Raw genomic sequence first — 57671 nt, forward strand, 5'->3', positions numbered from 1 at the left:
ATTTATTAAAATTAATTATTTATTGAGTAGCCTTTAATCACTTAACCAGTAGCCACCAGCTAGCAAGAAAACAAAAAATAAATTAAAAATCAATAACTTACAAAAAAACTAACACCGAAGTCCAAGTAAGGCCTTAATTAAACATTGGATTTACGCTAAAAATTAACGCGGCCTCTAAGCTCTATTGAACAGTACTTATTAGTGTCTTTTAATCACCCGAGGCAAAATAAATAATATGGACATTAAAATACACGCGTTACATTCTGAAAGGAAATAAGGTATTGACTTACTTATAGCAATCACCACTGGCCAAGTAGTCCGCATAAAAATGGCCCTATAGCAAATAGAAAAGACCACTCACCTATAATACTTGCGCTTTTAACCGTATAATCATCGCTTTTACAATGCACTCAAGAAAAATATACTCAGAACAAATGCACCACACAATCACAGTACAGCTATCTGAATACCGCGATTCAAGGCTTCAAAATGCTAACACAAGATGTTCAAACTAATACGCAAAATACAGCACTTAACGTTGTTATAATCGGCGCCACCGGCGCTGTGGGTACCGAGGTGGTGCGTACGTTAATCACACAAGATAATATCGCCACAATAACGTTACTTGGCCGGCGCGAATTTACAGCGCTAACGCACAATAAAATTATTCAGCATATTATTGATATTGAAGACCCAAGCAGCTACAGCCTGCACCTTAATAATATGGATGCGGCTATATGTACACTGGGTGTAGGCCAACCGTCTAAAACCTCTAAAGCCGCTTTTTTAAAGATTGATCGCGATGCGGTGCTGAATTTTGGGCACGCCGCTAAAGAGGCAGATATTACGCACTTTTCATTATTGAGCTCTATTGGTGCCAATAGTAGATCAGCATCGTTTTTTTTGCGCAGCAAAGGCGAACTAGAAGATGGGCTGAAGGCATTAAGCTTTAGGCGCTTAAGCTTATTTCACCCCAGTATGATATTAACACCCACAAATCGCTACGGTTTTAGCCAAGCGCTAACGTTGGCTATTTGGCCGCTATTAACCCCCCTGCTTATTGGCCCACTCAAAAAAGCCCGCGGTATTCGTGTTGCCACCTTAGGCCAAGCTTTTGCTCGTAACCTTGCACTCGAAGGCAGCCGTGTTGAAGTACTCACTTGGCAGGCGTTTATTAACATGGCCCGCTCACAGTAACGAGTATTTATACATTTAGTGACTAGGCAATGATTGGCTTGTTCGGTATATATCAAGCAAGCTCACCATATCATCGGCAAGGGCTATCATTTGATCGCTCGGCACACGGCGCTCAGCAAATGCACGCACCCCCATAATTTGCGCCTGCAACAACCGCGCTAAGCGTGAACACTCAACATCGGCGCGCAACTCGCCTTGCGTGGCAGCTTGCTGGAGAGCTTCACACAGCTTTTGCTCAATGACGGCCAGCATGGCATCGGCCTTAGCGCGTAAAGCGGCATCTTCGGTATTTACCTCTAATAGTGTTTTCACCAACATACACGCTTGCGCAGGGGTTTGGTCACTACACGGCGCAACAAGAGAGCGTAAGTACTGCTGCAAGCCCTCTACAATACTCGGAGCACTGTAAACTCTTTGGTCAAAATCATTACCCGTACGGGTCGCATACGTATCAAGCGCTTCGCTAAATAACCCGCTTTTACTACCAAATGCGGCATATAAACTACCTGGGCGCATATCGAGTGCGGCTTCGATATGCTTCATAGAAGAGGCGTAATATCCCCTTAACCAAAATAATTTTACGGCCTTATCTAAGGCGACTTGGCGATCAAAGTTAGCTGTACGGGCCATGTATGGTTCTCGTGTAAAGGCCTTAAACAAGCAGGCCAAATTGATTTTGAATAATCGCTCAATTTTAACTTGACCGCCCACGTTTGTACAACTAAGATAAAACCCTTAATTGAACAATCACTCAAAAAAGGAACGAACACATGACTTCTTTTACCCTACACGATAAAAACAGCGCACCTGAAGCCTCTAAACCGCTGCTCGAAAACTCACAAAAAGCCTTTGGTATGCTGCCAAATTTGCATGCTGTGATGGCCGAAGCCCCAGGATTGTTAGAGGGTTATCAGGTACTACATGATTTATTTCTTAATAGCAGCTTTGATGCTGATGAAAAAACTGTCGTCTGGCAAACAATTAATGTTGAACATGCCTGTCATTACTGCGTGCCAGCACATACAGGCATTGCCAAATCAATGAAAGTATCTGACGATATTACAAATGCCTTGCGTGATGAAACACCACTGCCTAACGCAAAACTAGAAGCTTTACGCGACTTTACTTTAGCCATGGTGCGCCAACGTGGCGAGCTTAATGCTCAGCAAACACAAAATTTTTATGATGCGGGTTACAGCCAACAAAACGTCTTAGAAATTATTTTAGGGCTCAGCCAAAAAGTCATGAGCAACTATACTAACCATGTTGCGCAAACTCCCGTCGATGAAGCTTTTGCCCCCTTCGCTTGGGAAAAGAAATAGCCTTTATTGCATCACGGCGAAAAACTAAGGGGCGAGGCAATAATAATTTGCCCAATTAGATGTAGGTTTTTTCTCGGCAAGGCGCTCGTTACGCCTCTTAGCAAGTTTATGAACATTAAGTCTTATCGGCACTGTCGGTAAGACTTTTTTGTATCGCCATTTACACCCACGCAATACTCGAGCAACCACGCCCAGCATGCACGCTGCAGATCAAACGGCCGCCAAATGTTGTGCTTTAGCTTTTAATGCCAGCGTTGTCGTAAATAAGCGAGGGTCTGCAATAGACTGCAGCATCGCATTGCTGGGCAAGCAATCGTCATCAACATAATCAATATAATCGCCCGCCGAATCAAACACTAAGATATCAAAAGCTAATCGCCCCTGCCCATAAAGGCCGCGATGAATCATATCGGCCGAAAAAAACAATACATCACCGGCCGATAAAGCAATGGTTTTACCCGTAGACAGCGCTTCGCTGCTACTGCGTTTTTTTCGCTCTAGCCTGACATCCATTTCTTCTTCGGTATCCCAGCGCTTATGCGAGCCGGGCACAAGTTCCATTCCCGGCTCATCAAATAAAGGAATGCGAATATGTAAGACCTGGGTTTCATGAATAACTTTTTTTTGACCTTCAACATCAAAATCATACTGACAGTCCCTGTGCCAAAAGTTTTTTTGCTCGCTATTGCAGGGGTCAAAAAACAGCTGCGTATTCATAAAGGCCGGCTCGCCCGTGATGACTGACGTCACAATATCCATGATTTTTGGACTGCCTATCATATTAAATAATGTTTGCCTGTCATTAGCACCTAAATACTCGCTGCCAGTAATTAACGAAGAGTTAAATCCGTCATCTTGATACAGCTCAGGATTCTCTTGCTTCCATAGGGTATGGAATTTTAATATCACTTTTTTAAGCGATGCTATATCAGCCGCCGAAAAATACGCTCTCACAACGCCATAGCCCTGCTTGTGATAGTGGTGCTGCCAGCTAGCTTGTTGGTTACTCATTACTTTATTTACCTCTGTCTTGCCTTATAGCCTGCACTGTTGGAGTGAGCTTTAGATTGCCACATAAGCTTGCAACAAAGGCTGTCATGCAAGACTATTATTAGCACCGCCCAATTTACGCCACACTGATACAGCCCAACTCGCTACAAACCACTCAAAGTGGGATTGGATTGCTAAGCTGTGCAAAGGATCACACTGCCCGTTTCACATTGGGTGTAATTCGCGTATTCTCTTTACCTTTAAATACGATGTAAAATCCATGACTGATAAAACGATAGCAACGCACAACGGTAATTTTCACGCAGATGATGTTTTTAGTGTCGCAGCACTTAAGCAGCTATTTCCTAATTATACACTCGTGCGTACACGCGACTTAGACCTTATCGCCAAAGCCGACATTGTACTCGATGTGGGCGGTATCTATGACCCAGATACCGATCGCTTTGATCATCATCAGCGCGGTGGCGCTGGCGAGCGCGACAATGGCATTCCCTATTCGTCGTTTGGCCTAATTTGGAAAAAATATGGCTTAGCCATATGCCAAAACAACCAAGATATTGCCACTGCTATTGATGCAGGTCTTGTATCAACCATTGACGCCATTGATTGCGGGCATGTCGAAGGTGTGACGACAGGTATTAGCCTTAGCCAAACCGTTTCAATGTTTAACCCCACTTGGCAAGAAGATGGTGACTTTGACGCAGGTTTTGATGAAGCAGTAGAATTTGCATCGCGTATCTTAACAAGATTTATTGCCTCTGCCAGTGGTGGCATTAGCGCTAAAGCGATTGTGGCCAAAGCCATCGAAAACGCCAAAGACCCAAGAGTCATTGTCTTAGAGCAGTACACTCCTTGGAAAAAAACCGTTAACGCCTTATCTCAAGAGGCGCTATTTATCATTTACCCTTCGCAAACAGGTCAGTGGCGTATTCAAACCGTGCCCGTAGAGCTAGGTTCGTTCGAAAACAAAAAATCACTCCCTAAAGCTTGGGCAGGCTTATCCGATCAAGCTCTACAAGAAGCCACCGGTATTGCTGATGCCATGTTTTGCCACAATGGTTTATTTATTGCCGGCGCCCATTCTTTTGCTAGCATTATGGCAATGGCCGACATGGCGCTCAAAGCATAAATCGTAACTTGAACGCAGCGGTTTTTAAGCGCACAGGCCCTTAGCAGCACTAGTAGCCCGCCCTTAAACAATTAAGAGGCGAGCTACTCTATCCAGCAGCGCTCAGTAGTGAGAAAAGCGCTCATAACCTTTAGGTCATAATTGCTATTAGTGACTATGCTCAGCAGCAGCAATACCAACATCACCTTTTAGACTTTTATACAGTGTACGGGTCATTTTTTCGGTAGTAATAAAGCTCCAATTCCAAGTATCGTGATACTTAGCTAAAGGGTTTTTAGCCACAACCGCATCCTCTGTTAAGCCTTTATCAATCATCGCTTGTACTTGTTGAATACCCGCCTCTAGCATCACAATTGCTTTTTTAAGGTCTGCTCGGGTGGCTAAGGGGCCATGGCCTGGGACTATTTTAGTGCTGTCATTAGCCATTGCATAAATGGCTTTTTGACCAGCTAAATACCCTTTTGCACTGCCGCCACTGGCTAAATCAATATAGGGATACAAGCCATTAAAAAATACATCGCCTGCGTGAATAATGTTTTGTACTGGCAAATAAATCACACTATCGCCATCAGTGTGGGCATTGGGTACATGTACAAGCTGCATGTCACGCTGGTTCAAATGTAGCCCCATTTGATCGGTGTAAGTTAACATGGGTAAAATAGCCGACGACGCTTTAACCGGCCCATCGGCCCCTGGTACGCCTTTTTCTAGCATTTGTGTACGTAAATTTTGGTGGCCAATAATATGGGTATGAGCTGCCCCCATTGCTGCGTTATTGCCCGTATGATCGCCATGCACGTGGGTATTAATTAAAAAATCGACGGGTTTATTCGTCAACTGTCCAAGCGTTTCTTTGAGGGTATCTAAAAATGGTGACATGCTATTATCAACCATAACAACGCCTTGGTCGCCAACAGTTACCATCATATTACCACCGGCAAAACCGCCGACTCCTTCAAGCATATAAACGCCTTGTGCCAAAGCGGTGCTTTTAAAGCTAATACTAGGTGTCTCTTTCTTTTGCTCTTCCTTTTGTGTTGCCGAGGCATGAGCAGTCAAGCTCACCATACTTGCTGTGGCTGCCATGATGATAAGTTGCGTTTTTAATTTTTTTAGCATCGTATTCTTCTCTCTTAAATGCAACCTCAAAGTGTAAAGGTGCTATTGATTAATTAAAATTCATATCACAAACATTATCCCGTAATGTTGCCCCTATACGCATTCACTGGCTTAAACGCTTTAACATGGCGGACTTTTGAGTCACCAAGCTGGTGGCGATGCTACAACATCATGTTAACCTTAATAGCCAAAAATTAACTCGTTGCTTTTAATAACTGTACCGGTGCCACCGTTAACACACGCCGTGTAGCCAGCATACCCGCGCCCCCTAAAATGGCCATCGCCAAGGGAACACCCCAATACCATACACTCAGCATACCTAGCTCGGTTAACTGCAATGCACCCGCCAACCAAAACCGTACCAATAACTCAGCGCCTACACACGCAACAACGCCGGCAATAGCGCCTAATATTAAAAACTCACACCACAAAGCTCGGCGAATTAATGTATTTGGGGCACCAAAAGCTCGTTGTAATGAGGCTGTGCGCATACGTAAAGGCAGCGTGACCAATAAGCTCGCAGCCAGTACCATAGCAGCGGCCAATATCATCAGAACTAATAAATATTCAACAGCCAAACCTAATTGGTCGATAAGTGATTTTACCGTAGCCAGCGCTTGATCCACCTCGACAAGAGTAATGGATGGGTAGCGCTGCATTAAATCATTAATCATTGTTTTTTGTGCCGATGGCAAATAAAAGCTTGTAATCCAATTACTCGCAACAAAAGGAGCAGGCTTTTTATTAAATATAATAAAAAAGTTAGGTCGCATACTTTGCCAATTTAAACTGCGCGTATTGGCAATCACAGCTTCAACACTTTGACCTGCCAAGCTTAATGTCACATGGTCACCCACATGTAAATTAGCGCCTTCTGCATAATCTTGCTCAATCGATATTAAAAGCGGTGACTGTGCATTTTGCTCACCCTGCCACCACTGACCAGCTGTAATTTCATTATCGTCTTGTAGCACCTGCGACCATGTTAAATTTAATTCGCGCTCGTAGTTCATACGCTGAGTATTCGGGCTTTGTTCGAGCTGCTGCTCCCAAGTGATATCGTTAACCCCCGTAATACGGCCACGACTCATAGGGTAAAATTCAGAAAGGTTATTGGCCTTTTGCTCAATAAACTGGGCGACTTCATTTTTTTGATGGTCATAAATATTAAAAATAAAATGATTAGGTGCACCAGCGGGTACTTGCTGACGCCAAGCCTCTAATAAATGCGTACGCGCGCTATACACACTAAATAGCACCATAAAAATCAAACCAAACACGCTCGCTTGTGTAGCATTTTGGTGACGGTAATTCAGCCATTGCCCCAAACCTAAACGCGCGGCACCACTTAGCGTACTGTGTAATTGAGTTAACGGCTTAAACAGTGCCAGTACGAATAGTCGCACTGCAAAAAAGGCTCCCAATAAACCAGCACCCGCTAATACTGTCAGGGCAATTTGCTGAGTTAATAAAGCGACCAAAGCCGTAATGAATAAACCACCGACCCACCAATGCGGTGGCTGAGTGGTTACGCCCTGCGATTTAATTACAACAACAGGTAGCGCTTTGCGTAACGCCCAAAACCTAGGCCCTGCAAACGCTAGTAACACCACAGCACCGCCAACCAGTGGAATCACAAAAGCAATCAACTCAGGCGCAGGTAACGCCGCGGGTAGCAGCTCGACCAATAACTGCAATAAGCCTAGGTGTAATAACCAGCCAAACAATAAACCGGCCAAGCACCCGACGGTTAACAACCCCAACAACTGCCAACTAAATATACGTATTAATACACGCGGGCCTATACCTAATGTTTTGAGCAAGGCAATGGTTTTATATTGATTTTTGGCAAATTCATCGGCGGCTAGCGCAATCGCAACCGCGCCCAATACTAATGCCAAAGCACCTACCAATAGCACATAATTGGTAATACGCTTAAAGGCACCAGCATCAGGCCCCTCACCTTCACCTGCCGCTTGCCACTTAAAATGATCACCAAGCTCACTTTGCAGTGCTTGCTCGGCTTGTTTTAGGGCGGCAAGCTGGCCAGCTAGCATTAAGCTGTAATTAACACGACTGCCAATATTAATAGCATTGGTTTTCGCCACATCGTCTTGATGAATTAAAGCTCGAGGCGCAAACCCAAAAACACTTTGTGGGCTATCAGGCTCTTGAATCAGTGCTTTGCTCACCGTAAAGTCTGCATCGCCAATACTAACAACATCACCGAGCGCAATATTTAAAGCGGCAAATAAACGCGACGTTAGCCATACCTCGCCCACAGCAGGGCCTTGCGCCTGAGGTAAGCCTTGACCAAAAGGAGCATTGGCCACTAATAATTCACCTTTGAGCGGGTAGTTTGCCGAGACTGCTTTCACAGCACCTAACTGCATTTTTTGCGCTGGGCCTTGGCCGCTAAATAGCATTGCCCTAAAACCTGTGCTAGTGGCAGTCGTAATCCCTTGAGCTTTTAAAGTACTCAGCCATTGCACAGGGATAGGCAAGGTGCCTGTGACGCGTGCATCGGCGGCTAAAAAGTGGCTAGCTTTAGAATAGATGAGAGCCTGTAAGCGGTCGGTGGTGAGCGTTAATGTTGCAACAACGGCCACAGCAACAACCAGTGATAACATCAACATTACCGCACTACGGCCGCCGGCCCCCCGCCATAATAGGCGAAAGCTTAACGTCCTTAAGCCTTGCATAGCCAGAGTTGGGCCGCTGATATCTGGGTGGCATGGACTTGCGCTGGTATTATGAGTGCTCAATGCGCCACTCCCCCGGTCGTTTTTTCACCTTGGCTTTTGACGCCTACCGAAGCCGCCTCTACAAGCTGACCATCGAGTAATGTTAAAATACGATCGCAGCGTTGTGCGAGGGTTAAGTCATGCGTAACGAGTACCAAGGTTTGCGCCGCTTTAGCCTTGTGATCGGCTTGATTATTGTGACTGCACAGCTCAAATAATAAATCAGCAATAGCATTGCCCGTTTTAGTATCTAGACTACCGGTTGGCTCATCGGCAAACAATAACGGTGCGCCGCAAGCAAAGGCCCGAGCCAAGGCAACGCGCTGTTGCTCCCCGCCCGAAAGTTGCGTAGGGTTGTGACCTAATCGGTGCCCTAAGCCTACACGCTCTAGCCACTTTGTCGCCTGAGCTTCAGGTTTAGCTTGGCCTTTAACCTCTAATGGTAAGCACACATTTTGCAACGCGCTTAAGCCTTCGATAAGTTGAAAGTTTTGAAATACAAAAGCCACCTGCTCTGCACGCACTTTGGCACGGGCCTCTTCGTTCATTGCGGTAATTTCTTGCCCAGCAATGAGAACTTTACCGGTACTTGGCGTATCTAAACCGGCCAAAAAACTTAACAGTGTCGTTTTTCCTGAGCCCGAAGCGCCCACAATGGCTACCGATTCACCGGCTTTAATATCGCAATGTAAGTGATTGAGCAAAGGGCTATCATCGGGCTTTGCGTTAGGTAAAAAGTGGGCGAGATTAACAACTTTTAACATAGTTTCTGGCGTAGCTTCTGACATAGCTTTCTCTGGCAAACGATCTGGAATCGTATTTATGAATTTTTTGCAAAGCCTCATCATCGGCCTTATTTTTAGCGTGGCACCTATGACCTTATACGCAGGTAATAATTCCAGCGATCAACACCTATCACACGAAGGTAGTGCCGTGGCTCCAGTCAGCCCGATTACAATAGGAGTGCTTGGTGATAGTCTCAGTGCTGGCTATGGTATTAAAACAGAACAGGGCTGGGTAACTTTGCTCCAGCATCAATTAAAGCAAGCGGGCATCACAGCCAAAGTCATTAATAGCTCGGTCAGCGGCGCCACCACAGATGCGGGTCTGCAAATGCAAGCTGGGTTATTGCAAAACGCGCCCGATATTGTCATTTTAGCTCTTGGCGCTAACGATGGCCTACAGGGCAAGCCCTTAGCGCTCATCGAGCAAAATCTTAGTGTGCTCATTAGCCGCACCCAAAGCGCTGGTGCCAAGGTGTTATTGCTGGGTATACAATTACCCCCTAACTTGGGGCGGCGCTACACAGAACCCTTTTTTGCGCAATATCGCACGCTGGCGCAACAGTACAATATCGCCCGAGTTCCTTTTTTTTTAGAGGGTGTCGCGGGTGTGCCAGACTTAATGCAAACTGATGGATTGCACCCTAATGCCCAAGCTCAACCATTGATTCTCAACAATATTTGGCCGGTTTTACAAACACTGATCGCGCAAGTCTCACCGCCTGACATCAAATAGTCATATTCATGCGCTAGAGTGGGGGTTTTACTAATACTCAGACTCTCATGCACCTGCCGCTACTTGTCACACCAGCAACCTGCCAACGCCTATACCATACTTTGATCATTTTTTGTATTGCGATGAGTTATGCCATGCACAGCACCGCGGCAAATAATACAGCCGCCACGTGCTTTGATGGTGTTGGCAATATTTTTAAGGACTGCATCGACCCAACGTGGCAACGAGCGTTTACGGCACAAAAAGATACCCAATGGCAAATTATCCATGTAGGGCGCCATCATAACCGCGTATTAGACATCCAATTTAATGGTAGCAAAAATCAACGCTTTGGCATCACTGCAGGTCCGCACTCCAATCCCAATACACCTCATAGCTGGCTTGACCTAACGGCATTTAAATCAGGTCAATTGCATTTTGATATTCGTATTATCGACTTTGCCCACAACATTAATGGCTTAGAGATTAGCTTAGACTGTGGCCGCAATTGCACCAGTGAGCCACTAGACATTAACCCCGCACAGCAAGGCCAGTGGCAATCGGTGAGCATTGACATACAGCGCCTTATCACGCGCGGGCTTGAGATTACACAAGTACACACAGGCTTTGCAATACAACCCGTCGCCGGCGAGCAACAAGGTGTACATATACAGCTCGACAATATTCGCCTTGAGGCTAATATTCCAGCCCCGATGGACTTGGTGGTACTGTAAGTCAGACGGGTAAATAACTATTAAACAGTACGCTCAAAACGCTATTAAAGCGTATCATCTCCAGGCGCTGCCATATGTACGGTGCGAGTCATATCGATGTTGGCACCATCGATAAACTGAAATTCATTAAAGCCAAAACGCACAACATCATTATTAACTAATTTATGTTTTTTTTGCGCCGGCAAGTTATTGACAAAGGTACCATTGGTACTGCCGAAGTCCTCTACAAACACATCCAAATACTCTTCAAAATCTTGATTTTTCTCAATTAAAAAATGCGCATGGGCGCCACTGACTGCAGGGTCTTGAATAACAATATCATTATCAGGCTGACGGCCAACCGTGGTCACCCCAAGGCTTAATTCAAAGCGGTGTACAACAACACCATCGACCATTTGAGCAATTATTGCAGACATATTGAGTACCTATAAATATATTGATGTGCAATTTTCGATTCACAATCAACGACTCAATTAGAGTAGCCGCCAATTTTTCGCTTCATCTTTAAAATCGCGTATTATCGCTTTATTCAGTGTAAAAGCCATATCGCTTGCACTACTAAAGCGCTCTGTCGTCTTCTTTTTAAGTGCACGATTAACAATTCGCGCAGCGCTTGCCGGTAAAGCCTTGTTGAGTGTGCGTACAGACTCCGGCCTTGCATATAACACTGCCTGCTGAATTTCAGCAATACTCCGACCATCAAAAGGTGGCGAGCCGCACAATAATTGATGCAATGTGGCTCCTAAACTAAAAATATCGGTTTGCGCAACAACACTGTGCCCCTTTAGTTGCTCTGGCGCCATATACAATGGGCTGCCCATAATTTCGCCGGTTTCGGTATGAGCCGCATCTAACCATTTCGCGATACCAAAATCAGTCACCTTGACATCAAAAGTTTCGCGATTATAAATAATATTGCCCGGCTTAATATCACAATGAACAATTTTGTGTTGATGCGCAAACGCCAAAGCCTCAGCGACCTTTAAGCCTATCCAATAAACCTCTGCAACAGGTAATAAGTGACCTTTTGTTACATAATCGGTCAAGGGCTGACCTCGCGCTAAATCCATAGCAATATAAGCCCAATTTTCTTGCTTTCCTACGTCAAAAACAGAGACAATATTTGGATGATTTAACTTGCCCACTGTTTTAACCTCAGCTAAAAAACGATTATTTACTTTGCTTTGGTTTTGTGAACTAAACACATTAAGATTAAGTGTCTTGAGAGCAACATCCCGAGTAATCACAGGATCAAAACCCTCATATACGATACCACTGCCACCGTGCCCGAGAACGCTGCGCACATGGTAACGACCGAGCTTTTCAAGTGCTCCACCTGTGCTGACCCCTGCGCCTGCAATCACTTGCGTTTGATCAGCGGTAACTGTCGCCACTGGCACCTGCAAGGCTGATTCACACTCAACCAATTTTTGCTTAACCTGCTTAAAAGTGGCCGCACGTTTATTTAATAATCGCCATACAGGTAAAGCCTCTTTTACAGCACCATCACCTAATAAGGCGTCGGCAATTTTATAATAATATTTTAAACTGTGTTTATCGAGCGGCACCTGCTTAATCAGCTTTAATGCTCTTACATAATGCCCATCATGGTAGCTTAGACGTGCAGACATTAAAGCCAGCTTTTGCACCTTTTTTTGAAGACCCACATCCAATTGCCTTCTAACGCGCCAAACAAGCATTAATAAAAAAACAATGCCCATCACCGCTAACACATCACCCATAGGTAACCAATAAAAAGCAAAGTAAGGCGTTGATAGCTGTGCAATCGTACAACCGGCAGCAAACACCGTAAAAAACCCAACGAAACTAAATACCGATAATCTTGGCAGTACAATAAAGCAAGCCATTAACAACACAATATAAATTAGCCACTTCAATAAGGGGATTAATACCGGCTGCGTTAAATAGGCACCATCATTAATCGCCGATAATATTTGTGCCGTATTTTGCAACTCAGCGCTTTGATCGCGACCAATTAACACCCAGCCTTTTAAATTGTCGGCCCGTAAAGCCGCTGCTAGTGTTAGCTGTGCAACCGGCGCTGTTACCCCCACCGCATTGCCATACAACGGGACAACACTGCCATCAAAACTAATGGCTAATGTTTTGCCGCCAAGTACAACGGGTGTACCTTGTTGCCAAGTCATGACACCCCTTGCCCCATCTGTACCTAAGCGCAACAAACGCAACAAAAAGCTTTCATAGACCACCGCATCTTCGCCTTGCACCAATAAGGGAGCAACCAAACTCGGCGCGGGTAGCAAAAACTGCTGAATAGGGGAGGAGGAGATAATTTCTCGGTATGACTCATCGATAATGGGCCATAAATGCGATAGCCATGATTCAGCAAAGTCTAACTGCGCAGTCAAATCGACTGGCTGTACAGGAATTTTTGTATGTTCAGCACCAGACACCACGCCACCGCCAACAACGAGATTTTCTTTAGCGGCAACCACGAAACTATTGCGCGCCTTGACAGCCCCTTTAAGGTCGCTCATCAAGGCGGCGGGTTTAATCCGTGCTTGTTGTGCCCACGCCGCCACGAGTTTTTCGGCGCGCCCCTGAATAAGCATCAAAGGCTGCTCGGCAATGAGTGCGAATACAGGCTTATTAACCGCCTGTCGCACAGTGGGGTCAGCAGCCGTGGTTTCCAACTCTGCTGCTACTTTCGCTTTTTGTAGTAGACGATAAAAACTATCGGTACCGGCAATATCAGCTAACCAAGCTTCGTACTCAACATCGGGGACATGCACCACTGTGATACTGGTGTTCGGGCGAGGATAGTCTATAAAGTCAATCGCCGTTTGCAATAAAAACGTATCGATTGCGTCACCGGCACGCTCAACCACTTTAGGCGTAAAGCCTGCCGCCATGGCCAATAAAAGCAATGTCACTAGCAAGCGAATACCTATCACTCGGTTAATAAGCTGCGCACCTATACTCACAGGTCACCACATCTTAAAATTGTGCATACTGCGTATGTACATGCATTTTTTATCATTTAATCTTGCTCGACAGATTTCAATTTATCCACACCTAACAGCCTGTATTATTACAATGCTTGCGATCATCGCTCACTTTATCCATAAGTGCCTGCATTACATCTATACTCAAAACTAACTACCGGTTATACAGGTAAAACTAACGCTTCATGTATTAAAAAATAAACGCACAAATAATGAAGTAGCGCAACCGCCTAAGGTATCAAAAACCGAGCACCGGCAGAAGGTTTGAAATCACAGATAGATAAAAAATAATTATTTAGGGGTCGCGAAAATCAGCACCTATGAATCATTACTTGGGCCACCCAAACCACCTATGATTTTTACCCCTTGACTGTATACTCCAGCAAAGTCTAATTTATATTCCCCTATACAGGTGCATCGCATTACCCTTGCTGTCTCTACGAGGCCTCGAGCTTACTTAAATACCCAGACAAAAATCCATAAACACGCCACCAAGTCAGGTTTGTCAGCTTGACTGAATAGTTGCGAGAAAGGCGTTTGCTCAGTAATACTCGCTCAGACACGATAAATCACTCATCTGCAGAAGCCATTACACGATTGCGGCTTGTTCGCTTTGCCTTGTACAGTGCTTCATCTGCGCGCTTAAACAGGTTTTCGAGGCTTTCATTGACCTGTATCGCGGCCACACCAAAACTGGCTGTAATCGGTATACTCACGCTGAAGTTATGTCGCTCTATTAATCGACGAAGTTTTTCGGCTAGCGCAATCGTTTCACTGAGCTCACTATTACAGCACACCAACAAAAACTCCTCACCACCCCAGCGCGCAAACCAATCAGATGCACGTACATTTCGTGTCACCAACGATGACAATTCGACAAGCACATTATCACCTGCGGCATGCCCTTGAGCATCATTCACACGCTTAAAATGATCTAAATCCAATAAAATAATGGATAGACGCTTGGCACTAACATGCCATTCATTTAAAGCGTCTACCAAAGACTCTTCTACACCCTCGCGATTAAATGCACCCGTGAGTGGGTCACGCTTTGCTTTAACCTCCATATTTTTGGCTTGCTTATCTAGCAAAGTATTTAACTGCGTTAGTTCACTTTCTTTAAAATGGCGATCATTGAGTTCTTTTTTTAGGCTCATGACGCGAAAGCCTAAAAAACCTAAAATAAAAATTATCCACGCTGTAATGATGCCTAAATACCAGCTTTCTGTCGATATTAACTGTCGCTTAAATTCAATACGATCTAACATGAAATCATGCACACCAAAGTCTTGACCCGAACCGGTTTGAATTTCAATGATCACAATATTTTTAAAATCAGAATAAGAATGGCGCAGCGGAATTTCATGCTCTTGCAGCCACCAATCTGCCACCGAAAAATCTGAAAAGCTCAATTCTAAATAACCACTTTCATCCAATAATTCTTTTTCAAATTCTAGTGCATTATATTTTGTTGATTTCAACACATCATCGCGACTGTAGGCAGGGTCATAATTACGCAAAAACACGCGAATCGTTTTAGCAGGGCCATCATAGCGCAACCATAATCGCATCGATTTATAATTACTCAAATTAACGCCATCAACAAAGCTGTTATTAAGATAAAGCTCATGGCCGCAATAGGGGTAATTAAAGCCCTCTTTAATAATGCATTGCCACTGATCCTGATCTTTATCAAGCCAATGTACCTCGCTAAGACCGCCATTTAGCACATCGTCATAAATACGCCGCGTATGACCTTCACGAGGATCAATAACATGGCTAGAAACCAATATCCAAGGCCGCAATACAACAGCCAATACGGTTACCACCACCAAAGCAAGCAGTTTTTTTTCTGTTTTGAGTAGTAGACTTAGCATTATTTATTTTACTCGCACGCCACTGTACTAGGTAGCCAACCCGCACTCTCTTTAATTAATATAAAGGCTATTCAATACAGAATAAGCAATCTGCGCCGTAAAAAATGTGTTAAACGTTAAAGCAACATTGCTGAATAGACTCTTATTTACATAAACTTAGATCGCTTAGCTGTTAGCCATTAATTGATTATATTATTCACTGCATCACTATTAACAGCCCATGTATTAAAAAACCCCACAACTGGGGGCATCCAATAGAGGACTACAACAGCTACTTTTTTCACACCAATAGCTATGCAGTCATTACGTAAATCTTTACGATGAATACTAAACTGCTACTCGCGCTGTTAGCATGTACTGTAATTAGCGCTTATTATTAACACTCACTATAAATACTATTTAAGGCTGTCACTCATCATTATTTTTGGCCAGTGACCTTCTATAGCTAGTTACCTTCCAGGCTCTCGACAAGCGCCTTAAAGGCTTGATTATTGTGTTCATTGAGCGACATTAAAACCTTATGTGCATCCAAAACTTGGCGCTTAAAGCAATCTTCTGTGCCTTCTTCGCACTCTAATGCTTCAGCATTGACGTCAGCGCCATCGCAGCCAAGACTAATGATAAAAATATCCTCAAAACCCATAACATCAAGTAGTCTGAGCATCCCTGTCGATTCAGATAAAAGCACAGGCTTACTCATGTGCGCTTTCATACAGCGCAGTGCTATTTTTGCCATCAAGCCCAGCGTGGTGCTATCAACTGCGACCGCCTGCCTTAAATCAAAAACTACCGTATGGAACGCTGAATCTTCGAACATTGCATTAATAAACTTATCAAATGATAAGCACAGCACCATTCTGACATCGCCGATTAAACGAATAACATAGGAGCCATCACTGCTTGCTACTAAAATTTGACCTGCCATTCAACTTATACCGCTTATAGAATCTACATACCAACCGGTAATGAAGAGTCCTGAATTAATACCATCGCAATGTCATCAGGCGCTTCTTGATCCAACTCCAAGCCCAAACCAGAAGCGATAGCATCTAATGAGAGTGTAGTTGCTAGGCGCCCCCCTGTATCTTCAACACCAGAAGAAGACGGCTCTTGACTCACACAGGTTTTAACAGCCGCTAACAATCGCTGCTCCTTATCAAGCAAGTCACTATCAGGGAGTGTCTCTAAAATACCATCTGAAAAAATCACCAACTGAAACCCCTTGGGTAACTTAACTGTATTCACCCACCAAGTGGCATTTTCAAATAAGCCCACAGGCTTACCCTTTCCTTCTAAGAATTCCACCTCTCCCTCGGGGGTAATCAATAAAGGCAGCGGTAAGTGCCCAGCAATCACATAAGACATTTCTCGTGTATTAGCATCAATCACGCCCACTACACTGGTTAAATGTGAAAAAAACCTCGATTGCATTAATTCGCGATTAACTACCTCCAGTAATTGTGCAGGTACGTCTTTAAATGCATGCACGTCCTGGAACAGCTGCCGCTCTCGAAACAACCGGCGCACCAACTGCTTTAGCCAAACAGTCACAAACGCCGAAGAAGCGCCATGCCCCGAGACATCCGTTAAGTAATAAGCGATGTAGCGCTGGTGTATATAACCATAATCAATAAAATCTCCACTTAAATACAGTGAAGGTAAAATACGATGACTTAAAGTCATACCACCATAGCTAGCCGGCGTGATGGGTAATAAATTACGCTGCACTTGCTTGGCTGCTTGCTGATCACGCTCTAGCAGTTGCACAGTATGTAGCAATTCTTGATTCATCGCCTCTAAACGCGCTTTATAAGCCTCGTTTTCCTGCTTGAGTAAGCGCATATTCAACGCCTGATCAACAGCATGCACTACCACATCAAAGTCTAATATGGGCTTGATGAGATAATCAGCAGCCCCTAAGCGCAGCGCCTGAGCAACATCAGAAACATTACCAATACCCGACATTAAAATAACAGGCACGGGGTTGTCGAGCTGATTTACCGCACGCAAAAGCTCAAGCCCCGATAACTCGGGCGAGCGTAAATCTGTAATCACAATATCTGGCGATTCATACTCCAAGTAATCGCGAGCACAAACAGTGCTATCAAATGTGACGACATTTAAACCACATTCGTGCAAATAAACCTGAAGCCGGTCTCTTGTATAAAGGTCGTCATCAATTAAAACAACAGTTTTACCCATCGCTTTTGCCTTGAAGGCTTGATTCATCGAATTACCATTGCCTCATCAAAGTGCATTAAAAACGCATCAGAAAACGCATTAAAAGAATGCAAAATGCTCCATCAAAAATAAATTCTGGTCATTGTCCGTAACCATCATGCCGCAAATATCGACCCTAGCCGCGCAGTGGTAACACTACCCTCTCTTACAGGGCCATGCAAGCGCTCTAAAACCAAAAAAATGGCGCCAAAAGAATCATTGCGCATTCACAATACACATCGATCACTTTGGTGGATTGATCTTTGCGAGTAATCAAGTCATATCCCGTAGCGTCAAAGCTACAGCGACACAATATTTAATCGAAATACAGTAGCGCCCAAGCCCACAACCGCGGACACTAAAGAGGAAGAGCTATGACAACACCACAAGAAAATAGCACACTGAGCCTAAGCAACAGAAATTATGAAGAAAAACGTGATTTTATTCGCATGGAGATCAACGCCAATGCCATTATTACAGATGATAACGGCGTGCAAAAAAAGGGCCTATGCCTCAACCTGAGCGGCAGCGGTGCTCTACTAGAACTAGAAGAGAATTTACCGGTTAATCAGTTTATTGGCGTTACGATTCGCTCGCCCGGCGTTAGCGGGCCCACACTGGATATTAAAGGGCATGTTATTCGCGGGCAGGCCGCTCACGAATCCGGTAAATATCTTATCGCCATGTGCTATCGACGATCAATCCAACATTAACCCTAACGCTGAAAATAACCGATGAGAAGCGCGGCGATAAGCACATATATCACCGCGCTAATAAGATGTGCACTCAAAAAAGCACATTAAGAAAACAAGATTGCGCGTACACTTAGAAGTCATCAAAATCTTCTAAATCACCGCCAAAGGTATCCTCAACAGCGCCGTCATTCACCAAAAACGCACGGTTTTGTAAATAAGCTTCGCGATAAAACAAATATTTGTCGCCACTGACCAAACCTTCGGCCTCTAAGAGCCCTGCGCGAATATTCGTATAATCTAACGCCGTTAAACCATAGCGCAAAGGCTTATTTGATAGATGAGAGATCGGGCTAACGAACCAGTCCACCGGTCGACCAGCCAAAGCCGTCATAGTCGAGGGCCCCAGTATAGGTAAAACCAGATAGGGGCCCTGCGGAACACCCCACAAGCGCAGTGTTTGACCAAAGTCTTCTCTCTGACTTTTGGGTAGCCCAGCCTCTGTAGCCACATCAACTAATCCACCCAGACCAGCAAAGGTATTTAACAAAAAGCGGCCGCTATCATAGCCTGCTTGCTTCCATTTAGCCTGAAGAAGACCATTGAAAACATTCGGCACTTCGGACACATTACTAAAAAAGTTATCGACACCGGTCTCGACAAAACTCGGAGCAATAGCAAGGTAGCCTTTGGCTACAGGCTTAGCCACCCAATGATCAAGGCGATCGTTAAACCTAAATACAGCACGGTTCATACCCTCCCAGGGATCTTCTGGGGTTGCCGGGGGCGCTGTTGCTGTTGCACAGCCGGTCAAAAAGCTCACTAAACAAACGGCAGCAAGCGCTCCTACTTTAAACATGATCAATAACTCTTTAATGGCCAACAAGATTGAGGCGGTCATTTTACACTGCGTGCGTATACATTAGCGAAAAAAAAGCCTCAACCATGTACTATCGCACACTGCACATCACTGAGGCTTACGACCTATACGTATACTTATTTAAGAGGTTCTAACTCTAGCTCAACACGACGGTTTTGCTCACGACCTTGTGCAGTGCTGTTACTGGCAACAGGGTAACGCTCACCAAAACCTATCGCTTGTGCACGGCCTGATGGAATACCTGCTGATGCTAGGTAGTTTTTAACAGAGTAAGCACGACGCTCACTCAATGTTTGGTTAGAGCTATCATTACCCACAGAGTCAGTATGACCAGCCACTAAAATAGAGGTATCTTTAAACTCTTTAAGCACTACAGCCACAGAATCCAATACATCATAGAAATTACCCAGAATCTGAGCACTACCCGTTTGAAAGGTGATATTACCAGGCATAATTAAGCGCAAATTATCTCCCTCGCGCTGCACTTGCACACCCGAACCTGCCAATCGATCACGCAACGCTTTTTCTTGTTTATCCATGTAAAAACCAATGCCGCCACCGGTCGCTGCGCCTAATGCTGCGCCCGTCAAAATCGCTTTTTCTCGGTCATTTTTACTTGCTGTTGCTGCTCCAATCACAGCACCCGCTAGCGCACCAATACCCGCACCTTTTGTTGAGTTACCCACTTTTTTCTCGCCGGTGTAAGGATCTAGAGTTGAACAAGCAGACAAAGAAAGAGCCAAAACTGCAATACCTAAACGACGCATAAACATTTCCTCAATATCATTAATTAATCTGTGCACTCATGATTTGCATTACTCTGTGAGGCGCTAAACCTGCTAAAAGAAACAAAAAATGGCCACCTAAACAATTTAGGCAGCCACTTTACAACGATTTCGTGAATCTTTGCTGAATATTTCACGCTACAGCCGTGTTCGTTCAGTTAACGCGCTAAAAACATTAATCCCACCACATTCTTGTGGGCATGCATGAGCTTCATAGCAACAGGCTCAGCATTGACAGGGCCAACCACTTTTTTGAAAATAACATTGACCTCGGTGCCCACTGGCGGAATCAGCTCATTTTCAATATGCACCTGAGCGCCACCATCAGAAATATCTCGGGTACTACCGACTAAAGTCCCAAATGCAGGATGCGTTAACTCAACCCGAATAATGGCCGATGTACGCTCTGATCGCCTGCGATCCTCTGTCGAAAGACTTACTCTATCCATTCCGTGCTCCTCACAATAGCAAACTCAATAAAACCGCTGACACTGGATATTTATTTAAGCTTAGCACGCAAATTTTTGACTGCTTTGGATATCCTTTTTTAGGTAATGGGTAGCCAATCAAAGCCTGTATTTTGATCGGCCAATTGCAGCAAATGATAAGCTGCGGGTAGGCCTGCAAAAGCAGCCATAACATGTGCCTGACTATTGTTTTTTTGACTAATATGGGCGAGCACTAAATGCTGAAGCCTACCGACATTGATCTGTTCAATTAACTGCGCACTTTGCTGATTACTTAAGTGCCCCCAGTAGCCACCTACACGCTGCTTAAGACTGGCCGGATAGGAACCTCGTGCAAGCATTTCGGGGTCGTGGTTCGCCTCTAGCAGCAATGCATCTAAATCGCTATAGCGCTGTGCCAACTCATCGGGAATACTCCCAAGGTCTGTGAGTACCCCCAAACGCCGGCCACATGCATTAAAAATAAATTGTGTTGGCTCACGCGCATCATGCGGCACACTGTGCACCTCAATATCGACACTACCAATTTTGAGTATCTCGCCCGCTGCTATCACCGTAGTATGTGGGATTTTACCCAATGTTTTAGCGCTAGCAGTTCCGGCGCTCATGTAAGCGGCTGTACCGTATTTACGGGTAAGCGGGCCAACACCACGAATATGATCGGCATGCTCGTGGGTGACCAAAACCGCTGTAATATCGGCAGGCGTTAAAGCCAAACGTTTTAAGCGCTCACTTAAACCCTTTAATGAAAAACCACAATCCAGTAACAGCAGTGTTTCGCCAGACTGAATCAGCGTTGCATTGCCCTCACTCCCACTACCTAAAGAGGCAAATTGCATAACCATTCCTTCTAAAAACCCACAAAAAAAGGCCCGGAGGCCTTTTCAATCACACAGTCACACACAATGCGACCTAAATCAGATTCCGACGAATCACAAACATTAACTGTTTGGCCTCATGAAACGGTAACTGCTCACCGCGAGTATTGCGAATGCGCACCACAATTTTATCGTTTTGTTCTCGTACTCTTAACAAGTATCCCATAGTACGCTTAGCATTGGCTTTGACGGCAAAACCAGGAACATCACTAAATAAGGCTGTAGCACTAGTCGACATACCAGCAATTAAGCTTGGCAAATCGACGGGAGGCACCTCAGGCACATCGTCGTTACCTCGAAATGTTATTTTTTTCCAAAAACCGGGCTCATCGCTTAAGTCGTCATAACCAAAATATATTAAGCCATGTTCGGCATCTTCGGTCCAGGTATGTAAGCCTTCTTTGTTGAGTGCTTGAGCCAGTGTTGCTTGGGCCCGCTCACGGTCTAAGTAAATATCTAAAACAGGTTCTTCGCCTTCGCGGCGCAATATGATTTTCTCTTGACCGCCTACTGACTGCCCTAATAGTGAAGCAGCTCGATTGCTAATACCTTGCGCAATACTCACCGCCAACTCATCGAGCATCCAAGCTTCGCGCTCAGCATCACTCGATTGTGCCGGCCATGAGTCGGCGCTTTGACTGGCACCAACTTGCTGGTGCAGCACGTGGATCTCTGACGACTCTTCACGCACGCCTTTTTCTATGCGAATGTGATAGCGGCTTTTAGTATTAGCATCCACTTTAAAGCTTAACCAAGCAGTGTCTATTTCACCCGTTTTAGGACGGGCCTTGTCGACTAAAATACCATTGCGTGCCAAAAAGCTCTGCACCAAAGGCCATACTTGACTCGTTGGCGCCTCAGCTAAGACCCAGCGGCGACCGCCTACTTTTTGAATTTTAACGCGTGCGTATTCAGAGTCTTGGCTCATAGCAGCAGGTCGCGGTACCACTTGCTTGTCATCGCTATCAATATAATCGAATTCATTAACCGTTATTTGCGGTACAGCAAAAGCAGACTCCATAGGCGTGGCTGCAATCCCTTCAGGTAACGTAATTTCTTCGATTACACCAGCTTCTTTGTATTGGTTAGCGCGATCAGGAAGTACCCCGCAGCCAGTAACCATGGCCGCCAACACACCACCCAGTAGTGCTTTACTTGCTAAAACCTTATTCACAAATCATCTTCTCGTTGTTTATTTAGTCACTATTGTCTGCTAATGACTATTATCTGTTAATTACTAGGGCCTATTCTCTCTGTTAATTACTGGGACCTATTCGTGACGCTTGCGTATTCATGACTACGGTGTACTAGCACTTCTATTAATAACCCATCGTAAAGCCAACTAATGCTTATGCCGTTAGCCCTCTAAAAAGTTAACTTTTTAAAAACTTACATCAGACGACAGCGCTGCATAGCTTCTTTTACGGCGCGCTGAAACTTCGGGTCAAGCCGTGTCAACGGTAGTCTTAAGGTACTTTCGCATTTCCCCATTTGCTCAAGCACCCATTTAACAGGAATAGGGTTAGCCTCTAAAAATAAAGACTTATGCAGCGGCATTAAGGCATCATGGATACTTTTTGCCGCTTCAAGTTCACCATCGGCAATTAAATCGCACATCCTAGCCACCTGTGCTGGCGCCACATTAGCGGTTACCGAGATCTCACCGTGACCGCCATGCTTCAAAAAATCAAACGCGGTTTCATCATCACCACTTAACAAAATAAACCCCGGTACCACCAATGGCTTAAGATGCGTTAGCCGAGCCAAATCGCCTGTGGCCTCCTTGATCCCTATAATATTAGGGTAACGTGATAAGCGACCGACTGTCTGCGGCTTAAGATCAACAGCCGTGCGGCTCGGTACGTTGTACAATATCTGAGGAATGTCCACCGTTTGCGCGACATGCGCATAGTGTTGGTATAAGCCATCTTGTGAAGGCTTGTTGTAGTACGGGGTCACCAGCAAGCATGCATCTACGCCCACATCTTTGGCGGCCTTAGTCAGTTCAACCGCCTCAGTAGTCGAGTTTGCACCGGTGCCCGCAATCACTGGAACACGGCCAGCAACCTGGTCAACAACACGTCGAATCACATCAATGTGCTCATCTATCGCTAAAGTAGGCGACTCGCCCGTTGTACCGACAGCCACAATACCGTGTGTGCCCTGCTCTAAGTGCCAATCAACCAAATCATGTAGTGCTTGCCAATCAATAGATGTATCAGCTTTCATGGGCGTAACTAACGCCACCATGCTGCCTCGAAACATGATTATCTCCAACGATATATGAATTGTAATAATTAAAGGGTCGCCATATTACTAACGCCCCTGCCTTGTGACAAGTAGCGCCAGATGCTAGGCGTCGTTTAGGTGGCACTTTAAGTGATAGAGCGATAACACCTTACTAGCCTCCGCATTGCTCAAGCCTACTGACGCTTACCACGGGAAATACCCACTTGAGCATACACGTCTTCTTCGCCTGATGGGCGCGTTTTAAAGCGCCGATGCACCCACAAATACTGTTCGGGTGCTTGCCTAACCGCCATTTCAACAAATTGATTAATTTGCTTGGTATCAATGAATTCATCACCTGAAGGAAAACCCTCTAGCGCAGGGTAAGCTCTATATTCATAACCGCCTCCGGCCTTACGCAGGCAAGTAAAAGGAATAACCTTCGCGCGACCCAAGCGGGCAATTTGGCTGGTTGCAGTAATAGTAGCCGCCTCCACACCAAAAAATGGAACAAAAATACTGTGCTTAGCGCCGTAATCTTGATCGGGAGCGTACCATATTGCACGCCCTTTCTTGAGCTGCCGAATCATTGTACGTACATCGCTGCGCTCAATCGCTAAATTACCATCATTAAAACGTTCACGACAACTACGCTGTATCAAGTCATACACCGGGTTGGCATGCTTGCGATAACTGCAATCAATGGAGTGCTCTAAGGCCGCAAAAATTCCCCCGCAATCCACATGAGTAAAATGCATAGCCATTAACAGCACGCCTTCGCCTGCATTTTCGGCCGCTTGCAAGTGCTCAAGCCCTTGGTAAGTCACCAGCTTTTGTAAGCGCTTACGTGACCAAAACCACGCGATACCTATTTCAAAAAAGCCAATACCTACCGACTCTAAATGCTCACGCAGCAGTTGTTGTTGCGCCGCATCATCAAGCTCAGGAAAGCACAGCTCGAGGTTACGCCTAGCAATCGCTACGCGTCGCTTGGCAAAACGCGCCATAACATGCCCAAGACGCCTACCTAACCAAAGCTGGAAATGATAAGGCAGCTGCGCAAGCAGCCACCAAATACCAAAACTCAACCACGTTAACCAGTATTGAGGTGCCAATAGAGCTTTACGAAAAACAGGCCGCGACATAGGTTTTAATACTCGATCTTTAACAGTGAGCGAAAAAGTACGCTAAACAAACGTCTGCTCAACCAAAGGGTTAACATCTTCGCTGTAATCAACCCCCTGACTTTCAAAGCCAAACAAGTTTAAAAACGCCTCATGATGGCCTTTAAAGTCAGTAATATCGAGTAAGTTCTCTTCGGTCACTTGCTCCCAAAGCTTTTCAACTTTGGCTTGGGTTTGTGGAGCCAGCTCTAAATTATCCATACGCAAACGGTTGGTATCATCTAAACGAGGCGTTGCGGTATACAAGCCTTCGGTAAATAAGCGATAAGCTTGCTCAATACACCCCTCGTGCGTGCCTTCTTCTTTCATCACTTTATACAAAATAGATAAATACAAAGGCATAACAGGGATTGCAGAACTCGCTTGGGTCACCAAGGCTTTAAGCACCGCCACGTTAGCTTGACCGCCTAAACTTGCCAGTTTGCTATTGAGAGCCGTTGCCGCGCGATCTAAGTCTTCTTTTGCCTTGCCAATAGTCGCTTTACCGTAGATTGGCCAAGTTAGCTTATCGCCTAAGTAGGTGTAAGCTACCGTTTTGCAGTTGTCATTGAGTACGCCAGCTTCTTGTAAGGCGTCCATCCACATCTCCCAATCTTCGCCGCCCATAACCTTAACGGTATTGGCAATTTCTTCTTCGCTAGCAGGCTCGATTGTGACTTCGGCAATTTTAAGCGTATCGGTATTAAGGTTTTTAGAGGTGTAGCTTTTACCAATAGGCTTAAGCACCGAACTGTAAGTTTCGCCGGTATTGGGGTCGGTACGGCGCGGTGATGCCAAGCTATACACCACTAAATCAATTTTACCCATATCCGCTTGAATCAACTCCAGCGCCTTGGCTTTGATTTCGTTAGAAAATGCATCGCCATTGATGGTTTTGGCATATAAGCCCGCTGCATTAGCTGCTTTATCAAAGGCGGCTGCATTGTAAAAACCCGCCGAGCCGGTTTTGCGCTCAGTCGCGGGCTTTTCGAAACAGATACCCAGTGTCTTTGCCGACGAACCAAAAGCGGCTGTAATGCGAGAAGCCAAGCCATAACCTGTAGAAGAGCCAATCACCAAGACATTTTTAGGGCCATCGGCCACAGCGCCTTGCGCTTTAACAAAGTCGATTTGCGACGCGACATTAGCCGCACAACCAGCAGGATGAGCATTGGTACAAATAAATCCACGAACTTTTGGCTTAATAATCATAAGGGTCCTGTCTCCGCCAAGGGCAATAGTCAAAAAAACTCACTAGTCAAAAACTCAGGCTGTACGCGCTACCTCAGCGTTAGCCAGCATTAAAAGAGCGCTATTATATATCACCCGTTATAATGCTGCCCGCTTTTGCAAAATCACCGACCTCGAGGGACCCCTTGAATGAAACCCTACGCCTTAAGATACGCCACCCCCAAAGCCTGGGTAGACACCGTGCTCGCCAATTTTGATGATTTTTTAATCGATCACGCTGCCGCCGAAAAAAAAGCCAGCGGCATGGCAACGTCAATGCTCAGTCACTACCCCGATAAAACTGACCTCGTAGAGGCCATGTGCGACCTAGCTCTTGAAGAAATGGTGCACTTTAGAGATGTGGTTAAAATTTTGCACCAACGCGGCCTAATTTTAGCTGCCGACACCAAAGATACCTACATTAACGCTTTCAGAAAGCTTATGCGCAAAGGCACCGACGTATATTTTTTAGACCGCTTACTTATAGGCAGTATTGTAGAGGCGCGAGGCTGTGAGCGCTTTGGGCTAATAGCTGAGGCCTTGCCAGCAGGCGATTTGAAAAAGTTCTATTTAGCCATTACCGAGTCAGAGCGCCGCCACGATGACTTATTTTTAAAGCTCGCATATCAGTATTTTGATACGGATATCATCGAGGCCCGAATGGACACACTACTCGAGGCCGAGGCCGAGATCGTAAAAGCGCTGCCTATTATTGCAGCGCTTCACTAGGGCAACAGCCAAAATGCTTTAACCGTCACCACAAGATATAAGCCTATTCAACACTCATGACATTGAAAGCTAATTTCAGCCATATTATGCGTTTTGAATACCGACCATGGCGTCATCATCGTTACTGTCACCGGTCTGTGCACTATCGTTGCGGGCTTCATCTAAGCGTAACAAATAAGCTTCATCAACGTCACCGGTGACATACTTACCATCAAAGACGGCACAATCAAACTTCGGCACATCAGGGTTACCCTCACCAGAGGCCGCAATTAAATCTTCAAGGTTTTGATAGATTAACCAATCGGCACCAATTTCTTGGCATACTTCATTATCCGTGCGGCCATGAGCAATTAACTCATTAACCGAAGGCATATCAATACCGTAAACATTAGGGTATTTCACGGCAGGCGCAGCAGAGGCAAAATACACTTTGGCAGCACCAGCATCACGCGCCATCTGGATAATTTGCTGGCACGTGGTGCCGCGCACAATCGAATCATCAACCAAGAGTACATTTTTGCCACGGAACTCTAAATCAATCGGGTTAAGCTTTTGACGCACAGACTTTTTACGCAACTTTTGACCCGGCATAATAAACGTACGGCCAATATAACGGTTTTTCACTAATCCTTCGCGAAACTTAACACCCAAGGTATGCGCTAAAGCTTGCCCAGCAACCCGACTAGAGTCAGGAATGGGAATCACCACGTCAATATCATGATCTGGGCGCTGGCTTAATATTTTAGCTGCAAGACGCTCACCTTGACGCAATCGCGCCTTATAAACGGATACGCCGTCCATAATTGAGTCGGGTCGAGCAAAATAAACGTGCTCAAAAATGCATGGTGTCAACTGGGTGTTTTCGGCACACTGCTGCTTATGAAGCTCGCCATCTGTTGTGATATAAATAGCTTCACCAGGTTGCACATCGCCAATTAATTTAAAGCCTAAGACATCAAGCGCAACACTTTCTGAAGCAATCATGTATTCCTGACCTTTGGCAGAATCACGCACCCCGTATACCAAAGGCCGGATACCGTGCGGGTCACGAAACGCTAGCACGCCGTAATTCGACAGCAATGCAACAACAGCGTAACCGCCACGCGCGCGGTTATTAACACCAGCAACGGCTTTAAATATATCTTCTGGGGTGGGACGTAATTTGCCTTGCTCTTGAATTTCGTGTGCGAGTACATTCAGTAGCACTTCAGAGTCAGAGTCGGTGTTAATATGACGCAAATCAGATAAAAAGAGATCTTTGCGCAATTGCTCGGTATTCGTAAGGTTGCCGTTATGCGCTAGCGCAATTCCGTAGGGCGAATTGACATAAAACGGCTGAGCTAACGCTGGGCCAGTGCTGCCTGCCGTTGGGTAACGCACATGACCGATCCCCATATTACCTTCTAGACGGCGCATATGACGAGTACGAAAAACATCTTTAACTAAACCAACAGCCTTTTGCTGAGCAAGTTTACCATTATGACACGTCATAATGCCTGCAGCATCCTGGCCACGATGCTGCAACATGGTTAGCGCATCGTATAGCGCTACGTTCACATTGCTTTTACCCACAATCCCAGCGATGCCACACATAATTTTACCTCAAAGTTACTCAAGCTTGCTTTAGTCAACCGCGCCAAAATGCGCTGCCACTAAAAATTGATTATTTAAAAGGCCTATTAACACGCCTTTAACGTTTATACATACTTTTTAACGAAAGCACCCAATGGCTGAGCACTTGCAAATACATTGGTCGCCGTATCAGCAAAAGCGGAAAACAACTCGCGCGCCCAAGATTCAAACTGTAATAAATAACCGACCAACAGTGACTGCTGCCACCAAGTGTCTTGATCAACCGGCACAATAGCCGGTAAAAATACAATAATAAGCATAGTGATAATAAAACCACGCACTACGCCAAAAAGTACACCGAGTAAGCGGTCTGTACCGGAAAGCCCCGTCATTTTAACGAGTGCTCCCACTAAATAATTTGCCATTGCGCCTACAATTAAAGTGAGGACAAACAATGTAGCAAAAGCCGCCAATTCACGTAGTGATGGCGTTTGAATGACATTAGACAGTAATGTAGCGAGCTGTGGGCTAAACGTTTTGGCAATAACAACAGCCGCAACCCAAACGACCAAAGAAAAAGCTTCCTTCACAAAACCGCGAATCAGCCCAATGCCCGAAGACACAGCTAAAATAGCAATAATTGCCCAATCGGCCCAATTCATAATGCACTGTTCACGCTAAGAGATTCACGAAAGAAGTAGCTCGAAAGATTAAGAGGCGCGATTCTACCAGACCAAAGCCCAAGCGCAAACGAATGAAGGATAAGTTCTCATATTTTTGGTGCAGCGCGGCAGTAAACCAAAAATTTCACAGCCTGTATTAAGCACACAAGTCACTCAAAAAAGACACACCCCATAAAAGACCGCATAGATAGCGCGCCCCCTAACAACATAATATTCGTCAAGGCTATGTGTACTCTGCCTAAGTCTCATTGAGATCGTCCAGCTATCTATCACTGTGATGATGTCAGTCTCGGCCCGCCTTATCAGACAGCACCAAATAGCTGCACATTGTTACGCCCTGCCTCTTTTGCCAAATACACCCCTTGATCAGCCTGATCGATCAACTGTGTGGCAGGGCTTGCAACGCGCGGCACCATAGCGCTTACACCTATACTTGCTGTTATTTTTATACAGCGCTCATCAAAACAAAAATCTTTTAGCTCAAATTGCTTGCGAATGGACTCAGCTATTCGCTTAGCCATATCAGGTGTAGTGCGCGGTAAAAGCACAGCAAATTCCTCACCACCATAGCGCGCGACAATATCGTTACCCGACTGCACTGCACCATTAATAATAGCAGCTGCTTGCATTAAACATTCATCGCCGGCCATGTGACCGTAGGTGTCATTAATTTTTTTAAAAAAGTCAATATCGATAAAAAGTAGCGCCAACCACGTGCCCTCTTCGGCACCCTGCTGCCATTCACGCATCAGCGCCTCGTCAAAATAGCGCCGATTAAAAACCTTTGTGAGCCCATCAGTCCTGTTTTGCCGCTGCAGCTCTGTATGCTCTTGCTCAAAGCTACTGTCTTTTGTAAAACCACTGCTGTATTCAAAATGAAAGCGCTGCAAAATCATTAAACAATAAAACCAATAGACTAAAACCGCTAACCCCAAACTAATGTGCTCTTTACTAGTAAAACAAGCAAATACAGCAGGCAAAAGCAATACCGATACATGGCTTTGCGCCACCCAGCGACTCGGGGCACAGTGACTCAACCCAGCACCGGCTAAGCCTGCTGTTGCGAGTGTCATCGGTAAAAAAATAACATCGAAGGTTTGCTCAAAAAAGCACGCCGTAAAAAGGGCGCTCCAAATCGCGGCATTGGCAAACATTAAGGTGTAAAAAAAGAATCGCCAAGTCATAGCCGACATGTCGTAAAGCCTAGCTTGCACAGCGGCAAATCCAAGCTGAGCAATAGAGATAACGCAAAAACCTATCATCGCCATGCGAGTAATATAAGGCGCCAGTTCATAAAAGCCAGATAGCCATGCAATACCAGCCCACAAAACAGCAAATGCAGGCAGCATCGACAAAGAGCGGCGATAAATATCTGAATCGGTTCGTCGCGCTATATTAATGGGCGTAACGCCTGCAGCACCTACAGGTGCAACAGGGCTCTGGGCCTTCACCATATAAATCGCCTAGCTAAATGAGTTGTTAGCAATAAGTATTAAAAGATCTTACTGCGTCAATAACCCTTTTAGCTTAGCTCATCAAGAGTGCGTTAAAGCTATTAGTTTTCATTTAAACAAATGCCTTTAGATTAAATTCTTCCTTTATTTCCATTAAAATACGACCTTTGTAATAAAGATGATACACGCGCCAAACGCTGGTCGGTGGTGCTGGAGCTTTGGGCTGCTGCCCCAACGATACAATGCGCCGGTATGTCTCCAACCCCAGCATGCGAATAATTTCACCAATACCGAGCTCACCCGCCAACAGCCCTTGGCGCACAGCATTGGGCAAAATAGAAAAGCACACAATCGATGACGCCTCAACATAGCGCTTTTGACTATGCCTCCCTTCTAAATACACATCTCTAGACCACAGCTCATCACCGGCCCGCCAAATGCTCTCACTCGTGCAACCCTCAGGATCCTGTATTTTCTCTATTTCTATCTCCGGACCTGACTCATCTGTACTTTGCAATGTACGCTGGCGCTCTAAGCACTGCTGCTTAAGGCAGCGCACACGAATAGGCTCCCAGAAATACGACTCTAAACTTTTGGTGACTGTGCCATCGGTCGCTAAAAGCACTCGAATAATGGCAGGCAACGCCAACCAGTTAAGCCCTATGAGCTCTGGCATATATCCTGACGAGCAAAAGAGCTCATTGCTATTCACCTTCATAAACACTCAGCTTTCATAAGGACATCGCTTTATGCAGTGTCAGCGCACCAATGGCAATAAAGGCAATACCGGCAGCCATAGTCATCCATTTAGGGTTAAGCCAGCTGGCCAGTAACTGCCCAGCAATCACACCAATCCCCGCTGCCAGCACCAACCCTAAACTAGCGCCAACAAAAACCAACCAAGGATTCACGTCTTTACCTGCAGCAAAAGCCATCGTTGCAAACTGCGTTTTATCCCCAAGCTCGGCCAAAAATACAGTCACCACAACCGTAAAAAACACTTTTACATCCACCGATCTTCCTCTACTATTTTTATTCAATGGTCACAATCAAACGCTTCACTCGCAAGGTTTAAGCCAAGACTATGACGCCTATTGTGGGTATTAAGATTTCGCCCTAACTACAGAATAACTACAGAAATAACTATAGAGATAACTACAACGACACCCAACAATCACAATATTTGATCAACATTTATAAATATTGCGCAAAAAATTGAGCAATCACTGTATAGTATTGCTCGTTTTATCCAGCCAGCGCCAGCATAAACTATGCCTGACTTTGGCTGCAGACTCTACCTTCGTTTATTTGCACTTTTTGCTAGAGGATTCTATTTTGCAACTTGCCAACGCCTCCCGTGAACAACTCCAACAATGGGAACAAGCACTCAGTACTGAGTACACCGCCATTAAAGCGCAAGGCTTAAACCTCGACCTGACTCGCGGTAAACCCTCTGCCGAGCAACTATCACTTTCTGACGCGCTCGATGGTATTTTGCAGCATAACTACATTACCGACTCTGGCGTAGATACCCGTAACTATGGCGGGTTAGAGGGTACGCCTGAAGCACGCATGCTCGGCGAACAATTGCTCAATACGCCATTTAATCAAATTATGGCAAGCGGCAACAGCAGCCTAACACTCATGTATCAACTCATGACGAGCGCGTACTTTTTTGGCCTTGATGGCCCAGATAGCGCTTGGCAAAAAGAAGGTGCGGTCAAATTTTTGTGCCCCGTCCCGGGTTACGATCGTCACTTTTCTATCTGCGAGCAGCTTGGCATTGAGATGATTAACGTTCCCATGACCAGCAACGGTCCCGATATGGACGCCGTAGAAGCACTCATCAAAGCCGATAGCAGCATTAAAGGTATGTGGTGTGTACCCAAATACTCCAATCCAACGGGCGTCATTTATAGCAGTGAAACCGTTACGCGCATCGCGGCACTCGGTAAAACAGCTGGCAAAGGGTTTCGTGTATTTTGGGATAATGCCTACGCTATTCACGACTTATCGAGTGCGCCCACCCCCCTTGCCAGCATTTGGGAGGCCGCTCAAGCCGCCGGCACTCAAGATAGCATACTGCAGTTTGCATCAACCTCTAAAATTACGCATGCAGGCGCCGGTGTTGCCTTTTTTGCTGCTAGCAACAACAACCTCAATGGCTTTAAGAAAGTGCTAGGCATACAGACCATTGGGCCCGATAAAATTAATCAATTGCGCCACAGTAAGTTCTTTGCCGTACCGGGCAGCCTAACCGCGCACATGCAAAAGCATGCCGAAATCATTAAACCACGCTTTGAGTCTGTACTTAAACATCTAGAAGAAGCTTTTGGCGATAATGACCTAGGGCAATGGGAGTCAGCTGATGGCGGTTACTTTATTTCATTTGATACCCAAGAGGGCTTAGCACAACACGTTGTTGCACTTGCTGGTGATGCAGGCGTTAAATTAACACCTGCAGGTGCCACCTTCCCGTACGGTAAAGATCCTAAAAATAGCAATATTCGTATTGCCCCTACCGTCCCCACAGTCGAGCAAGTTGATGCTGCTATGAAGGTGTTTGTAGTATGTGTCAAATTAGCTGCCGTACAAAAAGCACTGTCTGCGTAACACTATAAGCACTAAAAGGGGCGCTTTCATTCATCAGAGCGCCCCTTTTTTATTTTATTGAAAGCCACAAATCGCCATCGCCACTACAATTGGCCCGTTATTCTTCTCTAAACAGCTTGCGCTATCATTTCCTCTAGCCTGCTTAACAATAGACTTTCGTCAATAGGCTTGGTTACAATGCAGTCAGCTCCGCTGGCCAAAATCGCATCGCGCTCATTTAAAATAGCATGCGCAGTTAGGGCAATAACAGGCAGGTGCTTTTGCTGCTCGTTTGCACGAATTAACTGAATAGCTTGCTTCCCATCCATCCCCGGTAACGATATATCCATAAGTACCAGCTTATAAGGGTTTTTATCCAATAAAGCTAAACCCTCCTCTGCCGTTTGCGCCGTGGTGACGCAATACCCTGCATCTTCTAGCATCCAAGTGGCCAAATCTGCGTTATCAGCATTGTCTTCAATCATTAATATACACTGAGCATCAACCATAATTGCACCTTTGGCGACAATATTCACCTATTTAGCATAGGCCACAGTATTCGAAGCCACCACTTTAAATACCGACCAACAACCTAATAATTGCCGCCACTATTCGGCCAAGCTGACAAACACCATCTAATAAGGTGCTGATGGATTGTTTTCTGGGCATTTAAAGAGTGACTAATTGCCCAGCTACCTGTACTTGCGCTTAGTAAACCCTCAAAAGATAACCTAAGCTTAATCATTAATGACATGTGATCACACTGATACCATAAAGACTGAGGCAGCACAATTTCTATGGCACCTGCAAACCCACACTTATCGAAGACCGAATGCGGTACCGTACCCAAGTCACCCGCTTCCCGCCAAGCTCAATGCGCTGCCCACTTCTCACGAAGGCGCTTCATTACAGAGCCTGCACGTGCAGGGGCAGCCATTGCCGTTGCTAGCAAGGCGCCTTACGTGTTTGCCCGCAAACCTATCAAGCTGCGCATATTGGGCACCCATGTCACTCTACAAGAAAAATTGCGTCAACAAGCAATGAAAGACTTAGGCTTTGAGATTATCTTTGAACCCAAAGGCAGTGCCGCAGTATTACAAAAAGCCTCGATGTATCCAGAGTCTTTCGATTTATACGAGCAATGGTCCAACAGTATTAACGTTCTATGGAACTCAGGCTCAATTAAAGCGATTCAAAAAGAGCGCATCACGCATTGGTCCGAGATCAACCCTTTAAGTAAAACCGGCCGCGTCACCGCACACGCTAAAATGGGAGCAGGTGATGCACCACATAAAATTTTACACATTCAAAATGATGGTTCACTGGGTACCAAGCCCTCTTCTCAGGTCAGTTTTTTGCCCTATGTGCACAACGTCGACTCCTTTGGCTACAACACCGCTGTTATTTCCAAAGGCAAAGCCTACAAAACAGAGAGCTGGGGCTGGCTGCTCGATGATCAATATCGCGGTAAAGTTGCCGTTGTCAACGCACCAACCATTGGGTTATTTGATATGGCGCTTGCCGCACAAGCCCAAGGACTCATGCAATTTAACGATATTGGCAACATGAGCGAAAACGAGTTAGATGTCTTATTTGCTCTTTTAGATGAGAAAAAACAGCAGGGGCATTTTAACGGCTTTTGGACATCGGTACCCGAAAGTATTAAATTCATGAAGAGTGGCCGCGTGGTTATTGAGAGTATGTTTTCTCCTGCTGTCTCATCACTTAACGGGCAGAATATTCCCGTTGCTTACGCGGCTCCCAAAGAAGGGTATCGCGGATGGCACGGTGTGATGTGCTTATCTTCTGCCACAACCGGATACCAAGAAGATGCTGCCTATGACTACATGAACTGGTGGCTGTCGGGCTGGCCAGGGGCATTTATTGCACGCCAAGGTTATTATATTTCAAATGCTGAGCGTTCTCGCGAATTACTCTCTCCCGCTGAATGGGACTACTGGTATGCAGGTCAAGCCGCGACCTCAGCACTTAAAGGCCCCGACGGAAAGGTCTCGGTACAACCCGGCAATACCCGTAGTGGTGGTAGCTATGAAACGCGCTTTAGTAATGTCGCCGTATGGAATAGTGTGATGCCAAGCTATGACTACAGTTTACAAAAATGGTATGAGTTTATTAGCTTGTGATTTTTGTTAAGGCATTTATCCTAAAAGCCTCCATTAAATTACAATTATTAATGGCTTACATCATGCTTACCCTACCGCTTTTGCTGTTAGGGTTTTCGAGCTATTCCACTCACAAAGATTTTAACCAAGCCACTGTCAACGCAAACGCCCAAGCTAACATACTCATGCTAACAACATTATTACAGCATGATGTCATCGACCTTCAGCGCAATGCTTTTATTTATAAAGATTCAGCCAGCCACAGTGCCGCTAAAAAAATTACTGCACTACATATACGACTCGATACCACTTTAAAAAAATTACAAGCTATAGAATCTCTACATAGTCACCATGAAAATCTAAACAGTATGAAAAACCATTTAAACGACTATAAAATCAATTTTAATACAGTAGTCGACAATAGAACTCGACTCGAGGTTCTCGTCAAAAAATACATTAGTAACACCCCAGAAGCACTCGCACTGAAAATACAGGCACTATCACTATCCGCATCCCAAAAACAAACCATCAAAAATCTTCTAGAACAAGCGCAGAGCCACTCACTCTCTTATCTATTGAATAACTATCAAACACATCTTACCCATTTTAAAAAAAACATCAGTGAAGCGATAAAAATATTAAAAATAAACAACCAAAAGACAATACTTATCGACCAAATAAATAGCCATCAAAAAGATTTCTTAAATATTGTTAACTTAAAAAGAAACTACACATATCTTATTAGTGTTGTCATGGCGGGATCCGCCAGAGAGATCTTGTATTTTTCAGACACATTATCTGAGTTATCTAAAAAAACCTCGAAATCACAACAAAAAAGAACAACAGATAAAGTCAACAATCAAAAAAATATTATATTTTACGCTGTAACTTTTGGTATTTTTATGGCTTTAATAACACCTTTATACTTCTTCTGGCTCATCATTAAGCCTATACAAAAAATAACACATGTACTCACAGAGTTGAGCAAAGGAAAAGATATCGAGCGTATTCCTGGCCTAGAGCGTGGCGATGAGATTGGCTTACTAGCCAAGTCAGCCGATATTTTTAAAGCCAAAAATGAACAAACGACAGATTTGCTACAGCAAGCTGAAAACTCAATTACTGTACAACAAAAATTAAATAAAGAGCTATCAGAAGCTAAGCATCAAGCTGAAAAATCTCTATCGGTAAAATCAGATTTTTTAGCCAATATGTCTCATGAATTGAGAACACCACTCAATTCTGTCATTGGCTATACCGTACGGTTACTTAAGAAAACTGATGATTTTAACACTCGCCAAATCTCATCACTTAATGCCATTGAGCGCAATGGCAAGCATTTGCTCGCCATGATCAATGATATTCTTGATCTAAGTAAAATCGAAGCCGATAAGCTCGAATTACGTTTTGAAAATTTTGTATTGCACAATCTTTGCGAAAACGTCATAGACCAACTACAAGCGAGTTATGAAGCTAAAAACCTTGAGTTTATCTTTGAGTTTTCACCCCCTAAGGATTTCATAGTAACTTCAGACCCTATTCGCTTAAGTCAAGTACTTATCAATTTAATTTCCAATGCTATTAAATATACTGAGCAGGGCTGGGTAAAACTATCCATTAGCCAACCCGACAGTCAATATATAAAATTTATTATTTCTGATAGCGGCATCGGTATAAAAAAAGAAGACATGCACCGGTTATTTAAGCGCTTTGAGCAATTAGATAGCGACACGCGCTTTCACATTGGCCATGGCACAGGCTTAGGCCTTGCGATTGTCGATAATGTTAGCCGCTTACTCGGTGCGAGTGTATCGGCCAGCAGCGAATATAATCAAGGCAGTAGCTTTACCGTCATACTGCCGATTACACACCTAGCGTCAAGCACCTAGCATGTAATACACACAACAATCCATCTCATACTGCACCAAGCCAATTATTACCAAAATGTCTACCTACGAGCATGCAGCCCAACCCGCAAGCTACATCCATCAACGAACGGTACTAAGCGATCACCGGGCTAACGAGCCAACATCACAGATATTACACAGAATATGCTGTTATCTCAAAACTTCCTCCAACAGCTGCTATAACCCTGTTAAAATCAAAGTATGAGCCTTTCAAGGCTAAATCAACACAAGTAAGGCTAAACGCCACTGATGAATAAGTGACCACAATGATAAAATTTGCAACCCACCTAACCCTACTTTCACTTAGTACAGCCCTTATCAGTTCTTATGCCTATGCCGAGGTTTTTTCGCCTTTTAAAGACAGCGATGGTAATACCAAGTGGCAATACGTTGCCAATTTTTCCAGTAGCGTACTGATACTAACACTACTGGTTGTCTCTATTTTTTTGTTTATTGCTCACCGCAGAGCGGCACGCTCTAATCGGGAGCTCATTGAGATTAAAGCCGATCTAGAAGACCGCGTAAGCCGGCGCACGGCAAGCTTAGAAAGCACAACCTTGCAACTAGCCAACCGTGAAGCCTATATAAAAAGTATTGTCGATTCGATGCCGATCATGCTAATTGGATTAAACAAAAATATGGAAATCACACAATGGAACCATGTGGCCGAAGCCATCACCGGCAGACCCTTTGATACGATCGCAGGCATGAACCTATGGGAAGCTTACCCAACAATCACCCTAACCCAAGAGCAGGTTGAAGGTGTTTTAGACAGCAAAAAAACTACAACTATTAAGCATGGGCAACGCGATCAATACTATTTTGATATCACATTGTATGCACTCACTGAACAAGAAGAGACCGGTATCGTTATTTTAGTTGACGATATTACCAAGCAAATGAAAGCTGAAAATAAGTTAGTCGAACGCAATAAAATGTCAGCGATGGGCGAACTGGCCTCAGCAATGGCCCATGACATCAATGTTCCCCTGCAAAGCATCACTCACTCGCTATCTATCATTCAACAGCAAACAAACCAAATTCCAGAAGCACAAAAACAGCTCATTACACCCATCTTAAATAAAGCCCAAAAGAGTGGAGTTCAAGCAACAGCGACAGTGCAGAATTTATTGGACTTTTCGGCAAGCCATCAAGGTAAGAAACAAAGTACCCATATTGCACAAATACTCGATCACAGCATTGAACTAGCCAACTCGCTTTATGCTCAACCCAACGGCCTTAGTTTTCACGGTATTGCTTTAAATAGAAATTATGCTGACGACGTCCCGAGCGTACCTTGCTATGCCTCTGAAATGCAGCAGGTATTTCTGCGTTTATTTCGACACGCTTTTTATGCACTTTGCGAACAAGCCAACGGAACAGGTTTTGTGCCTGTCATCAATGTAGAAGTTGGTAATTTTTACGATAGTGTATGGATAAAAATCCAACATAATGGTAGTGCACTGTCTGCTGAAGAACAACAAGATATCTTTGAACCGTTTTTTTACAACACCACTAATGCCCGTGGTTGCGCTGTAGAGCAGCGACTATCTTATTCGCACTTTATTATTACCGATCACCACAAAGGGCAAATCGCCGTTACTTCAGAGCACGCCGGTGAAACTACCTTTCACATTCAACTGCCGCTAAAATAATAGCCCGTCAAGCATAAATTACATACTGTAAAATAAAAAAGAGTGTCGATAATACCAATAACGACTTGCCCCACAAGCATCTGGGGTAGTCGTTATATGAATTGGCTTGTTCACCAAGGCAAATATTACAAAGGCATATATTGTGTAACGCTAGCTATTGGGTAGCGATAACCGGGGCAATCGATCTTAATATCTTCGCGGTAAGATCTCCCTTTCGAACCTTTTCAACCGCTGCTGCTGCGGTACTTGGATATATCCACACCTCAACTCTTTCATTTTTCACTGACGAGCTGCCTGTAGCGTCAGCAACACGTAATGTATCACCAAAACCCATGACAGAATCAGTTCTTATATCATAGCGATATAGTGCAGATTTCACCGCAGTAGCTCGTAGGCGTGATAAAACTTGTGCTCGCTTTTCTGTAGACTCTACATTACTAAAACCAACTAGCTGTATATTCATATTTTTATTCGCATACATCTTCATAAAGCGAGCCAGACGCTGTACATCTTGCAAGGCTTTATTATCTAAATCGGCACGCCCCGATTGAAACCTAAAATTCAATGATAGACGCCTTGCATATTTAGATAGCGCCTGATACTGAGCAGGGCCTGTCGCAAGCTCAACGGTTAAACTTTTAGGGTTTTGTGAAATAAAGCCGATTTCTTCGACTATTTTTTGCCCATCCAAATCTTGAGCAAAGTGAATAAATTCAGTCACTAAAGGCTTATTACCACTTTGTCCGGTGTACATATAAAGTCGACGCGATAAAGGGTAATCTTCTGTTGCAACATACATAATTTCAGGTTTAAGCGCCGTTGTATTACCCTCACTCACAGCTAAAGCTTTCGCTTGTCGTACAGACGCTAAACCGACAAAACCAATACCATCAATATCACTCGCGACACGATCAGATAATTCATCATTTGACTCAAAGCGCTTAGCCGTTGGTATTAATGCCAATTGCTTGCCTAATACTAAATTCTTAAATGTATCATAAGTACCTGACTGGTCATCACGCGCATAAACGTTAATGGTCCTGTTAGGTCCACCCAGAATCTCCCAGTTTGTAATTTGACCACTGAATATTTGCCCAATGACGTTAACCGGCAGCTTAGCTAGCTCATTGTTTGGATGAATAATAACAGCCAACCCGTCAATCGCAACAACATGCTCAGACTGAGCACTTCGCATATCGCCCAAATTGTTAAGCGCAGAGACCTCCTTATCTTTAATGCTCCGAGACGACAGTGCAATATCAGCCATATTGGTTTTTAACCCCTGAAAACCAGTACTTGAACCATGAGCGTTGACATCAATAAAGACCGCTCGTGCGCCATTACGCCCCTTAATACGGTATTCATTTAATTGAGGCAATGCTTCAACCATAATACCCTTCGCCCCTTTTGCCTCTAAAAAGCTTTTAGCCCAGGCCGGTGCCAAGCGAGCACCAATGGTATTAGAGCCTTGCAGGGTAAAAAGTCGTCCTTCGTCTGCACTGTCAAAAGGTGTAACCTGCGCAGCATTTGCAAAAGTAAAAGACAATAGTAAAATGCAAGCTAATAAATATTTACTCAAAAAGTTAACCCTCTGAGATTTAAATAATACAAAAGCAGCAATATGCCGCATAATCTTCTCCTTACCACTTTGCGCACACCCTAATTTTATTGTGTGACAAAAACATGACCAAACAAAGAATAATAAAAAGTTCACATAGGCATGCAATACTACTTGCGCTACGTCTATTCCTACTAAAAATCGTTACCTTTTGTAACTAAAGCGGACATTGTAGCAGGCATATATGGATACACTAGAAATTATTTGCTCTGATGATGCTTACAGCACACAAGCTCAAAAAATAGCCCATAAGATGGGTGTCCATTTAAATCAAAAAATCGCAAAGTCTATTTATCGATTAGAGTGGTCTCACGCCGGTGCCCACCTTCAGATACTTAATCAAGGTAACCAAAAGCCCATTAGCGTTAATTTTCATACAGGTAGTGCCGACCACAGACGAAAATTTGGCGGTGGCAAAGGCCAAATGATCGCCAAAGCCGTAGGCGTCAGCGCACACATAAAACCTCGCATTCTCGACGCCACTGCTGGTTTAGGTGGTGATGCGTTTGTGCTCGCAACACTTGGGTGTCATATACAGCTACAAGAACGCTCACCCATTGCACATGCACTGCTTGCCGACGGCCTAGTACGCGCTGCCCAGTTTGCCGAGCGCACTCAAGATAACGCCCTTGCCAATATCATTCAACGCATGCAATTGAGCCATGCAGATAGTATTGAAAAACCTATAGAGGGTATTGATGTCATTTACTTAGATCCCATGTTCCCAACGCGTAAAAAAAGCGCTGCGGTGAATAAAAGCATGCGCGCCTTTCATGACCTTATTGGTCATGATGATGACTCCGATCAGCTTTTAACCTACGCACTCAATCAAGATGTGTGTCGCATTGTTGTCAAGCGGCCGCGCATAGCGCCTCACTTGGCCGACAAAGCACCTAGCTATAGCCTAGAAGGCAAGTCTTCTCGTTTTGATATCTATGCATTAAAAAAGCTACAGGCGGTCAGCAGTGCACATACGCAGACGACATAACACCGACTTATGAATGACCTGCCAGCTAGTCGCTACACCTTATTAATTGACGGCAGCGTAAATCCTCAAAATGGTATTGGGTATGGCGCTTTCTTGCTATTAACAGAAGAGGCCCTAGCCACCGCGACACCACAAGCATGCAGCTCGATAAATGAGCAAATCAAAACACAGCGCTTCAATCAAACATCATCCACTCATCTTGAACTTGAAACGTTGCTATGGGCTTTGAATACGATACCACGCTGCACTCAACTGACTATTTATACCGATTGCCAAAATATTATTAAGCTCCCCCAAAGGCAGCAACGCTTAGAGTCAGTAAATTACATGAATAAACAAGGTCAGCAACTACCACTTGCGCATTTATACATACAATTTTATCAGCATTACAATTTATTAAAGTTTGCACTAAAAAAACTTAAAGGCCACAAGCCTCATCGTGAAAGAACAACGATAGACTTGCTATTTTCGCTGGTTGATCAAAAGGCTCGTGCCAGCTGTCGCCAACTTAAGGGGGGGCACGCAAGGCCACTACCCCCTACCCAGGCCAAACTTTAACACCTCAAACTTCCCCGAAGCTCTCCATGAACCAAATAGGCGATCCCATAACGCTAAAATAGAGCCGTAATTTTGGTTAAAATGAATGGGGTTTGTACTGTGATGAATTTGATGTTGCGCAGGGCTTATAAACCAGCGCTCAAATACACCAAAACTTAACCAAATATGACTATGGCGTAAGTTAGCCGCCGCCAAATTAAACAGAAAACCTATGGCATCAACACCTAAAATTTGCCAGCCTTTTACATTACTGCCCCACATATAAATAAAACATCCACTCACCACACCAAACACTAATGTGCCACGCAGGTAATACAATGTCATTTCTACGGGGTGCACGCGATATAAAGTAAAGGGGGTTAGCACGGTGGCACTGTGATGGATTTTATGAAAACGCCACAAAAAGGGCACCCGATGCATCAGTCGATGTAAACCATAACGACTAGCATCCTCTACAACTAAAAATACACAGGTATACAACACCACCAGCACAGGCATCGCCAAAGTCATAGGTGTATCTATGATGCCAAAATGACCATACAAAAAGCGTACAACAAGTAAGGTGCAGGCGAGGTGACCACCAGCAAGTGGTATTACAAGCAGCAGTTTAATTAAGCTATTAACAAACCAATAAAAAAAATCGACGCCAGATGACGATGAAAAAAGGTAATGGCGAGAAAATAATTGACGCATCCACACAACCGGCAAAAACTGTTTTTTTTGCATAACAAAAACAGTCAAAGCCAGTAAAATAGACACTACTAGAAAAAGCCAATATATGCGCCGAGAAGGATCAAGGCTGGCAACCAAAGGGGTTGTCAGCACTTGCAAAAACGTATTCCAGCTATCGTGCATTAACTGCTGCATAAGCGATCAACCACTTAAATCATTAACAACTAAAAAACAGCGATAACAGATCAACCGTACACACTATTTAAGTTAATAAACAACCATTAAAATTAATAACCAGCCATTAAAACTGATGTACACCCGTTAAAATTGATAGGTAACGCCAGCCTTTACCGTAAAGGGTTGATTAGGTCTAGCGCCAAAAGGTCTGCGCGAAACAATAACCTGCTTATCAAAAATATTTTCTACAGCCAATAAAATATCCCAATTATCATCAGGCATATAATGCGCAGCAACATTTAAAGTCGTGTAAGACGGTGTGAATTCACCGGCCTTATAATCGCCTTGATCGGGTAACTCACGCATTTTACCGGTAAATTTAGCTTCTGTTTTGAGGCTCCATGTATCGGCATCTAAGCCCACGGCCAACTTGGCTTGATGGTTCGGTGTATAGGGTAGTTCATCACCCTCTATTACCGTACCCCACTGCGAGAAACCCGAAACAAAACTATTGCCAAAAGTTGCGTCAGTGTAGGTATAGACTAACGATATCGGTAAATCTAACGATGTATTTAATGCAATATTAAAATCAGAGGTGAATTCAAAACCTAAAATATCAGCTTCACCACCATCAAATTCAGCGCCCGATTCACAGCCACTATCTGACACGCGACAGCGCCCAATTAAATTACTATAATCACTATAAAAACCGATAACATCTGCAGTCAAATCACCCCGTGAAAAGCGAAGACCGTATTCATAATTGATACTTTTTTCTGGCTCTGCCCCTGATCCAGCTACAGCTGGAGAAAAGCCTTTATTGACACCCGCCAACAAACCTACACTGTCATAGAGCTGATAAAAAACACCCACACCAGGTATAAATACTGTATCGCTACGCTTTTTAATTGCATCATTTTTTTGTTCGGCGAAAGCTTGATAATCGGTCACTTGGGCATCGATATCTTCGACTCTGAGACCGGCTGTTACCTTTAGTTTATTCCACTCCAACTCATGGCTGGCATATAACGCTATAGCATCAGCTTCTGACTTGTTGAGTGTTTTATTCTCACGCTCAACACCATCATAAACTAATTGCCCATCAATCATATTATATGCTTTAGGGCTATGATCGCGCTCAACATAATCACGGTGATAACGCACCCCAAAAGTTGTTGTATTTTCGATAGTGTTGAATTGCCAGTTATAATCGCCTGTAACTTCTAGCCCCTCAGAGCCATACTCACGAGCATTATTGGTGACATCTATCTTTTCGTACTCTTGACGGCTGTTAACTTCACCCCGCAAAATTCCCATTTCGACCGGATAACTGTGCGCAGCGGCAAAAACATCTTGAATATCTGTCGCGCAATCAGCTAAATCACCGCAACCTTCTGGTGGCTCCCAAAAACCATCAAATTTATCCCATGAGCGAGTAAATCGATGATTATAAGCTCGTGTATTCATTGTTAAATTCGAAGTTAAGTCTATTGCATGAATCACATGAACTTGCTTGTGCTCAGAGGTAAAGGCATCATTTGCGCTGGCGGCATAGCGCTGCACAGCATTTTCTGCAAAGTCAGCATCACTTAAGCCCAAATACGTTTCATCGCTGTCTTCATCAGCATAACCTAATTTAATGATTAGGGTTTGAGGGTACTGACTAATCTCATTTTTCCATTGCAACTTGGCATTAATATCATTGCGCACAAAACCAGTGTCTTGTTGATTTAATTCTTTAAAACCATCGGCACTGTAACGCAGAGCATCCAACCAATAACCCCATTCATGACCGTTATCTCCCTCGATGGTGTCACCATAAAATCCACGGTATTTTTGATAATTATCAGTTCCAAAAGTTGCCGATAGCTCACCCAAGGTGTTACTAGGCACCGCACGCGTCGCCATATTTAAAGCGCCACCTACAGTATGTGGGCCATAATGAATCGATGCTGGCCCCTTAAATACTTCAACGGCATCCATTCTATTAACATTAGGAATATAGTAAGCCGCAGGGGCAGCATAAGGTGATGGAGCAATTAAAATACCATCTTCCATTAATGTGATTTTTTGACTGCGATCAGCTGTTGCGCCGCGAATACCAATATTTGGGCGCAGCCCATAGCCATCTTCAAAACGAATATAAACTCCTGGCACTTGACCCAACACATCATTCAAGTCAGTGCTATCAAACTCTTTAATTGCATCGGCATCAATGAAAGTAGCACTGCCGGGCATAGTGCGAATGGCATCAGCACCACCTGTCACATACACTTCTTCAATAGGGGGAGTCGCTGAGTTTTTGCTATGATCGGCCCACACATTGAACGTTACGCCTTGTGTCGCTATCAAAGCAATAACGACCGATATTTTTTTATGTCTCATGATATACAGCCGGCCTTTTAAATTAATCATTATCAGATTGTGCGCGTATGGGCAAATCAACATTAACAATAGTGACGAAATCAGTACGCATTTGTAAATTAATCGCTTGAATAAGGCCATGTAAAGCGCAATAACTCGCAGGGAGACTTTCACCATTGGCTGCATTCATCGAATCTAACTTACACTGCGATTTTGTTTTGTTGCTTAATTGTTCGCTCACCTGCTTGACTAATAAGCTTGGCTTATTCAATTGCTCAGCCATAACAATGGCAGCATCTATTTTTGCATTCAGCGCAACATTAACTTCAGCAAAACCTTCATAGGCAATAATGTCGTCAAAACCAATGCCGTTAGCACCGTTAGAAGCACTGCCATTAAACATGGCTTTAAATGTTTTTAAATTTTGTACAATTAATGCGCCATTATTTTGAGCATAAGGCGCTTCAATCGCCTTAGGGCAAGCCTCAAGAATACATGAAGCTGTTTGCGCTAAAGGCGTGCCTAGCTTGGTGTCTTTTACTTCTTTTTCTAGATAAAAAATAGCATCCGAAAGCGCCTTTAAATGCGGGCCGGCATTATTAGGGTTAATAAATAATGAGCGATAATTATCACCATCATTCGACCACGCCCTATTTAATTCACGACTACTTGCAAGCAAATCTTGCGTCACCGCTTGGCTTAAGTGGCAGCGCTGCTGTTGGCGCGCTATTTGCGATAATGCATTCCAATGTGCTGTTTGGCTAATAGCGCTAGAGCATGCCGTGTTGAGTGTGGACTCATAAATCAAATACTCCAAGGCATCTAAACCACGTACGGTATTTGCCCGCGTCGCTAAAGAGACAGTCTCTTGATGATGCTCGACAGTAGTAATATCAATAGCGCATGAATCTGCTTGAGCTGTGGTTGCAAAAGAATAAATACGGTTACGTAAGCTGTTATTATTATCGGTTACAGGGCCCACCCACATCAGCTCGGCTTGCTGCCACACTGCCACCGCTTCAGCGAAAGCTTGCCTGACATTATGATCAGGTTCGGCGACCACATTTTGAGCATCTAGCGCATCACATTGTGCGTTAATATCCAAATCCAATTGCGTTAATGCTAATTCAAAAGCTTGATACGTGGGTAAAATGACATTATCAGCATAATTGACTAACAAGCTTTGATAATCGAAAGGCTTTTTAATTAAACTAAAATCACTGCTACTCGATGAGCTACCGGCACTACTCACTAACTCGTTATTATCAATACTACTGTTATCACATGATGCCAGCGCTGCAACAGCAATGAGCACCAGTGTTGTTTTAATTAACCGAGACATAAAAAACCTATAAAACATGTAAAAAATACGTTCATTAAAACGCAAACAAGCGGAGCGCTTAAATAGCCGCTCCGCCTGTCACTGACTAAACGGTATGTAATTTACCAATTAGCAACATTATCGGCATCAAAATCATAAGCGGCCTGCAATACAGCGCGTGCAGAGTCTAGCGCTTCAACGTAACTTTCTTTATCCGCATCTGTCGCATCAGCTAATACGGGTGCTACACCCATCCAGGTCAATACATCCTCTAGCGTAGCGGTGTTGCTACCGTAAGTAATGTCAGCGAAAGTTCCCATTTCGGTGCGTAAAGGCGAGTAAGGGCTAAACTGTAAGCCCAAGGCAAAGCCTTTCATTTCTGACCAATGCTTAGCCAAATCAGTAAAGTGAGCAACGTCGACATAGTCCGTACCATCAAACTTGGCAATATCGCTTTTCACATCATTGATATAATGCACAACAGTTGCTGCAATACACATTTCCCAAGTTAATGCCACCTGCTTAATCTGAGTGCGCAATTGATCTTCTTGTTCGGCGCTCAAGCTACCCGCGGCGGTCGCTTCGGCCACAATGGTACGGCCGGCATACAAGGCCGCTGAGATATCACCCGTAAAGTCAGTGGGGTTAGCATTACTCGCGGTGCCTTTATCGCGCTTGGCACAGTTAATAGATTGCCCAAAATTGTACTCATTTTTTAAATTAATCGAGCCGCTGGCATCTTCATCAATATAAGACGCAGTGCTAATCTCAGCATCTGTATAACTACTGTAAGTTGGAATAGCGCCAAAGTAACCAAAACCCTCATCAAAGTGATGCTCTGCGGTGCTATAGGGTTTATCTTCTTTACCCTCTGCTTTGCCTAACTCATTAGCAAAGTCACGGCTCGGTTTTAAGTAATCATTGACGCCTTGCGAAAACCCAACGGCCATTAGCAAAAACTTTTGAACCAATTGCTGATAATCAACACCTTGTGCACTAATGTAAGGAGCTGTCACCGCTTGTGGTTCACCCGCTACAGAAACCATCACATCACTTGAGGCTGCCGCAAGCGCGCCTAGCTCAGTAAACATCGCCTCAACATAAGTCGAGGGCAAAGTACCAGCAGGCATCCCACTACCAACAAACTCACCGATCAGTGTGCCTGTTTCACCACTAGGCGTGCCATCAGCAATATAGCCACCAGCAATTTTTCCCTGTAAGTTTTTACCTGCACTAATATCGCTGTAAACTGTTTGATCTAGGGTGAAGTCTCCGGTCTTTAATAAAATCGCTTCGCCATCTTGTGAATTTGATGGGTTTTGATACAACGTCATCAAACGATCAGTAATGCCGGTTTCCGCGCCTTTGGTCATCGAGCCAATCATGCTTTTGATATCTTCAATCATGACATGGCGAGCAGTTTGCCCTGTATATGACACCGTACTGTCACCCTCAACGCTAAACGCATATTCGTTCACAACAGCAGCACTTGATGAACTATCGGCCGAAGAACTCGTTGTTGAAGAAGCTGTTGAAGAAGCTGTCGATGAAGTAGTGGGCGAACCGCTACCCGATGAAGAGCTGCCACAACCTACCAAGGCAATAGAAGACAAGGCGATAGCTAGCGCAAGTGCTGTTTTTTTCATAGTGACCTCTGCACGCAATGTGCACGCTTAAAGTGGTTAAATACAATGCGAGATGCATTACTCATTCGATAGTCACCAACACAATATTTGTAGTTCTGGCTGGTGATAGTCTGCAAGATAAGAAGCATTAGAGCGCAAACGCGAATCATTATCAATAGTGTTTTGTGTTTAATTTTAAAATAATGATCCCCGTCAATTTTTAGCCTGTGAAATTTGTCTAGGCTATCACCGCACACCCAGTGATAGCGAATCGTAAGCAAGAATACGCGCCAACCACATCAACAAAGTACTCAAACTGTAGATAAACCCACGCTAACCATTAGCCAAAAGCGTTCAACCTGCTATTATTCGCAGCCTCTATGAAGGTCGAGGTTCATCATGTTTGATAAAAGTACACTCGCTCAACTTACTGAGCTAAAAACCGCCATCGTTTCTAGCAAGGAATATGGCACGGGAACTGTAGTGGGCTCTAACGGCCGCTTTGGTTTTGTAAAACTCACAGACGGGCGCGACGCCTTTTTAAACCCCGAAAAAATGCAACTGGTATTACCGGGTGATAAAGTCAAAGTATTACTCACCAAAAACGATAAGGACAAGCTTGAAGCGAAAGTCGAAGAGCTACTAGAGCCCACATTTAAACGCTTTGTTGGACAATACAAAATTAAAGGTAATAACCATTTTGTACTCCCGAACGTTAAAAATTTTGGCCGCTGGTTATTCTTACCCCCGCAGTTTCGCGCCAAATGTAAAGAGGGTGATCACGTACTGTGCGAGCTTATGCGCCACCCATTTAATGAGGACGGCAAAGCGGCCGCTAAAATTATTGCCAACATTGGTAAAGAAGCTGACCCTTACTTTGAGCACAAGTTAATTGTTGCTCAATATGGTTTGTTCCGCTATTGGCCCAAAGACGCCAGCGAGCAAGCCGTCGCCTGCAAAAAAATTAAAGTTAGCCTCGACGACAACCGCAAAGATTTCACACATATTCCCTTCGTGACCATCGACTCCTATTCGACACGCGATATGGATGATGCCGTTTACGCCCAAGCCACCGATACCGGCTGGGATATTGCCATTGCGATTGCAGACCCAAGTAGTTTTATCCTCCCAACAAGCCCCATCGCCAAAGGTGCACGTGACTACGCACAAACTGTCTATTTGCCAGGTGAAGTACTACCCATGCTGCCAGACAACCTAGCGACTGAAGCGTTCTCGCTACTCGAAGGCGAAGATCGCCCAGCGCTCGTATGCCAAGCCAAAATTGCCAAAGATGGTGCGATCGAGAGCTACACCTTTGAAAAAGGCTTAATTCGCTCGCGCAGTAAGTGCAACTACCCCGCCATTACCGAGTTTATCACTCAGGGCACAGCCTTTACCGATGACACGCAAATAAGCCAAGCCATTACCACCTTGGCCGAGCTCGCCAGCACACGCCTAGCCTACCGCGAGGCCAACAATCTCGTACACGAAGATCAGCCCGATTATGACCTATATCTCGATAACAAAGGTAAAATCGATAACATTGTTAAGCGTGAACGCACCATTGCTCACAAGTTAATTGAAGAGGCTATGCTGATTATTAACTTAAGCGCAGGTGATTTACTAGCACAGCACGGTGCAGGCATTCACACCCGCCACGACGGCCTTCGTCAAGACCGCCTCGGTGAAATTAAGGCCCTACTAAAAGAAGAGCTTAGCAGCGAAGAATTTGCACAATACAGCGCCGATTTAAGCAGTATTGATGGCTTCAAAGCATTAATAAAAATGCTGCGCAATCACGAAAAAAGCCATCTAATCTCCCCGCTCAAACGCATGTGCTCCACAAGCCATCTTAGCATTGAAGCTAAACCCCATTGCAACCAAGGTTATGCGCATTACGCCACTGTTAGCTCCCCTTTACGCCGGTACGCCGACTTATCGAACCACTGGACAATTGGTCAAATACTCATGGGGAAAAAGGTGCAATCAGCCAGCCCCAAAGCGGTAGAGCGCTTAAATGACACCCTCGATAATGGCCGTAAAGCCGTTCGCGAGACCGAGCAATGGCTAAAGAGCCAACACGTACAGAAGCTCATCGGTCAGACAGCACAGGGGCATATCCGCATCGTTACACAGCAAGGCTTCGGTGTAAAACTTGACGATAACGGTATCGAAGGTTTTGTACAAATCCCTAAAAATGTCAATAAAACGTTTGATGCAAAACGCATGACATTAACCGTAGGAGAAACCACCTACACGCTCGACACACCAGTTGAGATCATTATCGCCGAAAGCAATCCCGACAAGCGTCGCGTGCGCTTTGAAGTAGAAAGCATCAATACTTTTATTGCGCAAAACAAAAAAGCTAAAGAGACAGCTAAAGCCAACACCAAAGAGGCAGCAAAAGAAACCAAGCAAGAAACCAACACACCAAACCGTCCACAAGACAGTTAACCACTCCCGAGCCACGCTTGTCACTCTGACTCAAAAATGGCGAGCAAACCGCTAAAAAAGCCCTAACCGCTCATGCTGTTAGGGCTTTTTTGTCATCAAGCCAACAGCACAACTAAAAGCCACAACAGCGTAACTAAAAGCCAGAGCAGCGTACTTAAAAGCTCGCTGCTTTACATAATCAAAACAACGCATAAAAAAGACGCTCATTACAAGCGCCTTTTTAGATCAACTCAAATATTAAAATTTGCATCGCTCTTGAGCCAAACTGAAAATTTCATCTGATAGGGTGCTGATAGATTATTTTCTGGGTGCTGAAGCGCCGGATTTTACCGAAGGTAAGAGCTAGACAGTACACGAAAAACGGCCGAGGGTACTGTAAACGCCCAGCTCCAGCATGGATGCATAGAGGTGGGCTTTGCACCTGCATAAGGATATGCAGGATTAAACATTGCAGGGGTATCAAGTCAAAACAAGTCAAAAATGGCTTGGGCAGCTCAGGTAATGCTTCATTGACACCTACAATTTCAGTATCTCTGATTCAGAGATACTGAATCGTTACAAGTTTGTTGTATTACAGCTTGCTAGCATTCTCACTTAAGTAAGCAGCAACGCCTTCTGGTGATGCTGTCATACCTGCATCACCTTCGGTCCAACCAGCAGGACACACCTCACCATGCTCTTGATGGAACGCTAGAGCATCAACAGTACGTAGCATTTCATCGACATTACGACCTAATGGCAAGTCATTGACTACTTGGTGACGAACCACGCCCTCTTCATCAATTAAGAAAGAACCACGGAAGGCAACACCGCCTTCACTTTCTACATCATATGCCTTACAGATTGAGTGGGTAATATCAGCAACTAAGGTGTACTTAACAGGGCCGATACCACCGTCGTTGATCGCCGTATTACGCCATGCGTTATGTGAAAAATGGCTATCGATAGAAACACCAATCACTTCGACATTACGCTTTTTAAACGCCTCTACGCGGGCATCAAAAGCCAATAGTTCTGACGGACATACGAAAGTGAAATCTAATGGATAAAAGAAAACAACCGCCTTTTTACCTTTGATAGTTTCGGCAAGGTTGTAGTTTTCAACGATCTCACCGCTGCCTAAAACTGCTGCCGCTGTGAAATCTGGTGCTTGCTTACCAACTAATACGCCCATGATGTGTCTCCGTTTAAGTTAAAAAAAGGCCAATGGCCCTCAAAATTATGTGATCTAGCCAAGGTGCTGGCAGAGTTGTCAATTTCAACCCCCCAAGCGCTACTTTTCAACAAAATATACATACCACTTTTTGCCCTGCCTTCATCAACAAACACTCTCAGCAAGCTAACCCAAGCATCGTCTAAATACCCCGCACCCTTCCCTACAAACCGCCTTAAACACCACTTACGCAAAGCAACCTCACGCAACACCGCTAGTAAAGCCCTTGTTACACACTGTATCACTAGCGCACACTATGAAAAATTATATGAAAATGAGAACCAGATCTAATTGACAATTATTATCATTAGCAATAAAATTTATGTATTCTCTACACCAAGCTATCGACGAGATACTTATGTACGTTTGCTTATGCCAAGGTATTACCGACTCACAAATCCGCTCTGCCGTAGAAAGCGGCGCAAACAGCTTGCGTGACGTTCGCGAACGCTTAGGGGTTATGACTCAGTGTGGCAAATGCGCCTGCCTCACCAAAGATATTGTCGAGGGTTGTTTAGAGCAAGCGAATACTGGCATTTTTTACTCTGCCAGCTAATAACGCCCATCGCTAGTGCTGTCTTTGAGCCTAAGTGTTTTTAAGCCTAAGTGCTATCTTTACTAAGTGCTATCTTTAAGCCTATAGGCGTATTTAGCGGCATCGCGCGGCCTTGTGTCATTGTCTTGATATGATGCAGTGCAAACCACCAAGCTTGTTTGATAACAGCATATACCCAAAAGCCTATCAAAATACCAGACCTAATGGTTCGCCATAGCAACCGCTAAACAGGCTCAACTTCCGCAGGTGTGGGCACCGTTAGGTTTTGATAAATATCTTCGAGGGCGCGCTCAAAGAAGGGCTTAGAGCTTCCCGATACAATATGCATAGTTTTAGCAATCATTTTGCGAGCAAGCTCAAGGCCTGTCAGCATGGCTTCTTTTTTGCCCACTTGATTCACCAACATATAGTGCATTGTGCGCGCGTTATACCACGCCACTTTTAATCGGCGTCCATTTTCAAATTCAAACCATGTGCCAAACTCAATTTGCTTAAGGCCATCAATAACCCGCTGCTCTTCGTCGGTCACATCCTCGTTAATAGGCGTAAGAGGGGTCGCTTGTTTTTTCTCAGCAACCACCTTAAGCGCCTCAGCACGCACTGGCGCTGGCTCCGGGGCCGGTGCTTCTTGTGCAATAGCTGCACGTAAAATATCAACAATGGATTCTGTCAGCTTTTCAGCTTTATCAGCATCATAGCCAATCACTTCAAAGCCCGCCTGCATATCAGCGGGTAGGCGCTCAATAAGCTCTTTTTGCACCTGCACATCATCACTGTTGTTTTTATGGTTAATAGCCCACAGTAAGTCATCGACCAAATCCAGTGCTCCTACCCACTGCTGTGATTCAGCGCCAAAGCGCAGCAAGCAAAATGATAAATAATCAAACCAAGGCTGTAACAAAAATAATAAAATAGAGGAGGGTAAATCTTTTTCTTCTGTTCGAGTCATCACCTCTTGATTAACCCGGAATTTAACCTCACGCAGCCTTTCTTCACCCTGTGCTTTTTCAGCAGCACGTTTTTCCATCAACTCTTGGCGCCGTACAATATTTTTGGTGTAACTATTAAAGTCGAGCAATACCGAAGTAATCACCTTGACATCGTTAGTAAACTCATTCAGCAAACGGTCCACTGTTTCGCGGATTTTTGTAAGCATATTATGCTCAATCGTACCGTCATTACCGACCCATCGTATGCCTGCCTCAGCTAAGTTATTGAGCAATACCCGCGCGGGGTGATCAGGGTTTTCAAAAAAACCAGGATCGATAAAAGCCAGTTTTAAAAAAGGTGTATGCAAATAACTCAAGGCCGCTTTCACTGAGTCGGGCAAGTTATCATCACGTAGCATGTACTCAAACACTCGACCGACCAAGTCTATAGCGTGCATATCACTTTCACCCACACGCCCCTTATCTGCTAACTGAGCTTGTAGCTGCTGCTGCATTGCGGCTATATTCATCGGTGTGGTCACTTGCCCAGGCACTGCATTGACCATCGGCATATTCATCATCGATTGCAGCTGAACAGCTTGCAATGCCTCTATCATCTGCTGATTACTCAATACATTGCCCACTGGCGCACCCAAGGGCTGAGGGCTTTGCGATAAACTGGCTAACGTTTGCTGCAAACCACGAATTGCGCCAAGCAACGAGCTTTGATAAGCCGCCGACTTGTCATCGCTCCCTGTCAAAGCATCAACTTCAGATTCTAGCGCTTCACGCTTAGCGACTTTAGGCTTTGCCTGGCGATACTCTAAATCTTGAAGTAAGCCTTGTTCAGCCAAATAGCGATTTGTATCGCCCACGACTTCGGCAGCAATACGGCTAAGGTGCTCACCAAAGGTTTTTAATACCGTTTTGGCTGCCGGTATTGTCATAGGCACAAGCTTAGAGGCTTTACGCATAGACTCGCTAAATTGCACAGGCGCACATGGGTTACTCGCTTCAACCACCGGTTCGCCGCCGTTAATTAGGGCCATACGCTGGTTAAGTACCCACAAGGGCTCTGCCAGTTCACTATCCACACCCTGCACAATACCCGACAAAATAAGCGACTCTTCAAGCTCTAAATTATCCACCAGCGATAACTCACCATCACCACCGGTATTAAATTGCGTGCACAAAGCGTGCTGCTTAAATTTAACAAAGCCCTCAGCCACATAACCTGCATAATAGTCTTCCAGTTCGTGGTTACTTTTGCGAAATAAGCGCTGTATACCACTCAACTCCGCCACCTCTTGATTTGACTTGGCTCTGTCAATCAGCACATCAAAGGCGTGATTTAAAGCCTTTACAAAAGGTCCGAAGCTTTGGTGCGCATGTTCGACAGCGATAGCCTGGCAGCGCTTTAAATGCACCAATGCTTGCTCTGGCGGTAAAGGTGCTTGACGCACGCTCACTGAAACACCCGCTCGACCACTCGAAGACGCACTATCATTGATAAGCCTAGACATAACCTTGCCTCAACATTTTTTATTATTTTGACTGCTTGCTGCTATCCATTAACGCAATCATTCATGGACTCATAGCACACTTTCAAACCGTTACTTGCCCCATCATTGAGCAAGTAGCCCTTGGCTTTGCTTATTTAAGACCGCTTAAAACCCCTCTCTGCAGCGCTCTGCGAACTCTGAACACTGATACGCACCATTAATTGAGTGCATGCAACCTCTAGCGAGCCAAACCTACAAGCTTGGCGAGATAATGACATTTTAAGTTGCATCAAGAATTAATGCCTTTCACAATGATCCTCACCTCAAAGACGAGGAACGCATCGCTTTTGACTTAAAACACACCCATGCAATAGGCAATACATAAAAAACAAAATTTGAGTATTGAAATGCATTTACTTATAACCTAAAGCAAGTGATGTGACGCACGTCGCATATGATTGCTTATACTAACGCGTATTGCAACGACAAAGAGCACAAAAAATGAACAATTACGGGATTTACGCAATCGGCGCTGCACTCGTCGATACAGAGATACAAATTAACGATACCGATTTACAACTTATGGGCATCGATAAAGGCGTTATGACGCTTGTTGACGAAAAACGTCAACAAGCGTTACTCGAACACCTTAGTGATAAACTGGTTGCCTCTGAGCGAGCTTGTGGCGGCTCGGCGGCTAACAGTGTTATGGCAGCTCAACAGCTAGGTAGCTCAACGTTTTTTAGCTGCCAAGTTGCTCTGGATGAACATGGCAAGTTTTATGCCGATGATCTTATTAAGGCTGGAGTTAATACGCAAGCTCATCGTGACGCATGCGAAGGCACGACCGGTAAATGCTTAGTGATGATTACCGATGACGCCGAGCGCACCATGAATACACACCTAGGTATTAGTGAAACGATCAGTATTCACAATATTGATACTGATGCCCTAAAGCGCAGCAAATTTGCGTATATCGAAGGCTATTTGGTCACTTCAGAGACGGGAAAGCCTGCCGCCATTAGTGTACGCAATCAAGCGCAAGCTGCGGGTGTTAGGGTAGCTGTTAGCTTATCTGACCCAGCGATTGTAGAGTATTTTAAAGACGGTATTGTAGAACTACTCGGCACGGGGGTTGATATCATTTTTTGCAACCAAGCCGAAGCCATGGCACTGAGCGAAAGTACAACCATTGAAGACGCCGCCGATGCGCTAAAAAAATACGCCAAAAGCTTCATTATTACGCGCGGCAGTGAGCCGACATGGGTATTTGATGGCGAGCGCACTTTACATGTCCACACCCAACCTGTAAAAGCTATCGACACCAATGGCGCGGGTGATTTATTTGCAGGAGCGTTTTTAGCCGCTATCGATCAAGGTCAAAGCTATGCCGACGCCGCCGCATTTGCCAATCGCTGCGCAGCAACGATTGTGAGCCAATTTGGCCCACGCTTAAAAGCAGAGCAATACGCCGCCTTAAAAGAGCATATGTAAAGCTACAGCGCCCTATATATTGCAAAGTTCTGCATTATAGGTTGCACTTAAGCAACATGGGGTAAAAAAAGCCCAGCCGGTTAACCGGCTGGGCTTTTTATAAGGCGCTATTTAATATCGAGCCTCGTTTAGCTAAAACACTCTAAACGACTGGCCCCATCCTATTTAAGACCCATACGACTGGCCAATGCTTCAGGCTCCAAGAAGCCAGCAATCAGCTCACCATCTTCAAGAATCAAAGCCGGTGTACCCGAAAGACCAATTTGGCGGCCTAAGTTATACTGGCCTTTTTCGCCAGTAATGGGGTTGTCGCTACACACGTTTTCTGGGATTTCTTGGCGGTTTTTGAGCTTAGTTAATGCATCTTGCTTATCATCGGCACACCAAGCTGATGCGATTTTTTTGTATGAATCACTACCCAAACCTGCACGCGGATAACCGAGGTATGCGACCTCAATACCCATAGCGTTCATTTTTTCCATATTATGATGAAGCTTTTGGCAGTAATAGCAATCAACATCAGTAAAGACATACATGCGCGCTTTCTTCTCACCTTTAGCAGGGAAGATCACCATGTCTTTATCTTTAACCGAGGCCACCGCTATCGCGCGATCACCGTTACGTGCCTCTTCAGAAACATTTGTAATTTTATTTGGCTGTACACGAAACAAATCACCGACAATAAAATTAGTACCGTCTGCATTGCTGTAAATATTACTTGATGGGCCGACACTCACTTTATAAACGCCTTGCATTTCGGTTTTTTCAATGATGTTAACCACAATGCCAGGCTTGGCTGCTTGCCATGCGGCCGTGATTTTAGCTTTCACTTTATCGATACTCTCTTCAGCTATCACATGTGAAGCTGATGCGGTAATCAAGGCCGCTGCCGCAATACGAGAAATCAGAAGAGAAGCCGTTTTAAATTGAATCATATTATTGTACTCATGCTTTAAGTCATTAGGCAGGCGCCGGCAGGTATTTTAAGGCTGGGCGCATATTGTGCAATCAAACTAGCACAAAAGCGCACCAGTTTACCCGCAATTTAAAATGGGGGTACAAGAGACTACGCGTCTAACGTATTGTTCCCCAGTCATACCATATTCCAACAATCAGTTTTTACCTTGTGTGCTATATCTTGCTCAAAGCTATATCTTGCTCAAAGCTATATCTTGCTCAAAGCTGCACTTGCTCAAAGCTGTATCTCGCCCACAATAGCGTAGTCAGTTTAGCCTAGAGCGCACCCCAGTAAATACCCATGTAAACCACAAAATAAAAATATAGGCGAAAAAAAAGCGACCGAAGTCGCTTTTTACTGAAAACC

General features: G+C 44.6%; 48 protein-coding genes. 16 read left to right on the forward strand and 32 right to left on the reverse strand.

Translation table 11 applies throughout. The features are described 5' to 3' along the window. Nucleotides 1–489: 489 nt before the first annotated feature. The gene (locus tag AC438_RS10855; RefSeq protein ID WP_053981284.1) at nucleotides 490–1197 is read left to right on the forward strand and encodes an NAD(P)H-binding protein; all 708 of its coding nucleotides are present in this window, start codon (nucleotides 490–492) and stop codon (nucleotides 1195–1197) included. Between the two features lie 15 nt (nucleotides 1198–1212). On the opposite strand, the gene AC438_RS10860 is transcribed toward AC438_RS10855, so the two are convergent. After that, nucleotides 1213–1827, reverse strand: coding sequence for a TetR/AcrR family transcriptional regulator (locus AC438_RS10860; protein ID WP_053981337.1), 615 nt, complete (start codon nucleotides 1825–1827; stop codon nucleotides 1213–1215). A 140-nt stretch (nucleotides 1828–1967) separates the two neighbouring features. Between AC438_RS10860 and AC438_RS10865 the strand changes: the two genes are divergently transcribed. Beyond that, the gene (locus tag AC438_RS10865; RefSeq protein ID WP_053981285.1) at nucleotides 1968–2519 is read left to right on the forward strand and encodes a carboxymuconolactone decarboxylase family protein; all 552 of its coding nucleotides are present in this window, start codon (nucleotides 1968–1970) and stop codon (nucleotides 2517–2519) included. A gap of 210 nt (nucleotides 2520–2729) precedes the next feature. On the opposite strand, the gene AC438_RS10870 is transcribed toward AC438_RS10865, so the two are convergent. After that, nucleotides 2730–3530 carry a phytanoyl-CoA dioxygenase family protein gene (locus tag AC438_RS10870; RefSeq protein WP_053981286.1) on the reverse strand — a complete coding sequence of 267 codons (801 nt, stop codon included), beginning with the start codon at nucleotides 3528–3530 and terminating at the stop codon, nucleotides 2730–2732. Nucleotides 3531–3789: 259 nt separating this feature from the next. Here AC438_RS10870 and AC438_RS10875 point away from each other — a divergent pair, with 259 nt between their 5' ends. Next, nucleotides 3790–4659, forward strand: a complete 870-nt coding sequence (locus tag AC438_RS10875; RefSeq protein ID WP_053981287.1) for an MYG1 family protein — start codon at nucleotides 3790–3792, stop codon at nucleotides 4657–4659. Nucleotides 4660–4806: 147 nt separating this feature from the next. Here the strand turns inward: AC438_RS10875 and AC438_RS10880 are convergent, their stop codons facing one another. From AC438_RS10880 to AC438_RS10890, 3 genes are all read right to left on the reverse strand, one after another. Then, on the reverse strand, nucleotides 4807–5778 hold the full coding sequence (locus AC438_RS10880) for an MBL fold metallo-hydrolase (protein WP_053981288.1): 972 nt from the start codon (nucleotides 5776–5778) through the stop codon (nucleotides 4807–4809). 194 nt (nucleotides 5779–5972) lie between these two features. Further along, on the reverse strand, nucleotides 5973–8543 hold the full coding sequence (locus AC438_RS10885) for an ABC transporter permease (protein ID WP_053981289.1): 2571 nt from the start codon (nucleotides 8541–8543) through the stop codon (nucleotides 5973–5975). Next, on the reverse strand, nucleotides 8540–9286 hold the full coding sequence (locus AC438_RS10890) for an ABC transporter ATP-binding protein (protein WP_082354114.1): 747 nt from the start codon (nucleotides 9284–9286) through the stop codon (nucleotides 8540–8542). Before AC438_RS10890 ends, AC438_RS10885 begins: the two co-directional genes overlap by 4 nt. 58 nt (nucleotides 9287–9344) lie before the next feature. On the opposite strand from AC438_RS10890, the gene AC438_RS10895 reads away from it, so the two are divergent. Together AC438_RS10895 and AC438_RS10900 are read left to right on the forward strand one after the other, a co-directional pair. Next, a complete protein-coding gene (locus AC438_RS10895; protein WP_202904749.1) occupies nucleotides 9345–10040 on the forward strand; it encodes an arylesterase in 696 nt (231 codons plus the stop codon). 134 nt (nucleotides 10041–10174) lie between these two features. Beyond that, complete coding sequence (locus AC438_RS10900) at nucleotides 10175–10753, forward strand: putative glycoside hydrolase (protein ID WP_156317065.1); 579 nt, start codon at nucleotides 10175–10177, stop codon at nucleotides 10751–10753. A gap of 44 nt (nucleotides 10754–10797) precedes the next feature. Here the strand turns inward: AC438_RS10900 and AC438_RS10905 are convergent, their stop codons facing one another. The 5 genes from AC438_RS10905 to AC438_RS10925 form a co-directional block, all read right to left on the reverse strand. Further along, nucleotides 10798–11169 carry an FHA domain-containing protein gene (locus AC438_RS10905; protein ID WP_053981292.1) on the reverse strand — a complete coding sequence of 124 codons (372 nt, stop codon included), beginning with the start codon at nucleotides 11167–11169 and terminating at the stop codon, nucleotides 10798–10800. Nucleotides 11170–11226: 57 nt separating this feature from the next. Continuing rightward, complete coding sequence (locus AC438_RS10910) at nucleotides 11227–13719, reverse strand: serine/threonine-protein kinase (protein WP_053981293.1); 2493 nt, start codon at nucleotides 13717–13719, stop codon at nucleotides 11227–11229. A gap of 590 nt (nucleotides 13720–14309) precedes the next feature. Continuing rightward, nucleotides 14310–15617, reverse strand: coding sequence for a GGDEF domain-containing protein (locus AC438_RS10915; protein WP_053981294.1), 1308 nt, complete (start codon nucleotides 15615–15617; stop codon nucleotides 14310–14312). Nucleotides 15618–16062: 445 nt separating this feature from the next. Continuing rightward, on the reverse strand, nucleotides 16063–16542 hold the full coding sequence (locus AC438_RS10920; RefSeq protein ID WP_053981295.1) for an STAS domain-containing protein: 480 nt from the start codon (nucleotides 16540–16542) through the stop codon (nucleotides 16063–16065). Between the two features lie 23 nt (nucleotides 16543–16565). Next, the gene (locus tag AC438_RS10925; protein WP_053981296.1) at nucleotides 16566–17846 is read right to left on the reverse strand and encodes a SpoIIE family protein phosphatase; all 1281 of its coding nucleotides are present in this window, start codon (nucleotides 17844–17846) and stop codon (nucleotides 16566–16568) included. Nucleotides 17847–18211: 365 nt separating this feature from the next. Here AC438_RS10925 and AC438_RS10930 point away from each other — a divergent pair, with 365 nt between their 5' ends. Further along, nucleotides 18212–18550: a PilZ domain-containing protein gene (locus AC438_RS10930; RefSeq protein ID WP_053981297.1), complete on the forward strand. Its 339-nt coding sequence runs from the start codon at nucleotides 18212–18214 to the stop codon at nucleotides 18548–18550. Between the two features lie 112 nt (nucleotides 18551–18662). On the opposite strand, the gene AC438_RS10935 is transcribed toward AC438_RS10930, so the two are convergent. The 8 genes from AC438_RS10935 to fabV all read right to left on the reverse strand — a co-directional run bounded on the left by AC438_RS10935 (nucleotide 18663) and on the right by fabV (nucleotide 26143). Further along, complete coding sequence (locus tag AC438_RS10935) at nucleotides 18663–19430, reverse strand: MlaA family lipoprotein (protein WP_238376371.1); 768 nt, start codon at nucleotides 19428–19430, stop codon at nucleotides 18663–18665. Nucleotides 19431–19525: 95 nt separating this feature from the next. Next, nucleotides 19526–20176 (reverse strand): YiaD family glycine zipper/OmpA-like lipoprotein, encoded by a 651-nt coding sequence (locus AC438_RS10940; RefSeq protein ID WP_156312444.1) that lies wholly within the window; start codon nucleotides 20174–20176, stop codon nucleotides 19526–19528. Nucleotides 20177–20352: 176 nt separating this feature from the next. Further along, nucleotides 20353–20643 (reverse strand): PilZ domain-containing protein, encoded by a 291-nt coding sequence (locus AC438_RS10945; RefSeq protein WP_053981299.1) that lies wholly within the window; start codon nucleotides 20641–20643, stop codon nucleotides 20353–20355. A 98-nt stretch (nucleotides 20644–20741) separates the two neighbouring features. After that, complete coding sequence (locus AC438_RS10950) at nucleotides 20742–21500, reverse strand: MBL fold metallo-hydrolase (protein ID WP_053981340.1); 759 nt, start codon at nucleotides 21498–21500, stop codon at nucleotides 20742–20744. A gap of 73 nt (nucleotides 21501–21573) precedes the next feature. After that, nucleotides 21574–22713, reverse strand: a complete 1140-nt coding sequence (gene bamC / locus AC438_RS10955; protein WP_053981300.1) for an outer membrane protein assembly factor BamC — start codon at nucleotides 22711–22713, stop codon at nucleotides 21574–21576. A 215-nt stretch (nucleotides 22714–22928) separates the two neighbouring features. Next, complete coding sequence (gene dapA, locus AC438_RS10960; RefSeq protein ID WP_053981301.1) at nucleotides 22929–23804, reverse strand: 4-hydroxy-tetrahydrodipicolinate synthase; 876 nt, start codon at nucleotides 23802–23804, stop codon at nucleotides 22929–22931. 158 nt (nucleotides 23805–23962) lie between these two features. Next, complete coding sequence (gene lpxL / locus AC438_RS10965; RefSeq protein ID WP_053981302.1) at nucleotides 23963–24913, reverse strand: LpxL/LpxP family Kdo(2)-lipid IV(A) lauroyl/palmitoleoyl acyltransferase; 951 nt, start codon at nucleotides 24911–24913, stop codon at nucleotides 23963–23965. Between the two features lie 42 nt (nucleotides 24914–24955). After that, complete coding sequence (fabV, locus tag AC438_RS10970) at nucleotides 24956–26143, reverse strand: enoyl-ACP reductase FabV (RefSeq protein ID WP_053981303.1); 1188 nt, start codon at nucleotides 26141–26143, stop codon at nucleotides 24956–24958. A 168-nt stretch (nucleotides 26144–26311) separates the two neighbouring features. On the opposite strand from fabV, the gene AC438_RS10975 reads away from it, so the two are divergent. Continuing rightward, nucleotides 26312–26890, forward strand: coding sequence for a tRNA-(ms[2]io[6]A)-hydroxylase (locus AC438_RS10975; RefSeq protein ID WP_053981304.1), 579 nt, complete (start codon nucleotides 26312–26314; stop codon nucleotides 26888–26890). 84 nt (nucleotides 26891–26974) lie between these two features. On the opposite strand, the gene purF is transcribed toward AC438_RS10975, so the two are convergent. The 5 genes from purF to AC438_RS11000 form a co-directional block, all read right to left on the reverse strand. Next, entirely contained in the window at nucleotides 26975–28483 is a 1509-nt protein-coding gene (gene purF, locus AC438_RS10980) for an amidophosphoribosyltransferase (RefSeq protein ID WP_053981305.1), read from the reverse strand. Between the two features lie 104 nt (nucleotides 28484–28587). Continuing rightward, nucleotides 28588–29124, reverse strand: a complete 537-nt coding sequence (locus AC438_RS10985) for a CvpA family protein (RefSeq protein WP_053981306.1) — start codon at nucleotides 29122–29124, stop codon at nucleotides 28588–28590. A 323-nt stretch (nucleotides 29125–29447) separates the two neighbouring features. Next, nucleotides 29448–30599, reverse strand: a complete 1152-nt coding sequence (locus AC438_RS10990; RefSeq protein ID WP_053981307.1) for a GGDEF domain-containing protein — start codon at nucleotides 30597–30599, stop codon at nucleotides 29448–29450. 112 nt (nucleotides 30600–30711) lie between these two features. Continuing rightward, a complete protein-coding gene (locus tag AC438_RS10995; RefSeq protein ID WP_053981308.1) occupies nucleotides 30712–31317 on the reverse strand; it encodes a chorismate--pyruvate lyase family protein in 606 nt (201 codons plus the stop codon). A 13-nt stretch (nucleotides 31318–31330) separates the two neighbouring features. After that, nucleotides 31331–31612, reverse strand: coding sequence for a TMEM165/GDT1 family protein (locus AC438_RS11000; RefSeq protein ID WP_053981309.1), 282 nt, complete (start codon nucleotides 31610–31612; stop codon nucleotides 31331–31333). A gap of 322 nt (nucleotides 31613–31934) precedes the next feature. Here AC438_RS11000 and AC438_RS11005 point away from each other — a divergent pair, with 322 nt between their 5' ends. Next, nucleotides 31935–33212: an aspartate aminotransferase type Ic gene (locus AC438_RS11005; RefSeq protein ID WP_053981310.1), complete on the forward strand. Its 1278-nt coding sequence runs from the start codon at nucleotides 31935–31937 to the stop codon at nucleotides 33210–33212. Between the two features lie 107 nt (nucleotides 33213–33319). Here AC438_RS11005 and AC438_RS11010 read toward each other — a convergent pair whose 3' ends face one another. Continuing rightward, on the reverse strand, nucleotides 33320–33700 hold the full coding sequence (locus AC438_RS11010; RefSeq protein ID WP_053981341.1) for a response regulator: 381 nt from the start codon (nucleotides 33698–33700) through the stop codon (nucleotides 33320–33322). A gap of 288 nt (nucleotides 33701–33988) precedes the next feature. Between AC438_RS11010 and AC438_RS11015 the strand changes: the two genes are divergently transcribed. The 3 genes from AC438_RS11015 (at nucleotide 33989) to AC438_RS11025 (ending at nucleotide 38876) form a co-directional block, all read left to right on the forward strand. Then, on the forward strand, nucleotides 33989–35335 hold the full coding sequence (locus AC438_RS11015) for an ABC transporter substrate-binding protein (protein WP_082354110.1): 1347 nt from the start codon (nucleotides 33989–33991) through the stop codon (nucleotides 35333–35335). 62 nt (nucleotides 35336–35397) lie between these two features. After that, nucleotides 35398–37203: an ATP-binding protein gene (locus AC438_RS11020; RefSeq protein WP_162230727.1), complete on the forward strand. Its 1806-nt coding sequence runs from the start codon at nucleotides 35398–35400 to the stop codon at nucleotides 37201–37203. A 284-nt stretch (nucleotides 37204–37487) separates the two neighbouring features. Then, a complete protein-coding gene (locus tag AC438_RS11025) occupies nucleotides 37488–38876 on the forward strand; it encodes a two-component system sensor histidine kinase NtrB (RefSeq protein WP_053981312.1) in 1389 nt (462 codons plus the stop codon). A gap of 154 nt (nucleotides 38877–39030) precedes the next feature. Here AC438_RS11025 and AC438_RS11030 read toward each other — a convergent pair whose 3' ends face one another. Beyond that, on the reverse strand, nucleotides 39031–40506 hold the full coding sequence (locus AC438_RS11030; protein ID WP_053981313.1) for a substrate-binding domain-containing protein: 1476 nt from the start codon (nucleotides 40504–40506) through the stop codon (nucleotides 39031–39033). A gap of 172 nt (nucleotides 40507–40678) precedes the next feature. Between AC438_RS11030 and AC438_RS11035 the strand changes: the two genes are divergently transcribed. Both AC438_RS11035 and AC438_RS11040 read left to right on the forward strand, forming a co-directional pair. Beyond that, nucleotides 40679–41482, forward strand: coding sequence for a class I SAM-dependent methyltransferase (locus tag AC438_RS11035; protein ID WP_053981314.1), 804 nt, complete (start codon nucleotides 40679–40681; stop codon nucleotides 41480–41482). Nucleotides 41483–41491: 9 nt separating this feature from the next. After that, on the forward strand, nucleotides 41492–42040 hold the full coding sequence (locus AC438_RS11040) for an RNase H family protein (RefSeq protein ID WP_053981315.1): 549 nt from the start codon (nucleotides 41492–41494) through the stop codon (nucleotides 42038–42040). On the opposite strand, the gene AC438_RS11045 is transcribed toward AC438_RS11040, so the two are convergent. The 4 genes from AC438_RS11045 to AC438_RS11060 form a co-directional block, all read right to left on the reverse strand. Further along, nucleotides 42014–42907 (reverse strand): sterol desaturase family protein, encoded by an 894-nt coding sequence (locus AC438_RS11045; RefSeq protein WP_053981316.1) that lies wholly within the window; start codon nucleotides 42905–42907, stop codon nucleotides 42014–42016. The two genes, AC438_RS11040 and AC438_RS11045, sit on opposite strands and share 27 nt — an antisense overlap. A 126-nt stretch (nucleotides 42908–43033) precedes the next feature. After that, entirely contained in the window at nucleotides 43034–45274 is a 2241-nt protein-coding gene (locus tag AC438_RS11050) for a TonB-dependent receptor family protein (RefSeq protein WP_162230728.1), read from the reverse strand. A 22-nt stretch (nucleotides 45275–45296) separates the two neighbouring features. Beyond that, nucleotides 45297–46595, reverse strand: a complete 1299-nt coding sequence (locus tag AC438_RS11055; RefSeq protein WP_053981318.1) for an imelysin family protein — start codon at nucleotides 46593–46595, stop codon at nucleotides 45297–45299. A gap of 101 nt (nucleotides 46596–46696) precedes the next feature. Then, the gene (locus AC438_RS11060) at nucleotides 46697–48220 is read right to left on the reverse strand and encodes a DUF4856 domain-containing protein (RefSeq protein ID WP_082354113.1); all 1524 of its coding nucleotides are present in this window, start codon (nucleotides 48218–48220) and stop codon (nucleotides 46697–46699) included. A gap of 378 nt (nucleotides 48221–48598) precedes the next feature. Here AC438_RS11060 and AC438_RS11070 point away from each other — a divergent pair, with 378 nt between their 5' ends. Further along, nucleotides 48599–50653 carry a VacB/RNase II family 3'-5' exoribonuclease gene (locus AC438_RS11070; protein ID WP_053981321.1) on the forward strand — a complete coding sequence of 685 codons (2055 nt, stop codon included), beginning with the start codon at nucleotides 48599–48601 and terminating at the stop codon, nucleotides 50651–50653. Nucleotides 50654–51224: 571 nt separating this feature from the next. Here the strand turns inward: AC438_RS11070 and AC438_RS11075 are convergent. After that, nucleotides 51225–51827 (reverse strand): peroxiredoxin, encoded by a 603-nt coding sequence (locus AC438_RS11075; protein WP_053981322.1) that lies wholly within the window; start codon nucleotides 51825–51827, stop codon nucleotides 51225–51227. A gap of 361 nt (nucleotides 51828–52188) precedes the next feature. On the opposite strand from AC438_RS11075, the gene AC438_RS11085 reads away from it, so the two are divergent. Next, entirely contained in the window at nucleotides 52189–52422 is a 234-nt protein-coding gene (locus tag AC438_RS11085) for a bacterioferritin-associated ferredoxin (RefSeq protein WP_338011126.1), read from the forward strand. 223 nt (nucleotides 52423–52645) lie between these two features. Here AC438_RS11085 and AC438_RS11090 read toward each other — a convergent pair whose 3' ends face one another. Continuing rightward, nucleotides 52646–54874, reverse strand: coding sequence for a DUF1631 family protein (locus AC438_RS11090; protein ID WP_053981324.1), 2229 nt, complete (start codon nucleotides 54872–54874; stop codon nucleotides 52646–52648). Between the two features lie 480 nt (nucleotides 54875–55354). Between AC438_RS11090 and AC438_RS11095 the strand changes: the two genes are divergently transcribed. Beyond that, nucleotides 55355–56347 (forward strand): adenosine kinase, encoded by a 993-nt coding sequence (locus AC438_RS11095; RefSeq protein ID WP_053981325.1) that lies wholly within the window; start codon nucleotides 55355–55357, stop codon nucleotides 56345–56347. Nucleotides 56348–56508: 161 nt separating this feature from the next. Here the strand turns inward: AC438_RS11095 and AC438_RS11100 are convergent, their stop codons facing one another. Then, nucleotides 56509–57282: a DsbC family protein gene (locus tag AC438_RS11100; RefSeq protein WP_053981326.1), complete on the reverse strand. Its 774-nt coding sequence runs from the start codon at nucleotides 57280–57282 to the stop codon at nucleotides 56509–56511. Between the last annotated feature and the right edge of the window lie 389 nt (nucleotides 57283–57671).

Source organism: Marinagarivorans algicola, assembly GCF_001292705.1.
GTDB lineage: Bacteria > Pseudomonadota > Gammaproteobacteria > Pseudomonadales > Cellvibrionaceae > Marinagarivorans > Marinagarivorans algicola.

Bases quoted from the DNA above. Each gene is read 5' to 3' on its own strand.
- AC438_RS11100 (WP_053981326.1), bottom strand. From the start codon at position 57,282: ATGATTCAATTTAAAACGGCTTCTCTTCTGATTTCTCGTATTGCGGCA.
- AC438_RS10895 (WP_202904749.1), top strand. From the start codon at position 9,345: ATGAATTTTTTGCAAAGCCTCATCATCGGCCTTATTTTTAGCGTGGCA.
- AC438_RS10890 (WP_082354114.1), bottom strand. From the start codon at position 9,286: ATGTTAAAAGTTGTTAATCTCGCCCACTTTTTACCTAACGCAAAGCCC.
- AC438_RS10860 (WP_053981337.1), bottom strand. From the start codon at position 1,827: ATGGCCCGTACAGCTAACTTTGATCGCCAAGTCGCCTTAGATAAGGCC.
- AC438_RS10920 (WP_053981295.1), bottom strand. From the start codon at position 16,542: ATGGCAGGTCAAATTTTAGTAGCAAGCAGTGATGGCTCCTATGTTATT.
- AC438_RS11010 (WP_053981341.1), bottom strand. From the start codon at position 33,700: ATGGTTGATGCTCAGTGTATATTAATGATTGAAGACAATGCTGATAAC.
- AC438_RS11045 (WP_053981316.1), bottom strand. From the start codon at position 42,907: ATGCAGCAGTTAATGCACGATAGCTGGAATACGTTTTTGCAAGTGCTG.
- AC438_RS11060 (WP_082354113.1), bottom strand. From the start codon at position 48,220: ATGAAAAAAACAGCACTTGCGCTAGCTATCGCCTTGTCTTCTATTGCC.
- AC438_RS10975 (WP_053981304.1), top strand. From the start codon at position 26,312: ATGAAACCCTACGCCTTAAGATACGCCACCCCCAAAGCCTGGGTAGAC.
- AC438_RS10950 (WP_053981340.1), bottom strand. From the start codon at position 21,500: ATGCAATTTGCCTCTTTAGGTAGTGGGAGTGAGGGCAATGCAACGCTG.
- purF (WP_053981305.1), bottom strand. From the start codon at position 28,483: ATGTGTGGCATCGCTGGGATTGTGGGTAAAAGCAATGTGAACGTAGCG.
- AC438_RS10985 (WP_053981306.1), bottom strand. From the start codon at position 29,124: ATGAATTGGGCCGATTGGGCAATTATTGCTATTTTAGCTGTGTCTTCG.
- AC438_RS10990 (WP_053981307.1), bottom strand. From the start codon at position 30,599: ATGGTGAAGGCCCAGAGCCCTGTTGCACCTGTAGGTGCTGCAGGCGTT.
- AC438_RS10925 (WP_053981296.1), bottom strand. From the start codon at position 17,846: ATGAATCAAGCCTTCAAGGCAAAAGCGATGGGTAAAACTGTTGTTTTA.
- AC438_RS10865 (WP_053981285.1), top strand. From the start codon at position 1,968: ATGACTTCTTTTACCCTACACGATAAAAACAGCGCACCTGAAGCCTCT.
- AC438_RS10870 (WP_053981286.1), bottom strand. From the start codon at position 3,530: ATGAGTAACCAACAAGCTAGCTGGCAGCACCACTATCACAAGCAGGGC.
- AC438_RS10915 (WP_053981294.1), bottom strand. From the start codon at position 15,617: ATGCTAAGTCTACTACTCAAAACAGAAAAAAAACTGCTTGCTTTGGTG.
- AC438_RS10930 (WP_053981297.1), top strand. From the start codon at position 18,212: ATGACAACACCACAAGAAAATAGCACACTGAGCCTAAGCAACAGAAAT.
- AC438_RS11030 (WP_053981313.1), bottom strand. From the start codon at position 40,506: ATGCGGCATATTGCTGCTTTTGTATTATTTAAATCTCAGAGGGTTAAC.
- AC438_RS10995 (WP_053981308.1), bottom strand. From the start codon at position 31,317: ATGAAGGTGAATAGCAATGAGCTCTTTTGCTCGTCAGGATATATGCCA.
- AC438_RS11070 (WP_053981321.1), top strand. From the start codon at position 48,599: ATGTTTGATAAAAGTACACTCGCTCAACTTACTGAGCTAAAAACCGCC.
- lpxL (WP_053981302.1), bottom strand. From the start codon at position 24,913: ATGTCGCGGCCTGTTTTTCGTAAAGCTCTATTGGCACCTCAATACTGG.
- AC438_RS10900 (WP_156317065.1), top strand. From the start codon at position 10,175: ATGCACAGCACCGCGGCAAATAATACAGCCGCCACGTGCTTTGATGGT.
- AC438_RS11050 (WP_162230728.1), bottom strand. From the start codon at position 45,274: ATGAGACATAAAAAAATATCGGTCGTTATTGCTTTGATAGCGACACAA.
- AC438_RS11095 (WP_053981325.1), top strand. From the start codon at position 55,355: ATGAACAATTACGGGATTTACGCAATCGGCGCTGCACTCGTCGATACA.
- AC438_RS10935 (WP_238376371.1), bottom strand. From the start codon at position 19,430: ATGACCGCCTCAATCTTGTTGGCCATTAAAGAGTTATTGATCATGTTT.
- dapA (WP_053981301.1), bottom strand. From the start codon at position 23,804: ATGTTTCGAGGCAGCATGGTGGCGTTAGTTACGCCCATGAAAGCTGAT.
- AC438_RS11075 (WP_053981322.1), bottom strand. From the start codon at position 51,827: ATGGGCGTATTAGTTGGTAAGCAAGCACCAGATTTCACAGCGGCAGCA.
- AC438_RS11025 (WP_053981312.1), top strand. From the start codon at position 37,488: ATGATAAAATTTGCAACCCACCTAACCCTACTTTCACTTAGTACAGCC.
- AC438_RS10875 (WP_053981287.1), top strand. From the start codon at position 3,790: ATGACTGATAAAACGATAGCAACGCACAACGGTAATTTTCACGCAGAT.
- AC438_RS11085 (WP_338011126.1), top strand. From the start codon at position 52,189: ATGTATTCTCTACACCAAGCTATCGACGAGATACTTATGTACGTTTGC.
- AC438_RS10945 (WP_053981299.1), bottom strand. From the start codon at position 20,643: ATGGATAGAGTAAGTCTTTCGACAGAGGATCGCAGGCGATCAGAGCGT.
- AC438_RS10855 (WP_053981284.1), top strand. From the start codon at position 490: ATGCTAACACAAGATGTTCAAACTAATACGCAAAATACAGCACTTAAC.
- AC438_RS10940 (WP_156312444.1), bottom strand. From the start codon at position 20,176: ATGCGTCGTTTAGGTATTGCAGTTTTGGCTCTTTCTTTGTCTGCTTGT.
- AC438_RS11055 (WP_053981318.1), bottom strand. From the start codon at position 46,595: ATGTCTCGGTTAATTAAAACAACACTGGTGCTCATTGCTGTTGCAGCG.
- fabV (WP_053981303.1), bottom strand. From the start codon at position 26,143: ATGATTATTAAGCCAAAAGTTCGTGGATTTATTTGTACCAATGCTCAT.
- AC438_RS11090 (WP_053981324.1), bottom strand. From the start codon at position 54,874: ATGTCTAGGCTTATCAATGATAGTGCGTCTTCGAGTGGTCGAGCGGGT.
- AC438_RS11040 (WP_053981315.1), top strand. From the start codon at position 41,492: ATGAATGACCTGCCAGCTAGTCGCTACACCTTATTAATTGACGGCAGC.
- AC438_RS11015 (WP_082354110.1), top strand. From the start codon at position 33,989: ATGGCACCTGCAAACCCACACTTATCGAAGACCGAATGCGGTACCGTA.
- AC438_RS11020 (WP_162230727.1), top strand. From the start codon at position 35,398: ATGCTTACCCTACCGCTTTTGCTGTTAGGGTTTTCGAGCTATTCCACT.
- AC438_RS10880 (WP_053981288.1), bottom strand. From the start codon at position 5,778: ATGCTAAAAAAATTAAAAACGCAACTTATCATCATGGCAGCCACAGCA.
- AC438_RS10905 (WP_053981292.1), bottom strand. From the start codon at position 11,169: ATGTCTGCAATAATTGCTCAAATGGTCGATGGTGTTGTTGTACACCGC.
- AC438_RS11035 (WP_053981314.1), top strand. From the start codon at position 40,679: ATGGATACACTAGAAATTATTTGCTCTGATGATGCTTACAGCACACAA.